The 57,671-nt window shown below is 57.4% G+C and carries 48 protein-coding genes (1 of these 48 running past the window's edge); 16 read left to right on the top strand and 32 right to left on the bottom strand.

Features of this window, described 5'->3' with window-relative positions; genetic code table 11:
* The 8 genes from LOH53_RS14770 to LOH53_RS14735 all read right to left on the bottom strand — a co-directional run.
* A protein-coding gene (locus LOH53_RS14770; protein WP_230068518.1) for a thiolase family protein crosses the window boundary here: on the bottom strand, positions 1 to 908 show its 5' portion. Its footprint begins 259 nt before the window's first position; 908 of the gene's 1,167 nt are visible here — the first part of the coding sequence; its start codon is at positions 906 to 908; its stop codon lies beyond the left edge, outside the window.
* A complete protein-coding gene (locus LOH53_RS14765; RefSeq protein WP_230068517.1) occupies positions 880 to 2,334 on the bottom strand; it encodes a class I adenylate-forming enzyme family protein in 1,455 nt (484 codons plus the stop codon). The genes LOH53_RS14770 and LOH53_RS14765 overlap by 29 nt, the downstream gene beginning before the upstream one ends.
* Before the next feature lie 113 nt (positions 2,335 to 2,447).
* On the bottom strand, positions 2,448 to 2,792 hold the full coding sequence (locus LOH53_RS14760; RefSeq protein ID WP_230068516.1) for a metal-sulfur cluster assembly factor: 345 nt from the start codon (positions 2,790 to 2,792) through the stop codon (positions 2,448 to 2,450).
* A gap of 38 nt (positions 2,793 to 2,830) precedes the next feature.
* Positions 2,831 to 3,598, bottom strand: coding sequence for a Fe-S cluster assembly ATPase SufC (gene sufC, locus LOH53_RS14755; protein ID WP_230068515.1), 768 nt, complete (start codon positions 3,596 to 3,598; stop codon positions 2,831 to 2,833).
* Between the two features lie 49 nt (positions 3,599 to 3,647).
* The gene (locus LOH53_RS14750) at positions 3,648 to 4,004 is read right to left on the bottom strand and encodes a non-heme iron oxygenase ferredoxin subunit (protein WP_230068514.1); all 357 of its coding nucleotides are present in this window, start codon (positions 4,002 to 4,004) and stop codon (positions 3,648 to 3,650) included.
* Positions 4,004 to 5,317 (bottom strand): Fe-S cluster assembly protein SufD, encoded by a 1,314-nt coding sequence (sufD, locus tag LOH53_RS14745; RefSeq protein WP_230068513.1) that lies wholly within the window; start codon positions 5,315 to 5,317, stop codon positions 4,004 to 4,006. The genes LOH53_RS14750 and sufD overlap by 1 nt, the downstream gene beginning before the upstream one ends.
* A complete protein-coding gene (gene sufB / locus LOH53_RS14740) occupies positions 5,318 to 6,793 on the bottom strand; it encodes a Fe-S cluster assembly protein SufB (protein WP_230068512.1) in 1,476 nt (491 codons plus the stop codon).
* Positions 6,793 to 7,551 carry a helix-turn-helix transcriptional regulator gene (locus LOH53_RS14735; RefSeq protein ID WP_230068511.1) on the bottom strand — a complete coding sequence of 253 codons (759 nt, stop codon included), beginning with the start codon at positions 7,549 to 7,551 and terminating at the stop codon, positions 6,793 to 6,795. Before LOH53_RS14735 ends, sufB begins: the two co-directional genes overlap by 1 nt.
* Before the next feature lie 223 nt (positions 7,552 to 7,774).
* On the opposite strand from LOH53_RS14735, the gene LOH53_RS14730 reads away from it, so the two are divergent.
* From LOH53_RS14730 to LOH53_RS14720, 3 genes are read left to right on the top strand one after another with little or no spacing between them, the layout of a single operon-like run.
* Positions 7,775 to 8,761 carry an ABC transporter ATP-binding protein gene (locus LOH53_RS14730; protein ID WP_230068510.1) on the top strand — a complete coding sequence of 329 codons (987 nt, stop codon included), beginning with the start codon at positions 7,775 to 7,777 and terminating at the stop codon, positions 8,759 to 8,761.
* Positions 8,758 to 9,528, top strand: a complete 771-nt coding sequence (locus LOH53_RS14725; protein WP_230068509.1) for an ABC transporter permease — start codon at positions 8,758 to 8,760, stop codon at positions 9,526 to 9,528. Before LOH53_RS14730 ends, LOH53_RS14725 begins: the two co-directional genes overlap by 4 nt.
* 31 nt (positions 9,529 to 9,559) lie before the next feature.
* Complete coding sequence (locus tag LOH53_RS14720; RefSeq protein ID WP_230068508.1) at positions 9,560 to 10,489, top strand: COX15/CtaA family protein; 930 nt, start codon at positions 9,560 to 9,562, stop codon at positions 10,487 to 10,489.
* 79 nt (positions 10,490 to 10,568) lie between these two features.
* Here LOH53_RS14720 and LOH53_RS14715 read toward each other — a convergent pair whose 3' ends face one another.
* Positions 10,569 to 11,558, bottom strand: coding sequence for a heme o synthase (locus LOH53_RS14715; RefSeq protein ID WP_376991605.1), 990 nt, complete (start codon positions 11,556 to 11,558; stop codon positions 10,569 to 10,571).
* Between the two features lie 380 nt (positions 11,559 to 11,938).
* Here LOH53_RS14715 and tkt point away from each other — a divergent pair, with 380 nt between their 5' ends.
* The 6 genes from tkt to pgl all read left to right on the top strand — a co-directional run bounded on the left by tkt (position 11,939) and on the right by pgl (position 20,226).
* Positions 11,939 to 14,065, top strand: a complete 2,127-nt coding sequence (gene tkt / locus LOH53_RS14710) for a transketolase (protein WP_376991587.1) — start codon at positions 11,939 to 11,941, stop codon at positions 14,063 to 14,065.
* Positions 14,066 to 14,169: 104 nt separating this feature from the next.
* A complete protein-coding gene (gene tal, locus LOH53_RS14705; RefSeq protein WP_230068507.1) occupies positions 14,170 to 15,288 on the top strand; it encodes a transaldolase in 1,119 nt (372 codons plus the stop codon).
* A 2-nt stretch (positions 15,289 to 15,290) separates the two neighbouring features.
* Positions 15,291 to 16,928 carry a glucose-6-phosphate isomerase gene (locus LOH53_RS14700; protein WP_230068506.1) on the top strand — a complete coding sequence of 546 codons (1,638 nt, stop codon included), beginning with the start codon at positions 15,291 to 15,293 and terminating at the stop codon, positions 16,926 to 16,928.
* Between the two features lie 15 nt (positions 16,929 to 16,943).
* Positions 16,944 to 18,488, top strand: coding sequence for a glucose-6-phosphate dehydrogenase (gene zwf / locus LOH53_RS14695; RefSeq protein WP_230068505.1), 1,545 nt, complete (start codon positions 16,944 to 16,946; stop codon positions 18,486 to 18,488).
* Entirely contained in the window at positions 18,485 to 19,426 is a 942-nt protein-coding gene (locus LOH53_RS14690; protein WP_230068504.1) for a glucose-6-phosphate dehydrogenase assembly protein OpcA, read from the top strand. Before zwf ends, LOH53_RS14690 begins: the two co-directional genes overlap by 4 nt.
* Positions 19,423 to 20,226 carry a 6-phosphogluconolactonase gene (gene pgl, locus LOH53_RS14685; RefSeq protein WP_230068503.1) on the top strand — a complete coding sequence of 268 codons (804 nt, stop codon included), beginning with the start codon at positions 19,423 to 19,425 and terminating at the stop codon, positions 20,224 to 20,226. Before LOH53_RS14690 ends, pgl begins: the two co-directional genes overlap by 4 nt.
* A gap of 64 nt (positions 20,227 to 20,290) precedes the next feature.
* Here pgl and secG read toward each other — a convergent pair whose 3' ends face one another.
* From secG to LOH53_RS14615, 14 genes are all read right to left on the bottom strand, one after another.
* The gene (gene secG / locus LOH53_RS14680) at positions 20,291 to 20,539 is read right to left on the bottom strand and encodes a preprotein translocase subunit SecG (protein WP_230068502.1); all 249 of its coding nucleotides are present in this window, start codon (positions 20,537 to 20,539) and stop codon (positions 20,291 to 20,293) included.
* 133 nt (positions 20,540 to 20,672) lie between these two features.
* Positions 20,673 to 21,488: a triose-phosphate isomerase gene (gene tpiA / locus LOH53_RS14675; protein WP_230068501.1), complete on the bottom strand. Its 816-nt coding sequence runs from the start codon at positions 21,486 to 21,488 to the stop codon at positions 20,673 to 20,675.
* 108 nt (positions 21,489 to 21,596) lie between these two features.
* On the bottom strand, positions 21,597 to 22,835 hold the full coding sequence (locus LOH53_RS14670; protein WP_230068500.1) for a phosphoglycerate kinase: 1,239 nt from the start codon (positions 22,833 to 22,835) through the stop codon (positions 21,597 to 21,599).
* Positions 22,836 to 22,843: 8 nt separating this feature from the next.
* Complete coding sequence (gene gap, locus LOH53_RS14665; protein ID WP_230068499.1) at positions 22,844 to 23,851, bottom strand: type I glyceraldehyde-3-phosphate dehydrogenase; 1,008 nt, start codon at positions 23,849 to 23,851, stop codon at positions 22,844 to 22,846.
* A 221-nt stretch (positions 23,852 to 24,072) separates the two neighbouring features.
* Complete coding sequence (locus LOH53_RS14660; protein WP_230068498.1) at positions 24,073 to 24,696, bottom strand: superoxide dismutase; 624 nt, start codon at positions 24,694 to 24,696, stop codon at positions 24,073 to 24,075.
* A gap of 114 nt (positions 24,697 to 24,810) precedes the next feature.
* Complete coding sequence (gene whiA, locus LOH53_RS14655) at positions 24,811 to 25,794, bottom strand: DNA-binding protein WhiA (RefSeq protein ID WP_230068497.1); 984 nt, start codon at positions 25,792 to 25,794, stop codon at positions 24,811 to 24,813.
* Positions 25,795 to 25,810: 16 nt separating this feature from the next.
* A complete protein-coding gene (locus LOH53_RS14650; protein WP_376991582.1) occupies positions 25,811 to 26,824 on the bottom strand; it encodes a gluconeogenesis factor YvcK family protein in 1,014 nt (337 codons plus the stop codon).
* A 2-nt stretch (positions 26,825 to 26,826) separates the two neighbouring features.
* Positions 26,827 to 27,750 (bottom strand): RNase adapter RapZ, encoded by a 924-nt coding sequence (rapZ, locus tag LOH53_RS14645; RefSeq protein WP_230068496.1) that lies wholly within the window; start codon positions 27,748 to 27,750, stop codon positions 26,827 to 26,829.
* Between the two features lie 142 nt (positions 27,751 to 27,892).
* Positions 27,893 to 29,917 (bottom strand): excinuclease ABC subunit UvrC, encoded by a 2,025-nt coding sequence (uvrC, locus tag LOH53_RS14640; RefSeq protein WP_230068495.1) that lies wholly within the window; start codon positions 29,915 to 29,917, stop codon positions 27,893 to 27,895.
* A 74-nt stretch (positions 29,918 to 29,991) separates the two neighbouring features.
* Complete coding sequence (locus LOH53_RS14635; protein ID WP_230068494.1) at positions 29,992 to 30,660, bottom strand: lysophospholipid acyltransferase family protein; 669 nt, start codon at positions 30,658 to 30,660, stop codon at positions 29,992 to 29,994.
* Positions 30,661 to 30,851: 191 nt separating this feature from the next.
* Positions 30,852 to 33,743 carry an excinuclease ABC subunit UvrA gene (uvrA, locus tag LOH53_RS14630; protein ID WP_230068493.1) on the bottom strand — a complete coding sequence of 964 codons (2,892 nt, stop codon included), beginning with the start codon at positions 33,741 to 33,743 and terminating at the stop codon, positions 30,852 to 30,854.
* A gap of 137 nt (positions 33,744 to 33,880) precedes the next feature.
* A complete protein-coding gene (locus LOH53_RS14625; protein WP_230068550.1) occupies positions 33,881 to 34,264 on the bottom strand; it encodes a GntR family transcriptional regulator in 384 nt (127 codons plus the stop codon).
* Between the two features lie 5 nt (positions 34,265 to 34,269).
* On the bottom strand, positions 34,270 to 36,204 hold the full coding sequence (locus LOH53_RS14620; protein ID WP_230068492.1) for an ABC transporter ATP-binding protein: 1,935 nt from the start codon (positions 36,202 to 36,204) through the stop codon (positions 34,270 to 34,272).
* Complete coding sequence (locus tag LOH53_RS14615) at positions 36,201 to 37,943, bottom strand: ABC transporter ATP-binding protein (protein WP_230068491.1); 1,743 nt, start codon at positions 37,941 to 37,943, stop codon at positions 36,201 to 36,203. The genes LOH53_RS14620 and LOH53_RS14615 overlap by 4 nt, the downstream gene beginning before the upstream one ends.
* Positions 37,944 to 38,163: 220 nt before the next feature.
* Between LOH53_RS14615 and LOH53_RS14610 the strand changes: the two genes are divergently transcribed.
* Genes LOH53_RS14610 through LOH53_RS14600 form a run of 3 tightly spaced genes read left to right on the top strand, consistent with a single transcriptional unit; the run spans position 38,164 to position 42,531 of the window.
* Positions 38,164 to 40,701 (top strand): DEAD/DEAH box helicase, encoded by a 2,538-nt coding sequence (locus LOH53_RS14610; RefSeq protein WP_230068490.1) that lies wholly within the window; start codon positions 38,164 to 38,166, stop codon positions 40,699 to 40,701.
* A 34-nt stretch (positions 40,702 to 40,735) separates the two neighbouring features.
* The gene (locus LOH53_RS14605; RefSeq protein ID WP_230068489.1) at positions 40,736 to 41,239 is read left to right on the top strand and encodes a GNAT family N-acetyltransferase; all 504 of its coding nucleotides are present in this window, start codon (positions 40,736 to 40,738) and stop codon (positions 41,237 to 41,239) included.
* The gene (locus LOH53_RS14600; protein ID WP_230068488.1) at positions 41,236 to 42,531 is read left to right on the top strand and encodes an alpha/beta fold hydrolase; all 1,296 of its coding nucleotides are present in this window, start codon (positions 41,236 to 41,238) and stop codon (positions 42,529 to 42,531) included. Before LOH53_RS14605 ends, LOH53_RS14600 begins: the two co-directional genes overlap by 4 nt.
* A 39-nt stretch (positions 42,532 to 42,570) precedes the next feature.
* Here the strand turns inward: LOH53_RS14600 and uvrB are convergent, their stop codons facing one another.
* Positions 42,571 to 44,646: an excinuclease ABC subunit UvrB gene (gene uvrB / locus LOH53_RS14595; RefSeq protein WP_230068487.1), complete on the bottom strand. Its 2,076-nt coding sequence runs from the start codon at positions 44,644 to 44,646 to the stop codon at positions 42,571 to 42,573.
* Between the two features lie 193 nt (positions 44,647 to 44,839).
* On the opposite strand from uvrB, the gene LOH53_RS14590 reads away from it, so the two are divergent.
* Positions 44,840 to 45,262 carry a DUF4190 domain-containing protein gene (locus tag LOH53_RS14590; RefSeq protein ID WP_230068486.1) on the top strand — a complete coding sequence of 141 codons (423 nt, stop codon included), beginning with the start codon at positions 44,840 to 44,842 and terminating at the stop codon, positions 45,260 to 45,262.
* Between the two features lie 70 nt (positions 45,263 to 45,332).
* Here the strand turns inward: LOH53_RS14590 and coaE are convergent, their stop codons facing one another.
* The gene (coaE, locus tag LOH53_RS14585; RefSeq protein ID WP_230068485.1) at positions 45,333 to 46,532 is read right to left on the bottom strand and encodes a dephospho-CoA kinase; all 1,200 of its coding nucleotides are present in this window, start codon (positions 46,530 to 46,532) and stop codon (positions 45,333 to 45,335) included.
* A gap of 22 nt (positions 46,533 to 46,554) precedes the next feature.
* Between coaE and LOH53_RS14580 the strand changes: the two genes are divergently transcribed.
* Positions 46,555 to 47,316 carry an IMPACT family protein gene (locus LOH53_RS14580; RefSeq protein WP_230068484.1) on the top strand — a complete coding sequence of 254 codons (762 nt, stop codon included), beginning with the start codon at positions 46,555 to 46,557 and terminating at the stop codon, positions 47,314 to 47,316.
* On the opposite strand, the gene LOH53_RS14575 is transcribed toward LOH53_RS14580, so the two are convergent.
* Together LOH53_RS14575 and rpsA are read right to left on the bottom strand one after the other, a co-directional pair.
* On the bottom strand, positions 47,313 to 47,678 hold the full coding sequence (locus LOH53_RS14575) for a hypothetical protein (RefSeq protein ID WP_230068483.1): 366 nt from the start codon (positions 47,676 to 47,678) through the stop codon (positions 47,313 to 47,315). The two genes, LOH53_RS14580 and LOH53_RS14575, sit on opposite strands and share 4 nt — an antisense overlap.
* Positions 47,679 to 47,818: 140 nt before the next feature.
* Complete coding sequence (gene rpsA / locus LOH53_RS14570) at positions 47,819 to 49,300, bottom strand: 30S ribosomal protein S1 (RefSeq protein ID WP_230068482.1); 1,482 nt, start codon at positions 49,298 to 49,300, stop codon at positions 47,819 to 47,821.
* Positions 49,301 to 49,540: 240 nt separating this feature from the next.
* On the opposite strand from rpsA, the gene LOH53_RS14565 reads away from it, so the two are divergent.
* Positions 49,541 to 50,296: an ABC transporter permease gene (locus tag LOH53_RS14565; protein ID WP_230068481.1), complete on the top strand. Its 756-nt coding sequence runs from the start codon at positions 49,541 to 49,543 to the stop codon at positions 50,294 to 50,296.
* On the opposite strand, the gene LOH53_RS14560 is transcribed toward LOH53_RS14565, so the two are convergent.
* Together LOH53_RS14560 and polA are read right to left on the bottom strand one after the other, a co-directional pair.
* Positions 50,293 to 51,636, bottom strand: coding sequence for a GNAT family N-acetyltransferase (locus tag LOH53_RS14560; protein ID WP_230068480.1), 1,344 nt, complete (start codon positions 51,634 to 51,636; stop codon positions 50,293 to 50,295). The two genes, LOH53_RS14565 and LOH53_RS14560, sit on opposite strands and share 4 nt — an antisense overlap.
* 47 nt (positions 51,637 to 51,683) lie before the next feature.
* Entirely contained in the window at positions 51,684 to 54,422 is a 2,739-nt protein-coding gene (polA, locus tag LOH53_RS14555; RefSeq protein WP_230068549.1) for a DNA polymerase I, read from the bottom strand.
* Between the two features lie 49 nt (positions 54,423 to 54,471).
* Between polA and LOH53_RS14550 the strand changes: the two genes are divergently transcribed.
* Positions 54,472 to 54,930, top strand: a complete 459-nt coding sequence (locus tag LOH53_RS14550; RefSeq protein WP_230068548.1) for a hotdog fold thioesterase — start codon at positions 54,472 to 54,474, stop codon at positions 54,928 to 54,930.
* Between the two features lie 124 nt (positions 54,931 to 55,054).
* On the opposite strand, the gene LOH53_RS14545 is transcribed toward LOH53_RS14550, so the two are convergent.
* The 3 genes from LOH53_RS14545 to LOH53_RS14535 all read right to left on the bottom strand — a co-directional run.
* Positions 55,055 to 55,378 carry a hypothetical protein gene (locus LOH53_RS14545; RefSeq protein WP_376991574.1) on the bottom strand — a complete coding sequence of 108 codons (324 nt, stop codon included), beginning with the start codon at positions 55,376 to 55,378 and terminating at the stop codon, positions 55,055 to 55,057.
* A complete protein-coding gene (locus LOH53_RS14540) occupies positions 55,375 to 56,751 on the bottom strand; it encodes an inorganic phosphate transporter (RefSeq protein WP_230068479.1) in 1,377 nt (458 codons plus the stop codon). Before LOH53_RS14540 ends, LOH53_RS14545 begins: the two co-directional genes overlap by 4 nt.
* A 696-nt stretch (positions 56,752 to 57,447) precedes the next feature.
* Positions 57,448 to 57,671: hypothetical protein (locus LOH53_RS14535; protein WP_230068478.1), on the bottom strand; the 224-nt coding region annotated here is incomplete at its 5' end.

The following is a 57,671-nucleotide window of genomic DNA, read 5'->3' as shown; positions in this document are numbered from 1 at the left end:
CCTGCGTTCAGCTCGCGGTTGAGCCGGTGTGTCAGGAGCTGTGTTGAGGCACTTGCGCCTACCCCGAGCAGATTCGGGTCGTTGCCCGCTACCGCACTGTCCACAAATACCAATCCGGATAGGCCCCGGGCACGGGCCGACGCTAAGGAAGTCACCACGACGAGCGCTGCCCCATCGCTGTAAGGGCAAGAATTGCCGGCCGTGACAGTTCCGCCTGGAACGAAGACGGACGGAAAACGTGACATGAGTTTTCCGGTCAGGTGTGCCCGTGGTCCGGTATCCGCGGAGATCCCGGCCAGTGGTAGCAATTCCTGCTCAAATCTACCCTGAGCGGCAGCCGCTACGGCCCGGCGATGACTATCTAACGCGTAGGCGTCCTGCGCCTCACGGCTAATCCCGAAATAGCTGGCCACGTTCTCCGCCGCAACCCCCGCATCAGGGTCTCCCGTCGCGAGTGGTGCAAATTGAGCCCGTTCGTAAAAGTCTAGGCTTCCGTCGCTGTTGCGGTAAGCCCTGGTTGGGGCGGTGCTGATGCTCTCAACTCCCCCGGCAAGATAAACGTCCCCAGCCCCGGCGCCAACAAGCCGGCAGGCTAAGACCACTGCCTCGAGTCCCGATCCGCACTGTCTGTCCACACTCATTCCGGGGACACTAACTGGTAAGCCCGCCGTAAGGGCTGCCAGTCGAGCTATGTTTCCGCCTCCTCCTGTGGCATTGCCAAGGATCACGTCAGCCACAGACTCCGACGGAAACGGCATGTCCGCGACAACAGCACGCAGCAAAGGTGCCACCAAATCGTGGGCACGAATGTCCTTATAGACCCCTCCTGCCCTTGCTGTGGGTATTCTTCTAGCGGAAACTACGACGGCTGTGTGTTGTTCATCGAAGCTGTAGGGCACGGCCGTCACCGTCCTCGATCCATGCGGCCAGCAGCGCCCGGCTCAGCTTTCCGGAGTCGGTGTACGGTAGTTCGGTCAGGGCAAAATACAGTGCTGGACGGTGTGTAAAAGGCAACAAAGTAGCCTGGGTTCGGAGCGCCTGCGGTACCTCGCCAGAAGAAAGTACGCTCGCGAACCTGGGGTCATGTGCGTCCAAGCCAACGACCAATTTCTGTCCGCGCCGGTCGTCCTTGGTACCTGTGACGATCACTGAGCCGGACTGTGCGCCTTCTGCTAAGACGGATTCAATCTCCTGTGGGTAGACATTGTTCCCAGCTACCAGCACCATGTCAGACTCCCGGCCGAGCACGTGCAACTGGCCGTGGGCATCGAGAAAACCTTGGTCCCGCACGGTGCACCAGTCGGATTCGCCATTACCTGCTGGTACCCGCGTGAAGGCTAAAGCGTCGTCGCCCCAAGCGTAGGCGTCACATACATAGGGACTACGGACAAAGATCGATCCGGGCTGGCCACAGGGAAGCTGCTCACCGGTGGCATCGAGAATGGCTACCTCCACACCATCAAAAGGAAGGCCGACGCCGGCATCTTCGCTCTCGCTTTGACCTTGGGTTACGCTGTGCACCAATATCTGACCCGGCGGTGCAGGAGCGAGGACGTTGGCGGCCACAAAGCCCAGTTCCGCTGCGCCGTAATATTGCTCAATCCTGGCATTGGGTGCCCACTGACGGGCGGCGGCCAGAGTCTGCGGGGGCAGAGCTGAGCCAGCACACACAATGCTGCGAATCCCTAGCGCCTGGTGCCCAACGCGCCCGGCAGCGTCGGCGAAGAGGCCTAACACAGATGGAACAAGTACTAGTCGCGTGGCCTGATGTTTGTCTATGGCAGTGAGTCCGGCACGGGCAGAGAAATGTTCCAAGCCTATGAACGTCGAACCACTGGCAAGGCACTCCGCCAGAGCGTAAAGATTCATACTGGCCGCGCCGGGGCCTGGCGCCAACGTGACGTCGTCGGGCGAGAGTGAAAAATGCGCCATGCTGGCCAGAAGTGAAGATGCCCATGAAGACCGTGAGCGAACAAATCCTTTGGGCACGCCGCTGGTTCCCGAGGAGAAGCCTAGAAGAAACACGTCAGAGGATGATGGACTCGCCAGAGACTTCCTCGCCCAATCAAGTGCGGCAGCGCGCACGGAATCACGGACACGGCCGGGCCAGTGGGTATCAAGTACGCCTACGATCCCATGGTCCACCAAGCCGGCGCAGAAGGCCTGAGCCAAGTCGGCACCGTTTTCCTCTTCAATAAGGGCAAACCGGGGTCCGCTCGCCCCGCCCATGCCAGCCGCAAGGTCTGCATAACTAAGGCGCTTTTCGCCGACGAAGACCGCGTCGTGGTCGGCGCGCGTATGTGCCCAATGGCGGAGCTGTTCGATGAATGGCATTGCATTCATGCTATGCGACGTCGCACCTCAAAGATGCCCATGCGTTAGCCGATAGCGCAAGAAAGCCGCCGTCGGCCAGGGCAAAAACCCAGGTCGACGGCGGCTACAGGCTCCTAGATGTTAAAGCCGAGCGCACGCATTTGATCGCGCCCGTCATCCGTGATCCGTTCCGGACCCCACGGCGGCATCCAAACCCAGTTGATACGCCACTCATCCACAATGGGGGAAAGTGAGTTCTCCACCTGCTCTTCAATGACGTCTTGCAGCGGGCAAGCTGCCGTGGTCAGAGTCATGTCCAGGAGCAGCGCTCCGTCGTCGCCGTAGCGAAGACCGTACAGCAGACCCAAGTCGACGATGTTAACCCCAAGTTCTGGGTCGATCACGTCCTTGAGAGCTTCCTCAACGTCTTCGAGATCAGTTTGCGTTGCGGGAGCGCTTGTTTCACTGATATCCGTCATGATTCCTACCTTCGCTTTCGAATGAAAGGGGTGAGTGGCTAAGCCGATGCCGGAGCTGCGGCCAAGTAACGGTCGTAGCCTTCATCTTCTAGTCGGTCGGCCAATTCGGAACCGCCCTGCTCAGCAATGTGACCATCGATGAACACATGGACGAAGTCGGGCTTGATGTAGCGCAAAATACGCGTGTAGTGAGTGATCAGCAACGTGCCCAAGCCACCGGCTTCGATGGAACGGTTTACACCCTCGGAAACAACCTTCAGTGCGTCAACGTCGAGGCCCGAATCGGTCTCGTCTAGAATCGCGAACTTCGGTTTGAGCAGTTCAAGCTGAAGAATCTCGTGGCGCTTCTTCTCGCCGCCGGAGAAACCTTCATTGACATTGCGCTCAGCGAATTCAGGCTCGATCCGCAACTGGGCCATGGCAGCCTTGACGTCCTTAGTCCAGGTACGCAGCTTAGGTGCTTCGCCGTCGATCGCTGTCTTGGCTGTACGCAAGAAATTCGTCATGGTGACACCAGGAATTTCAACAGGGTACTGCATGGCCAAGAACAACCCGGCGCGAGCACGCTTATCGACGCTCATAGCCAAAACGTCTTCACCGTCGAGGGTAATAGACCCACCGACTACCAAGTACCGTGGGTGCCCGGCGATCGTGGAAGCTAGCGTGGACTTACCGGAACCGTTGGGGCCCATGATGGCATGGGTCTCACCGGTGTTGATGGTCAGGCTGACGCCCTTGAGGATCGGCTTCGTGCCCTGCTCAGTCTCAATGCTGACGTGCAGGTCCTTGATTTCAAGAGTGGACATACTCTATTTTCTCCTAAGAATTATGGTGTGGCGGGCGAGGCGCGGAAAACTATTCCGCACTGACGCCGTTGAGGATGTGGGTGACATCGACGTAAACATCGCTGCCGTGAACGGATAGTGCGAAGACTGGTACGGGCTCAAATGCTGGAAGCGTCAACGGCGCGCCTGTTTTCAGGTCGAACGAGCTGCCATGTGCCCAACATTCAATGGTGTCCTCCTCCACGTCGCCTTCGCTGAGCGAGATTTCAGCGTGGGAGCAAGTATCGCCGATCGCGTGTAGCACTCCTTCTGAATCACGAACTATCGCGATGGGATAGTCGTCTACCTCAACGAGGACCGCGGACTTAAGTTGTACGTCCTCAGCTTGGCAAACTACGACGCCAGCTGGCGTGGAGGAGTCGGTCATTACACTGTCCCTGCGGCCAGTTCGCGCTCTACAGCGTCACGGAGTCGTTTTTCCAAGGCAGGTACCTTGATGTGTTGGATGACCTCATTGAGGAAGCCACGCACCACTAACCGTCGTGCAACATCTTCAGGAATACCACGAGCCTGCAAGTAGAAAAGCTGCTCGTCGTCGAAACGACCAGTGGCGCTGGCGTGACCGGCACCCTTAATCATGCCGGTCTCGATTTCCAGGTTCGGAACCGAATCGGCTCGAGCGCCCTGAGTCAAGATCAGGTTGCGGTTCATCTCATAGGTGTCGGTGCCTTCTGCCTGCTTGCGGATCAGTACGTCACCGATCCACACGGCGTGGGCGCCGTCGCCCTGCAAGGCACCCTTATAGACCACGCGGGACTTGCAGTTGTTAGTGGCATGATCCACGAACAGACGCTGTTCAAGGTGCTGACCGGCATCGGCGAAGTACAGACCATACATTTCAACTTCAGCACCGGTACCGCTATAACGCGCCGATGGTGTGGTGCGCAGCAGATCCCCACCCAAGTTGATCACCACGTGGTTTACCTTTGCGTCCCGGCCAACCAGAATGTGGTGGGCACTGGCATGGACGGAATCGTCATTCCAGTCTTGGATGCTGACAACCGTCAGGTTGGCACCGTCTTCAACCAGGATCTCGACGTTTTCACTCAAGACAGCGGTGCCGCGATGGTCCAGCACAACCACGCCGGTGGCGAACTTCTTGGCATGGACGACTATGTGCGACGCCGCAGGGCTTACACCCTGGCCTGTGAGAGTCAATGTTGTGACGTTCTCGCTCGTCCCGGCGTATTCAGCCGGCAAAGTGACCACGGTGGCTTCCGCGAAGTGCTCCCATGCGGCAGCCGATACGCGATCTTCTGGGATACCAGCCCTGCCAATGCGGGCGTCACTGCGGCCCACAGTTTCTACTATGACGCCATCTGGGGAGGATACCTCCACCGAAGGAGGCGCACCATTGATCTCCTGACCTTTCACTCCGACTCGGTCCAAGCCACGCAGACGCTTAAGCGGAGTGAATCGCCAGTCCTCTTCGCGACCGGTGATAAGCGGGAAATCGGCCATCTTGTATGAAGTCAGGCGTCCAGCACGTGAGCTGTCCGGAATACCGACGCCACCACCATGGCTATCTCCGTGCGAGTGCGCCTTGGCAGCGCTGCCGCCCAAGGGGCCAGTTTCCGGGTTGATTTCGGAGAGCTGCTCGCCTTCCTCGGTCATACCCTTGATGAATCCCTGGGACCAGACTTTTTCGTCTGCTACTTTTTCTTCTGTGAGCTCGGTCATTTAACCGACGGCCCCTTCCATCTGCAGTTCAATGAGGCGGTTCAGTTCCAGCGCGTATTCCATGGGAAGTTCTTTCGCAATGGGCTCAATGAAGCCACGCACGATCATGGCCATGGCCTCGTCTTCGGGCATCCCACGCGACTGCAGGTAGAACAGTTGTTCTTCGCTGACCTTCGAGACGGTTGCCTCGTGTCCCATAGAGACGTCATCTTCACGAACGTCAACATATGGGTACGTGTCCGAGCGGGAGATGTTGTCAACGAGCAATGCGTCACAACGCACAGTGTTGGCAGAGTGGTTTGCACCCTCACGGATCTGGACGAGTCCACGGTAGGCCGAACGGCCGCCACCCCTGGCCACTGACTTGGAAATAATGGAGGACTGCGTGTTAGGCGCAATGTGGACCATCTTGGATCCAGTGTCCTGATGCTGGCCTTCGCCGGCGAAAGCTACCGAAAGGGTCTCTCCCTTTGCATGCTCGCCAACCAAGTAAACGGCCGGGTACTTCATGGTGACTTTAGAGCCAATGTTGCCGTCGACCCATTCCATGGTGGCGCCCTCGTGAGCAATGGCACGCTTGGTTACCAAGTTGTACACGTTGTTGGACCAGTTCTGAATGGTCGTGTAGCGAACGCGGGCGTTCTTTTTGACAACGATTTCCACGACGGCCGAGTGCAAAGAATCCGTGGTGTAAATCGGGGCCGTGCAGCCCTCGATGTAATGGACATAGCTGCCCTCGTCCGCGATGATGAGCGTGCGCTCGAACTGACCCATGTTCTCGGTGTTGATGCGGAAGTAAGCCTGCAACGGGATTTCCACGTGGACGCCCGGAGGGACGTAGACAAAGGAGCCACCGGACCAGGCTGCCGTGTTCAGGGACGCGAACTTGTTATCGCCCACCGGGATCATGGTGCCGAAGTATTCCTGGAAGAGCTCAGGGTAGTCGCGTAGGCCGGTATCGGTATCTGTGAAGATAACGCCCTGCGCTTCGAGATCCTCTCGGATCTGATGGTAGACGACCTCGGATTCGTACTGGGCTGTGACGCCACCGACGAGGCGGTTGCGCTCAGCCTCGGGGATGCCGATGCGCTCGTAGGTGTTGCGGATGTCCTCGGGCAGGTCTTCCCAAGTTTGGGCCTGCTTCTCCGTGGAGCGCACGAAGTACTTGATGTTATCGAAGTCAATGCCGGAGAGATCTGCTCCCCACGTGGGCATGGGCTTGCGGTCAAAGTATTTCAAGCCCTTCAGTCGCATGTCCAGCATCCATTGCGGCTCGTTTTTCTTAGCGGAGATGTCGCGGACGACCTCTTCGCTGATACCACGACGGGCATTGTCGCTGGCTGCGTTCTTATCCGACCAGCCGAAGGCGTAGTTACCCAGCCCCTCCAGCTCCGGATTTCTCTCGAGAATATCGTGGTTGGTGGAATCTTCCACCACATCATTGGCGCGTACTTCTTGCGCTATCTGATCCGTCATCACGGCCTTTCTTGCTGATGGTTGGAAATATTATTTGACGGTTGCGCAATCCCTGCAGGAACGCTGACGCGTTTGCGGATGACTGCACGGCCCGTTGGCACATGGGTAGTGCACACGTGTCCACCACTGGCCATGGTGGAGAGCCGGCGCACGTCAACGCCGAGAAGACGGGAAAAAACATCCGTCTCCGCGTCGCAGAATTGAGGGAAGGTAGTAGCGAGTTCCTGGATAGGGCAGTGACCCTGGCACAGTTGCTCTGCTGCCATGGGCGTGCCGGAGTTCAGGGAATTTGAGCTAGCGACGAAGCCATCCGCATTCAATGCAGCAGCAAGCGCGAGAGATCGGGCACCGACGTCTTTTCCGGCCGCGTCCACCAAAGGACGGTACTTCGCCTCCATGAGGGCAAACCGGCGTTTGGCGAAGTCCACCACTCCCTGCTCGCCTTTGACGGCCCGGATCTCATCCAGCGCCAAGCGAGCAATCTGAAGGTAGTCATCTCCGATCTCAGACTGACCGCGCTTGGAGACAACGTAGCGACGCGCCGGGCGTCCCGCACCAGACTTTGCGTTGCTGATCAGTTTTACCTCAATGACGCCAAGCCGCGAAAGAGTGTCGAGGTGGCGACGTACGGCAGCGGGAGTAAGCCCTAAGAGCTTGCCCATCTGGGCGGCACTGACCGGGCCATGTTCAAGGACCGCAGTGAGAACGCGATCGCGGGTTCGTTCCTCGGGATCCATCCCGAGCTCGACTTGAGTCATACCTGACACCTCCGCCCTGTTGGCTGCAAAAAATTCTGTTGGCTGCAAAACTGCTGATTCTTAAAGCCTGACACCATCCACCAATAAACAACACTATTATGTCGTAATTGATTCCCGGACGCCAGTAAGGTGAGCCTACCCACGAAGGTTAGCCGTTAACGTGGCCCAACCCCTCTGGCGCTGCCTTGCCCTCACGGGGTACTACGTCGCGTAGAATAGGATCGTGAATCAGTTCCCCTCCCCCGCCCTGGACATCGTTGGGCTCGTTAAGGATGTTGGTCCAATTCCAGCCCTCGAGGGTCGAATGAAACGGATCATTTCAAATATAAGCCTGCAAGCAAACTTTGGTCAGGTAACTGCCCTCCTTGGCGCCAATGGTGCTGGCAAAACCACCACCATCGAATGCGCTCAGGGCTTGCAAAACCGTACGGATGGTTCCATCACCCTCCTGGGTGAGGATCCCCAAAACGCAAGCGCAACCTTGCGGGCCCGTGTGGGTGTCATGCTCCAAGACGGCGGCCTTCCTCCGGCGGCTCGGCCGGTGGCCCTGCTTAGGCACGTAGCATCCTTGTATTCACACCCCCTCTCAGTAGACGCGCTGGTGGATCGGCTGGGTATCGGCGAATTTTCCAATACCACCATTCGGCGGCTCTCCGGGGGACAAAAACAGCGCGTTGCCCTTGCCGCGAGCCTCCTGGGGAACCCAGAGGTGCTGTTTTTGGACGAGCCCAGTGCGGGGTTGGATCCGCAGTCGCGTCTTATGGTTTTTGAACTGATCCGCGAGCTCCGTGACGCCGGCAAGGCGATCGTACTGACAACACACCTCCTTGATGACGCGCAACGACTTGCCGACTACGTCTATATAGTCGACAAAGGCGAGTCAGTGACCCAGGGAACTGTGCCCGAATTGCTCAGCGAATCCACCTCAGCCCAAAGTCATCGTGTCATGACTTTTGAGGCAAAACCCGGCTTGGATACCGCGGCGCTAAGCCGATCTGGAATCACGTGTGAGCAGACTCGGCCCGGAAGTTACCGGATGTCTGGCAGCTTGGAGCCTGCCGATCTGGAGCACTTCGGCCAGTGGTGTGCTGCGCAAGCCGTCATGCCAACATCCGTTCACCTTGCCTCCCAATCCCTAGAAGACGTGTTTCTAGCTATCGCCGGAGCACAGGAACAGTCTGGACTCACTGTCGAAGGGAACAAGCAATGAGCATCTTCTTTTCCGATGCCCCGAGAGCTGCTCCCGCGTCGCTGGGACGACGCGTACTAAGCCAAGGGCGCTATGAAGCCGCCGCCATGCTGAGCAACGGCGAGCAGCTGGTGCTCATGATTGTCATGCCACTTTTGGGTCTGATCGCTCTCGCCGTTACCCCAATTTTGGATGGCATGGGTGATTCCCGCATCAATATTGCAACCCCTGGAATCTTGGCCTTGTCCGCGCTCTCCACGGCGTTTACCGGCCAAGGGATCGCAACCGGGTTCGACCGGCGTTACGGCGTGCTGCGTTTCATGTCCTCCACTCCCCTGGGCAAGGGCGGTCTCATTGCCGGCAAAGTCATCGCCGTCCTGGTGGCGTTGTCCATCCAGGTGCTCATTATTTCCGTCGTCGCCGGCTTCTTGGGCTGGCGCCCCTCTGGGGTTGGAATCGTGTTGGGACTCTTGTTCCTAATACTCGGCGCCGGCACATTCACAGCATTGGGGTTGCTGATTGCCGGGACAGTCCGCCCAGAAGCTACATTGGCCATCACAAACCTCGGCTGGATTCTCTTGGCTGCTCTCGGGGGTATCGTGCTCCCAGCACAGAAGTTCTCCGACACAATGGCGGGGATCGTGGAATGGTTGCCCTCAGGAGCCCTGGGAAATGCAATGCGTGCAGCACTTCTAGAGGGCCGGATTGATATTTTTGCAACAGTCATCCTGTGCGCCTGGGCCGCTGCCGGCACCATGGCGGCAGTCAAATGGTTCAAATGGAACTGAAAGATGTGATGAAGTGAGTCAAAGTAACGCCATGAAGTCTTTCACCGACAAACTACCTACAAGCCTTACACCGGCAATCCGCCGATTGTCCGTGGGACTTCTTATCGGTCAAGGCGTACTCATTGTTTCCGGTGGAGTAGTCCGCCTCACAGGTTCCGGCCTGGGCTGTCCGACTTGGCCCACATGCACAGCCGAGTCGCTCACAAATACCCCTGCCATGGGCATCCACGGCATCATCGAGTTCACGAACCGGACACTAACCTTTGCGCTTGCAGCTGTAGCGTTGGCGCTTCTCGTTATGCTGTGGAACCTGCGCAAAGAACGAAAAGACCTGTTTTGGTTGACTTTCAGCCTGCTGGCAAGCATCCCGGCGCAGGCCGTCATTGGCGGCATCACCGTGCTGACAGGACTAAACCCCTATGTGGTAAGCCTGCACTTCTTGGTCTCCGCGGCCCTGGTTGTATTCTCTATGCTGCTAGTGAACCGCGCGTATGGGCGCACGGGTATGAGCGCTCCAGAGTCGGCAATCAGGCCCCGCGCGACAGTTCGCCAATTGAGCGTCCTCGCCGCCATCTGCACGTACTTGGCAGTCGTGCTTGGCACTCTCGTCACCGGAGCTGGCCCACACTCAGGGGATTCAACGTCTCCTCGGATTGGGCTCAACGGCTATTTGGTCACACGTATCCACGTGCTCCCGGTCTACCTATTGGTCGCCGTCGCTATAGTTCTATTGCTTCTGCTATGGCACCGCGGCAAGGCAGACATCCTCCGCAATGCCGCCATCTTGCTGGTTGTTTCTATCATCTACCAAGGTGTGATTGGTTACTGGCAATATTTCACCGGTGTGCCAGCGCTCTTGGTAGGCCTGCACATGGTCGGCTCCTCGCTCCTGCTAGCCGTAGGCACCAACATCATGGATCTGGCGTTGGCCCGCGGCAAGGATCCGCTCCGGCTCCGCTAGCTGCTAGCTGCTAGCTGCTAGCTGCACGAATAAGAATGGCACCCACCTTCAAAGGTGGGTGCCATTCTTACCCCAGAACTTAGGCGGCTACGCCCATGAGCGCCGAGCCGACAAACGGATCAACAGCCAGGGAAAGAAACACCAACGTCAGGTATGTAATTGAGGCGTGGAAGACCTTCATGGCACTCTTCTTCGTCACGAGGTCCTCCTTCGCTTGGTTGTAGAGTCTGTGGGCTTCTACAAGGAACCAGATACCTGCAGCAATGGTCGTCAGTGTATAGACGGGGCCCGCGCCGCCTAGCGGGACCATTAAAAGTGAACAGGCAACCATCGCCCAGGTGTACAACACCACTTGGACTGCGACCGTTCGGGAGCCGGCAACAGCGCCGAGCATGGGTACGTTGGCGGCGTTATAGTCATCCCCGTAACGCATGGATAGCGGCCAATAATGCGGCGGGGTCCACAAGAATATGATCATGAACAAGATGATGGCTGGCCACTGAACCGTCCCCGTCACGGCCGCCCAGGCAATCAGCACGGGCATGCAACCTGCCGCCCCACCCCAGACGATGTTCTGCGTGGTGCGGCGTTTGAGGATTAGCGAGTACACCACCACATACAAAAAGATTGCCCCCACGCCCAGGATTCCGGTTAGCGGATTGATGCTCCACAAGAGGGCAACAGCTAGGACCGTCAGGATCCAGGAGAAAACGAGTGCTTCACGAGGGGAGATGATGCCCGTCACCAGCGGGCGCTTGGACGTGCGGTTCATCACTTTGTCGATGTCACGATCAATGTAACAGTTGAAAGCACCTGAGGCGCCGGCAGCCAGCGCTCCACCCACCATGGTGGCAACCATGAGCCAAAGACTTGGGACCCCCGCCCTGCCGGAGTAGCCCTTCGCAAAAAACATGGTGGGCAGGGTGGTCACCAGTAGCAATTCCACAACCCTGGGTTTAGTCAGGGCAAGGTAGCCCTTGGCTTTTTCCGAAAAGCTCACATTCACCAAAGGTGCTGGTGCTGGAGTTCCGGCCGTCGGAGCATGTGCTGCACTCACGTGTAATGTCACCATGTTTTCTTAGGTTGCTAAAGTCTGCAGGCTTCCGGCTCATAAAGTACCGAGTGCTCACTACGCGCACGGAAGGCAGGCGGAAACGCTCTAAATATCATAGCTGGCCTGAGCGGAAAACGTGTGAAGAGTCAGATGTCAAGGCTTCGCGCCAACTTCACCGGAAATAGATCATATGTCAGTCCCATCGTTACTTTGTGAATACACCAGAACCCATTGCTTTCGCTCAGAGGAGTACCAGTGGCACTAAGCTGAAGATGGATGAAATTTTTGAATGCGCAGCAGTGCACGCCCTAAGGCCTGGACTCGTTCTTGACCGCGTGCCCGTCCGCTGCGCAGTGGGTGATTAGTGCCTGCGCTTAACGAGAGGGACCAAATAAGTGTCACATCTGCAATCAACACCTTTGACCTGGACTGCCGACGACAAAAGGGCAGTTGATACTGCCCGGGTTTTGGCAGCAGACGCCGTGGAGAAGGTAGGCAACGGTCATCCCGGAACCGCGATGTCCCTGGCCCCCGCTGCTTATCTTTTATTCCAAAAAGTCATGCGGATAGATCCAAGGAACCCGGACTGGATGGGGCGAGATCGTTTCATCCTCTCACCAGGACACACATCACTGACTCTTTACATTGAGCTCTTCCTTTCTGGTTTTGGACTTGAGCTAAAAGACCTCCAAGAGTTACGCACCTGGGGCTCGCTCACTCCCGGACACCCCGAGTACAAACACACCAAGGGTGTGGAAATCACCACCGGCCCCTTGGGCCAGGGTTTGGCTTCAGCAGTTGGTTTCGCATATTCCCAGCGACGTATGCGTGGGATCATGGACCCAGACGCAGCCCCCGGCACCAGCCCCTTTGACCACACTGTTTGGGTCATTGCCTCAGACGGTGATCTTCAAGAAGGTGTTACTAGCGAAGCGTCCTCGCTGGCAGGTCACCAGGAACTGGGCAACATGGTGGTCATCTACGACTCCAACCACATCTCGATTGAAGACGACACCAACATTGCCTTCTCCGAAGATGTCCTGAAGCGCTATGAAGCGTACGGCTGGCACGTGCAGCGTGTCGACTGGACCAAGACGGGCGAATACGTCGAAGACGTATTCGAGTTGAACGCTGCTCTGGAAACCGCGAAGGCAGAGACCACTAAGCCCTCCATCATCTTGCTGCGCACCATCATTGGTTACCCGTCCCCCAAGAAGCAGAACACGGGCGGTATCCACGGTTCAGCGCTCGGCGCCTCTGAGGTTGCTGGCCTGAAGGTGGAACTTGGTTTTGATCCAGAGAAGCACTTTGAGGTTGACCCTGCGGTCCTAGCCCATACCCGCAAACTCTTGGAGCGCGGTACCGCAGCCCATCAGGAATGGGTGGCTGGTTTCGAAGCATGGAAGAGCGCCAACCCGCAGAACGCAGCACTGCTTGAGCGAATTGAGAAGAAGGAATTACCGGCAGGCTGGGAAGAAAATCTGCCAGTCTTTGAGGCGGGCAAGGATGTTTCAACCCGGGCAGCATCAGGGAAAGTGTTGAACTCTATCGGAGCAATCCTGCCGGAGCTTTGGGGCGGCTCGTGTGATCTTGCCGGATCCAATAACACGACGATTGAGGGCTTTGGTTCTTTCATTCCTGCATCTCGGCAAACAGATACCTGGTCTGGCGGCCCCTACGGTCGCGTACTGCACTTTGGTATCCGGGAGCATGCTGCTGCCGCCGTCGTCAATGGCATCCATTTGGGCGGGCCAACTCGGGCATTCTCTGGCACGTTCTTGATCTTCAGCGACTACCAGCGCCCGGCAATCCGGCTCTCGGCACTAATGGGTGTCCGTTCCATCTACGTATGGACCCACGACTCCATTGGTCTAGGTGAAGACGGCCCCACACACCAGCCGGTGGAACAGCTTTCCACACTGCGCGCCATTCCAGGCTTAGACGTGGTCCGCCCCGGCGATCCGAATGAGGTGGCTGTGGCGTGGAAGAAGATCTTAGAAATCAAGGACAACCCGGCGGGTATTGTGCTGACGCGTCAGAATATTCCCACGTACGCCCGCGGCACGGGCGTTGCCACCGCTGGCGAATTTGCTTGCGCATCCGGAGCAGCTCAGGGCGGTTATGTTCTTGCTGAGGCTGTCAGGGGCGGCGCCGTGGTCACGGCCGACGTCATCTTGATTGCAACCGGTTCTGAGGTTCAGTTGGCCGTGGAAGCCCGCGAAGCTTTGGCAGCAGAGGATATCGCTGCCCGCGTGGTCTCAATGCCGTGTGTGGAATGGTTCCATGCACAGTCCGCCGAATACCGTCAGGCAGTGCTTCCCGCAACCGTCAAGGCACGCGTGTCCGTTGAGGCAGGATTGGCCTTGGGTTGGCGCGAGTTTGTGGGCGACGCCGGCCGTTCAGTCTCGCTTGAACACTTCGGAGCGTCCGCTGACTACAAACGCCTGTTTACAGAATTCGGAATCACGACCGAGGCGGTCACAGCAGCAGCCAAGGATTCCCTAGCAGCCGCAAACAGCTAAAACCCCGTATTCACCTACACCCAGGGCGTCGTTGGGCATAGCCAAAAGTTCCCAGCGACGCCCTCCACGTCACCTGCAGATTATTTTTAGGAAGAAGTAGAGACATGACGAACACACCCACAGCACAACTTTCCAGCGCCGGAGTCTCCATCTGGCTGGATGACCTCTCCCGCACTCGCCTAACCACCGGTAGCTTGGCCAAGCTTATTGAAGAGAAGAACGTCGTTGGCGTTACGACAAACCCGAGTATTTTTGAGGCCGCAATTACCAAGAGCGACGCCTACAAGACTGAACTTGCCCACTTTGCCGCACAAGGAATCCGATCTGAGGAAGCCGTCTTTGAAATTACGACGGCGGACGTCGCGGACGGTTGCGACGTATTCGCTTCTGTCGCTGAGTCCACTCACGGGGTAGACGGGCGCGTTTCCATTGAAGTGGATCCGCGCAAGGCGTGGGACACCGAAGGCACCATCGCTGAGGCCAAGCGTCTTTACTCCAAGGTCAATAAGAAGAATGTTTACATCAAAATCCCCGCAACGGTTGAGGGACTTGAAGCCATTACGGCAACCCTCGCCGAAGGAATCAGCGTCAACGTCACATTGATCTTTTCGCTTGACCGCTACCGCGCAGTCGTTAATGCTTTCCTGAGCGGGCTTGAAAAGGCCAAAGCCAACGGCCATGATTTAGCAGATATCCACTCCGTCGCATCGTTCTTCGTTTCCCGCGTCGACACTGAGATCGACAAGCGTCTTGACGCGCTGGGCACAGAGCAGGCAAAGAGCCTCAAGGGTAAAGCTGGGCTGGCCAACGCACGTCTGGCGTACCAGATTTTCCAAGAAGCCTTCTCCTCGGAACGCTGGGAACTATTGGCAGATGCTGGCGCCCTTCCTCAGCGTCCCCTCTGGGCTTCCACCGGCGTGAAAGATCCTGCCTACCCTGACACTCTCTATGTGACGGGTTTGGTGGCTAAGAACGTAGTCAACACCATGCCGGAAAAGACTCTCGACGCCACCTTCGACCATGGCGTAGTCACTGGAGACACCATCACCACCAGTTATGCACAATCCAATGATCTGCTCAATGAACTTGAGAGTCTCGGAATCTCCTACAACGACGTGGTCACCCTTTTGGAGACCGAAGGCCTGAATAAATTTGTGGCCAGTTGGAAAGAGCTCCTGAACCACGTTCAGGATGCCTTGGACGAAGCTGCTAGGGAGGTCTGAACATGACGTCGCTAGCTTTAGCATCCACGGGAGCAGCGCAAGCAGCCGGTGTTGCACATCTAGAAACCATGGTCCAAGACCGTGTGGCTTCACGCATCTTCGCCAAGGACTCCACCTTGTGGGGTGCGGATGCGCAGGATGAATCTGCCATCCGCCTAGGTTGGGTGGAGGCCCCCGAGGTCTCCATCGCACTCATCGCCGAAATTGCTGAGTTGCGTGCTGCTTTTGTTGCCGAAGGTATCAATCACTTTGTCCTCTGCGGTATGGGTGGCTCTTCCTTGGCACCGGAGGTCATCACTGCTACGGCCGGGGTTGAGTTGACAGTTTTGGACAGCACTGAGCCCGGCCAAGTCCGCGCAGCAATCTCGGACCGTCTTGCCACGACCGTCATTGTGGTTTCTTCAAAGTCTGGTTCAACTCTCGAAACAGATTCTCAGCGCCGCATCTTCGAACAGGCTTTCACAGGGGCCGGGATCGATGCCAAGTCCCGGATCGTGATCGTCACCGACCCGGGTTCGCCCCTGGATATCTCCGCGCGTGAAGGTGGGTACCGCAAGGTATTCAACGCCGATCCCAACGTTGGTGGTCGCTACTCCGGCCTCACCGCCTTCGGTTTGGTTCCGTCAGGTTTGGCCGGCGTTGACGTGGCTGCTTTACTCGACTCTGCCGCCGAAGCCGCTGAATTCTTGCGAGAGGACGACCCCGATAACATAGGCCTGCGCCTAGGGGCCGCCTTAGGCGGGACGTCGCCGCTGCGCGATAAGATCGTGATCGTGGACGAAGGCAGCGGGATTCATGGCTTCCCGGACTGGGCGGAACAGCTCATCGCCGAATCAACGGGAAAGTTGGGCAAAGGTGTTCTGCCCGTGGTTGCCGGGCCCGACTCGCCCGAAGTGAGTTCCGGCGCACACGACGTTCTCACAGTTCGGCTGGTGGCTGAGGCTACCGACGTCGAACTTCGAGAGAATGAAATCGCCATCTCCGGAGACCTGGGCGCCCAAATGATGGTGTGGGAATTCGCCACCGCTGTGGCCGGACGCCTGCTGGGGATCAACCCTTTCGACCAGCCGGATGTGGAAGCAGCCAAGAAAGCTGCACGCGGGCTTCTTGACTCCACCCCTGCACCAACCAATGCACTCTTTACCGATGGCGCTATTGAGGTTCGTAGCGCCAGCTTGGATGCGAGCTGGCTTGACGGTGCCACCACCGTTGCACAAGCGATTACTGCACTCGCAGGAACTCTGCCAAGCAACGGTTACCTCAGCGTTCAGGTATACCTGGACCGCCTTGCCAACGCACCGCTGGCAGAGATTCGCGACGAACTGGTCCGTGTCACCGCCCGCCCTGTGACATTTGGCTGGGGACCGCGATTTTTGCATTCGACGGGGCAGTTCCACAAGGGTGGACCTGGAGTCGGAGTGTTCTTGCAAGTTACGGGCACTGCGACGACGGATTTGGCTATTCCCGAGCGTCCGTTTACCTTTGGGGAGCTGATCGCCGCGCAGGCGGCGGGTGATGCACAGGTTCTAGCAGACCATCAACGACCCGTGCTCCGTTTGCACCTTCAGGACATCGATGCTGGAGTTGAACAACTAAAGATCGTGGTCGCGGCGCTTGCCGGTAACCACACTGACGCATAAGGCCGAAACCTCTCCATGGCGAAGAACGACGCAACACATCATGCAAACCCCCTCCGGGATAGCCGGGACCGCCGACTATCCCGGGTGGCGGGGCCATCGTCGCTGGTGCTCTTTGGAGTAACAGGAGACCTCTCCCGCAAGAAGCTCATGCCTGCCGTCTACGACCTGGCAAATCGTGGTCTCCTCCCGCCGAGCTTCGCGTTGGTGGGCTTTGCGAGGCGATCCTGGGCTGACGAGGATTTTGCGGCAGAAGTCAAGGAGTCCGTCCAAGCACATTGCCGGACCCCCTTTGATGAAACCGTCTGGAAGCAATTGAGCCAGGGCATCCGTTTTGTGCAGGGTGAATTCGACGACGACGACGCTTTCGAGCGACTCAAAACCACCCTCGCCGAACTCGACGAACAACGCGGAACACAGGGCAACCATGCCTTCTACCTCTCGATACCACCCAAGGCTTTCGAATTGGTGTGCCGGCAACTTTCCGACCACGACTTAGCTCAAAGCGATGGTGAGAACTGGCGACGGGTTGTCATTGAAAAGCCCTTCGGCCACAACCTGGCCTCTGCACGTGCCCTAAACGGCATCGTGGAATCCGTTTTCCCTCCCGACTCTGTGTTTCGCATTGACCACTACTTGGGCAAAGAAACCGTCCAGAATATTCTGGCCCTGCGCTTTGCCAACCAATTCTTCGAGCCACTGTGGAATGCCAACTACGTTGATCATGTCCAGATCACCATGGCCGAAGACATCGGCACCGGGGGTCGTGCCGGATACTACGACGGCGTAGGTGCCGCCCGTGACGTCATTCAAAACCATCTGCTCCAACTGCTCGCCTTGACGGCCATGGAGGAGCCCATTTCCTTCAATGCCGAGGACCTTCGCGCCGAAAAAGAGAAAGTACTCGCAGCGGTGAAGCTCCCGAAGGACCTGTCCACGCATTCAGCACGGGGACAATTTGCTGGTGGCTGGCAGGGTGGGGAAAAAGTCAAGGGATACCTCCAAGAAGACGGCATCCCGGCCGAGTCAATAACGGAAACTTTTGCCGCCATACGGCTAGACATCAACACCCGCCGCTGGTCAGGGGTGCCGTTCTATTTGCGCACCGGCAAACGTTTGGGCCGCCGTGTTACCGAAATCGCAGTAGTTTTCAAGCGCGCCCCCAACCTGCTCTTCACGGAGCACAGTGACGACGACTTCGGCCAAAATGCCGTGGTCATCCGCGTCCAGCCTGACGAAGGCGTGACGATCCGATTCGGTTCCAAAGTTCCCGGAACCCAAATGGAAGTCCGCGACGTCACCATGGACTTCGGCTACGGACATGCTTTCACGGAGTCCAGTCCTGAGGCCTACGAGCGCCTGATCCTGGACGTGCTGTTGGGAGAGCCTCCCCTGTTTCCGCGCCATCAGGAAGTTGAATTGTCGTGGAAGATCCTTGACCCGTTCGAGGAGTTCTGGGCAAGTGAAGGCCTTGCGCCTGAAAGCTATGAACCAGGAAGCTGGGGCCCCGCCTCCGCCGATGAACTCTTGAAACGTGATGGAAGGACGTGGCGCCGGCCATGATCGTAGAACTGCCAGATACAACCACCTCAAAGATCACCAAGCGGATTGTCAAGATGCGCGAACAAGGCGGTGTGGTCACCTTGGGACGCGTCCTCACACTGGTGGTCATCACCCGCATGGGCCAGGAAGAGGAAGCTATTGCGGCCGCTAACCTAGCTAGTCGCGAACACCCCTGCCGAATCATTGTCTTGGCTAGCGGATCTCCGCAAGAACCTACCCGGCTCGACGGCGAGATTCGTGTGGGCGGTGACGCGGGTGCGTCAGAGGTGATTGTCCTGCGTGGGCACGGTGAGCTTGCCTCTGAGAGTGAATCATTAGTCTCCGCGCTGCTCTTGCCTGATGCACCGATCGTGGCGTGGTGGCCGGGAGAATCTCCGGAATCGGCTAGTAAGAGTCCGATCGGACGGATTGCGCACAGGCGCATCACCGACTCCGCTAACCAATCAGATCCACGCGAAGCGCTACGGCACATCGGGGCCAGCTATGCCGCTGGTGACACAGACTTAGCCTGGACTCGACTCACGAATTGGCGAATCCAGCTCGCTGCCGTACTGGACCAGCTTGATACAGGCGGCCCGGTGACCGGCCTTCAGGTTGAGGGTGCATCAGACTCCCCTAGCACCCTCTTGCTGGCGTCCTGGCTGCATGGAGCACTAAAGGTGCCCATCACAGTCAAGGAGGACCCGAAGGGAACTGGCATTCGTCGCGTCGTTATGGAACGCGCCCACGGGAACGTGGAGCTGTTCCGCCCGGGTGCTCTGGAAGCTGTGCTGAACCAGTCCGGCCAACCTTCGCAGAAATTGTCCTTGCCACGGCGAACCCTAGAGGACTGTCTGGCGGAGGAACTAAGGCGGCTGGACCCAGACGATGTTTTCGGTGAGGTCGTCACCTCCGGTATGGACAAACTGCTTGCTGAAGAAAAGGTTGTGAAGGCATGAGCCCCAATGTTCGCATCACCCTCCATCCCTCCTTCGACGTGCTCGCAGCCACCACGGCGGCACGGTTGATAACACGCCTCCTTGATGTCCAGAGTGAACGAGGCGAAGCGACAGTCGTACTCACGGGTGGAAGCGTGGGTATTGCCACGTTGCGTGCCGTCAAGGAGTCCCCGGCGCGACTTGCCGTTGACTGGTCCAAGGTCAACTTTTGGTTCGGCGACGAAAGGTACGTTCCTGCGCAGTCACCGGAGCGAAATGCCGGACAGGCTGCGTCGGCTTTGCTCGACGCCATTGACGTTGATCCTGCCCGAGTTCATTTTATGGCCGCCTCTGATGAAGTCGAAGATGTCCAAGCTGCAGCTGCGGACTACATTTCTCAACTGGCCGTAGCCGCTCTGCATGAGTGGGAGAACGACGACGACTCCACCGAGTCAGCGCCTGCTGTACCCCGTTTTGATGTGCTCTTGCTAGGTCTGGGGCCGGACGCTCACATCGCCTCACTTTTCCCGGAGATGGCAGGCATCCGGTCCCTCGGAGTGCCCGTGGTACCTGTGACGAACTCTCCCAAGCCGCCGGCGTCGCGCGTTTCCCTGACGTTAGAAGCCATCAACACGGCCCAGGAAATCTGGATAGTGGCTGCAGGTGCTGACAAGGCCGCAGCAGTAGGCCTAGGATTGGCTGGCGCCAACCCGGTTCAGGTCCCAGCTTCCGGGGCCAAGGGCATCAATAAGACCATGTGGCTGATCGATCAGGACGCCGCAGCCAAAGTCCCCGAACAGTTGATGCGACGCGAAAGCTAGGGTTAAGCAAAAAGTCCCGTCCAGCAGTTTGAACTGCTGGACGGGACTTTTTTGTGTAAGTTGATCAGGCCGGACCATAGGACATCATGAGTCCCAAGCCAATGATGATCACTCCCCAGACGATGCCAAGGATGACAGTGAAGCGGTTCAAGTTGCGTTCGGCCACACCTGAGGAGCCCAGATTGGAGCTCATTCCGCCACCAAACATGTCCGACAATCCACCGCCACGACCTTTGTGAAGCAAAATCAACAAGGTCAACAACAAGCTCGTGATGCCCAGCAGGATCTGCAGGGCAATGTGTAATGCTTCCACTAGGGGCCTTTCAGCGTGGTCCAACAATCATTTTAGAAAAAACCGTCTCAACAGAGTTGAAGTCCGCAAGCTAGTCTATCCGAGCAAACTTGTACAAAGCCAATAAACACCCGTGTCAATCAGGCGAACTTTACTACTTGGTGAGGAGGTGGCTTTCAAATCGGGCAATGTTGGCGAACTCACCCGCATCAAGGCTCGCACCTCCAACAAGCACACCGTCAACGTCGCGCTCAGACATAATAGACGCCACGTTGTTGGCTTTGACGGAGCCACCATACAGCAGGCGGGTCTTGGCAGCGGTTGCGGCATCGAAAATTTCCGCCAGATCAGCACGGATGGCGGTGCACATTTCTTGGGCGTCGGCAGGGCCAGCGACTTCGCCGGTGCCAATAGCCCAAATGGGTTCGTAGGCAATTACGAGCGAGCCAGCTTGCTCTGCGCTGAGTCCAGCTACACCGGCACGGACCTGCGCGAGCGTGTGCTGCACATGAGTTTTTGCCTGGCGAATCTCCAAGACTTCACCGACACAAAGCACTGGCGTTAGCTCGTGCCCGAATGCAGCCTTGACTTTGGCATTGAGAAGTTCATCACCCTCACCATGTATTTGACGGCGTTCGCTGTGACCGACCAGAACAAAACTGCAACCGAGTTTTTTCAAGAAGGCACCGGAAATATCTCCGGTATAGGCGCCCGAGTCTTTTTCAGAGAGGTCCTGAGCCCCATAGACCAGTTTAAGCTTGTCTCCCTGGACTAGGGTCTGCACCCCGCGCAGATCTGTAAACGGTGGGAAGACGGCCACTTCAACGCGGCTGAAATCGTGCCGTGCATCGGAGAGCGTCCACGCCAACTTCTGCAACAGGGTGATGCCCTGGACATGGTCCATATTCATCTTCCAATTACCGGCGATCAGGGGTGTACGGTCAAATTTCCCGTTGGTCGAAGTCGTCATCGCTCTCTCGTTCCTTGGCATAGCTTGAAAAATATACTTCAGTAAAAAATTGACCCGCAGCGGGTTGGGGTTTGGTGGCGGGATCGCTCCCGCCACCAAACATAGCTACTAGCGCTCCAGTGCACTCAGCCCTGGAAGGACCTTGCCTTCAAGGAATTCCAAGCTAGCCCCACCACCAGTGGAGATGTGCCCGAAGTCAGAATCCGCAAATCCGAGGGTTCGGACAGCCGCGGCCGAGTCGCCACCGCCTACAACGGTGAAACCACCATCGGCACTGTTCGATGCCAATGCCTTGGCTACTGCTCGCGTACCTTCCGCAAACGCAGCGAACTCAAAAACACCCATGGGCCCATTCCAGAAAACAGTCTTAGCGCCTGCGATCGCCTGGGCAAACACAGCTCCGGACTCCGGCCCAATGTCCAACCCCAAGCCATTTGCTCCGAACGAGGAAGACTCGATGGCGTTGGCCGGCACAACTTCATGATCGGCGTCGGCGCCAAATTTAGAGGCCACGACGACGTCACTTGGAAGCACAAAGGTGGTACCTGCATCAGCTGCTCGGGACAAATAGTCCGAAACGACCGGGATCTGATCAACTTCCAGCAGTGACGAGCCGACTTTGTAGCCCTGAGCTGCCAGAAAAGTGAACAGCATCCCACCACCGACCATAATGGTGTCGGCTTTCCCCAGAAGGTTTTCAATAACGGCGAGCTTGTCGGAAACCTTAGAACCACCAAGAACCACTACATAGGGACGTGCTACGTCAGCTGTCAGCTTGCGCAGAACCGAAAGTTCTGTGCGTACCAGATCCCCTTGGTAGGACGGCAGGAGCTTAGCTATGTCAAAAACACTGGCGTGTTTGCGGTGGACTGCGCCGAAGGCATCATCTACATAGGCCCCGTGGTCACCAGTTAGAGCGGCGAGCTCGCCAGCAAACGATTGCCGTTCATTATCGTCCTTGGAGGTTTCCCTCGCATCAAAACGGACGTTCTCCAAGACCAGTACCGAGCCCTCGGCCAGTGCGGCCGAGGCGGCCACAGCGGCAGGACCTGTCGTGTCACCGGCCAGAGTCGCCTTCAGTTCCGGAGCCAGCTCGGCAAGTCGTGCCACAGCAGGCGCCAGAGAATACTTAGCATCAGGGGTACCTTTGGGTCGGCCTAGGTGGGCGCAAATGAGAACCTTGGCCCCGGCGTCGGCCAGTGCCTTGATCACAGGCAGGGAGGCCCTGATGCGGCCATCATCAGTGACTACAGAGCCGTCAAGCGGCACGTTCAAATCACAACGGATTAGAACGTGCCGCCCGCGGACACCTTCATCGATGAGTTCGTTGAGGGTGTGAAGTGTCATTCGGTTCCTTAGAGCTTAGAGGCTACGAGTTCGGTCAGGTCGACCAGGCGGTTGGAATAGCCCCACTCGTTGTCATACCAGGAAACAACCTTGACCTGATTGCCGATGACTTTCGTCAGGCCCGAGTCAAAGATTGACGACGCCGGGTCCCCGACGATGTCCGAAGAGACGATGGGGTCCTCGGTGTAAGTGAGGTAGCCAGCCAGTTTCCCTTCCGCCGCTGCCGCCTTATATGCAGCGTTGACTTCCGCGACAGTGACTTCACGGCTAAGCGTGGCAGTCAAATCCGTGGCGGAGCCGGTTGGAACAGGCACGCGGATGGCAAAGCCGTCCAGTTTTCCCTTGAGCTCGGGCAAAACCAAGCCGATGGCCTTGGCAGCACCAGTGGACGTCGGGATCATGTTGATCGCTGCAGCTCGGGCACGGCGAAGGTCTCGGTGCGGGCCATCCTGCAGGTTCTGATCAGCAGTGTAAGCGTGGATGGTGGTCATCAGGCCACGCTCCAAGCCGAAGTTGTCGTTGAGAACTTTGGCCAGCGGGCCTAGGCAGTTGGTGGTACAGGAGGCATTAGAGATGATGTGGTGTGTTGCAGGATCGTAGAGCTCATCATTGACTCCGAGCACAATGGTAATGTCCTCGTCGGAGGCGGGAGCGGAGATCAGCACCTTCTTAGCTCCTGCATCGATGTGCTTTTGGGCGTCCGATGCCTTGGTGAAGAAGCCCGTGGATTCAATGACGATGTCAACAGCCAACTCGCCCCAGGGGAGATTTGCAGGGTCACGTTCTGCCAATACGGTGATGGTTTTTCCATCGACGACCAGGTGGCCGTCGACAACCTCAACGGAAACGCCAAGGCGTCCATTGACGGAGTCATACTTGAGCAGGTGCGCTAGGGCCTCGGGGCTGGTGAGGTCGTTGACGGCAACGATCTCAAGGTCAGCGTCTTGTGCCAACGCTGCGCGGAAGTAGTTGCGTCCGATCCGGCCAAATCCATTGATGCCAATACGAGTAGTCACTGATTCTCTCTCCTTGGTGCCGGTAACCGGCACCCATTGTCAGATTGAATGAAAATTATTCAACCGGTGGTTCCCGCACGACGTTGGGCAGAGATTGTTCTTGGCGCGCGTTGCGATGCAGACGCCGTGATCCATATTACGTTCCAAGGGGCCCGCCCCGCCAGTCAGGCGGGGCGGGCGTCCACATATTGGTCACAAATTGGCCGGTTTTAGCCTGTCCGTTAGGGCAGGATCAGTCCGGTGGCATTCTTACGTGCTGCCTCAAAACGCTTGGCAACGTCAGCCCAGTTCACAATGTTCCAGAAAGCCTTAACGTAGTCAGCCTTTACGTTGACGTAGTCGAGGTAGAAAGCGTGCTCCCACATATCCAACATCAGCAACGGCGTGGTAGCTACAGGGACGTTCCCCTGCTGATCAAAGAGTTGCTCGATGAGGATATTTCCGCCGAGGCCCTCGTAGGAGAGCAATGCCCACCCTGAACCCTGGATGCCCATGGCTGCCGCGGTGAAGTGGGCGCGGAAGGCGTCGAAGGAACCAAAGGAATCATCAATGGCTGCGGCTAGCTCGCCCTCAGGCTTGTCGCCACCCTCCGGAGAGAGATTGTTCCAAAAAATGGAGTGGTTGGTGTGTCCACCCAGATTGAAGGCGAGATCTTTGGAGTACTTAGCCACATTGGCGAAGTTGTTGCTGGAGCGTGCTTCGGCGAGGTTTTCCAGCGCGGTATTGGCGCCAGCCACGTATGCCGCATGGTGCTTGCTGTGATGCAGCTCCATGATTCGGGCGGAAATGTTGGGCTCCAGTGCAGCGTAGTCATAGCTGAGTTCTGGAAGTGTGTACTTGGTCACGGTTCCTCCGTAGCGATTCTTCTGGTGGGTTTATGTATGGGATTGCTCCCACAGACAAACTGCATAACCAACGTGGTGGTCGGTTATATTTCTACTCTTTCATATTAGGCACATTTATGATTCCAACATCTCAAACGTGACACTGGACTCGGTGCCGGCAATGCCCAAGTCGATGGCTTTTTTATCTGCCATCGCTAGCAAGCGACGGATCCGCCCTGCGATTGCGTCCTTCGTCAACGGCGGGTCGGCTAGCCGACCCAGTTCATCCAGGCTTGCCTGCTTGTGGGCAACCCGGAGCTCGCCGGCATACTTGAGGTGCTCGGGAACATCTTCACCGAGAATTTCCAAGGCACGGTCTACGCGGGCACCGGCAGCTACTGCTGCTTGGGCCGAACGACGTAAGTTGGCGTCATCAAAATTTGCTAGCCGGTTGGCCGTGGCACGTACTTCCTTGCGCATGCGACGTTCTTCCCACACCAACAGGGTTTCATGGGCACCCATCCGCACCAAAAGTTCAGCAATCGTGTCGCCGTCGCGGATCACAACACGATCAATCCCACGGACTTCTCGAGCCTTAGCGGCAATATCAATCCTGCGTGCGGCTCCGACCAAGGCCAGTGCCGCCTCTGGCCCAGGACAGGTGACTTCCAAGGCCGAGGACCGGCCAGGTTCCGTCAGGGAGCCGTGAGCTAGGAATGCGCCCCGCCAGACGGCTTCCGCGTCGGCAGCAGAGCCGTTGACCACTACTGAAGGCAGGCCCCGGACTGGGCGGCCTCGCCCGTCCAACAGGCCTGTTTGGCGAGCCAAAGCCTCCCCGTCGCGCACTACGCGTACGATGTACCGATTGCCTCGGCGAAGCCCGCCCCCACCAGAGACGACGACAATCTCGCTCTGATGACCGTAGATTTCTGAAATGGCAATGCGAAGCCGCCTGGCTGTCGCTGCTGAATCCACTTCTGCTTCAATCACGATGCGCCCGGAGATAATGTGCAGTCCCCCAGCGAACCGCAGCAGCGCTGATACTTCCGCCTTACGTACCGAGGACTTTCTGATGTCCAACCGGGACAGTTCCTCTTTGACAGCCGCTGTCAGCGCCATAGTGTGATTCCCACTTTCAAATGCTCGTTTCCCCGAATATGTCCCGATACGCTGCGGCAAGCCGGAGCGGGTCGTGAATGGGCGTCCCCCCCGGGGTTCCTACCTTACAGAACGCTACCTCTGCGCCGATCATCGCGGCAGCCTCCGTGAACTTATTAACGTCGCCAATCGACGATGGATCCGCTAACACCACGTCCACTCCGAACTCGGGCGCATACCTAGAAATAACGTGCAGGTGGTCCGCAGCGTCCATTCCCTCGGCCTCTTGATCGTCCACATCCAGGTTCATGGTCAGTAACCGTTTTGCCTTGGTGGTACACAGTGCTGTTCGCAATTGTGGCAGGAGCAAATGAGGGAGCACCGAGGTGTACCAGGAACCTGGGCCTAGAACCACCCAGTCTGCGGCGTGGATGGCGGCCACTGACTCCGCACAGGCAGGTGCATCAACTGGTAGCAGGCGCACATGTTCTAGTTCCCCGGCCTTAGCCAGCCTGGCCTGTCCTGTGATCACGCGTCCCTGCGGATGTAGGGCGTCTACGGATGCTTTTAGCCGGCCCTCAATGGTCAGGGGGACACTCGCCATCGGCAAGACCTCGCCCCGCGCGCCCAGAAGTGCACCCGCCCAGCGCAAACCTGCAACGGTATCCCCCAGCAATTCCCATAGAGTGACAATCAACAAATTGCCAAGAGCATGGTTGTCCAGAGAACCCGTGACGCCCTCCTTTGAGGCGAAGCGATGCTGCATGACATCGCGCCATGTGCGTCCCCAGTCAGTGTCGTCACATAACGCGGACAGTGCCATACGAAGGTCGCCAGGCGGAAGAACTCCTAATTCCTCACGCAATCTTCCGGAGGATCCGCCGTCATCAGCAACGGTTACCACCGCCGTAATGTTGCTCGTCAACAGCCGCAATGCCGACAACGACGCAGAGAGCCCGTGTCCACCGCCAAGCGCTGTAACGCGTATGCCAGTCTCTAAGCCAGGTAGCCGTCCGCCGGCCGGAATGATGGGCAGTATGCCCGTGTACACGCCTACTCCCGGCCTAGATCGCGGTGACGGATACTGGTCGTCACTCGGGGAAGCTGGCCTAAGCGTTTCGCAAGCTCAATGGCAACGGCCACCGAACGATGCTTCCCGCCGGTACAGCCCACCGCAATCGTGGCATAGTGTTTGTTTTCGCGACGGTATCCGGCCAGTACGGGCTCCAAGGCATGGACGTAACGGTCCACGAATTCTGCTGCCCCATTGTCGTTAAGAACAAATTCACTGACCGCTGCGTCCTGTCCCGTCAGGGGGCGCAGGGCCGGAATCCAGTGTGGGTTGGGAATAAAGCGGACGTCCGCCACGTAGTTCGCATCCACCGGGAGTCCATACTTGAAGCCAAAACTCATGACCGTCAAGCTGAGCACTACTGGTCCGGTTTCGGAGAATAATTCCGTCACCGCAGAAGCAAGTTCGTGTACGTTCAGCCCTGACGTGTCCAACACCATCTCTGCCTGAGACTTCATCTCAGCTAAGAGAACACGCTCCGCAGCGATGCCGTCAAGGATCCGGCCGTCCTTTTGCAATGGGTGAGGACGGCGCCCTTGTTCGAAACGGCGGACAAGGGTTTCATCGCTTGCATCCAGAAATAACACCCTGTAGCTAACTCCGGCCGCGGAGAGCGCATTGAGAGATTCGCGGATGTCGGCAAAGAGCGCTTTACCTCGAACATCAACCACGACGGCCAGCTTGGGAAGAGCCGCGGGCATGCGCGACACCAGCTCCGCTAATGTTCCTAGCATCTGAGGTGGAAGATTCTCAATGACATACCAGCCATGGTCCTCAAGCGCGTTGGCTGCCGTGCTCCGGCCAGCGCCGGACATACCAGTTACCACCAAAAGCTCGGCTTCCACCGGCTTGATCGGCGTCATGCCACTGTCGTCAACCTGGGGCGAGTGTGGATGCTCCGTCATTGCTTGTCCTCGTGTCGTGGTGCGTCTCGTAGAGTGTGAGTTCGTGGTGTGGTGCAGTTTGGGGTGGTGCGGTCATGCCAAAAATTTGGGGCTCCGAGACTATCCGTCACGGGACCACCGGTTGTCGTCGATCACTAGAAGCTTAGTCAAGGATCTCCCCAGTTGCCATGTTGACGGATGGGGTTGCGCGTACTGCCTGCTCAGCGCTGACGGTCTCGTGGATCGCCTGTGCCAGCACTGGCCCTATGCCCTTAGCTAGTGCCAGTTCTTCCACCGTTGCACCACGCACCTTTTTCAGGGACCCAAAGTGGGACAGTAAAGCTTTTTGTTTGGCTGAGCCCATACCCGGCACGGAGTCCAAGACGGAAGCCGTCATCGCTTTGCCGCGTTTGGCCCGATGGAAGGTGATCGCGAAACGGTGGGCTTCATCGCGGATGCGCTGTAGCAAGTACAGTCCTTCGGATGATCTGGGCAGAATAACTGGGAAGTCACTCTCGGGTACCCACACCTCCTCCAGCCGCTTTGCCAATCCGATCACAGCCACATCGGTGATCCCCAGTTCGGATAGCGCTCTCTGGGCCGCATTGACCTGTGGGACGCCACCGTCGACCACCACCAGATTGGGAGGGTAGGCGAACTTAGATTTGGGCACCTCCGCGGGTAGCTCCTGCCCAGATACACCAAGGCCCGGCACATCAATGTTTGGGATCGTTACTTGGGCTCGGGGAACTTCTCCACTGCTCGTTGCCAGCGCCGATCTGGCTGCTTTTTCGGCCAAATAGTTGCGGAAACGGCGTGTGATCACATCATGCATGGAGGCGGTGTCGTCAATTGCGGCCTCACCGGTGATGGAAAACTTTCGGTACTCACTCTTTTTCGCCAGCCCGTCCTCAACGACCACCATGGAAGCGACCACGTTGGTACCCTGCACATGAGAGATGTCGTAGCACTCGATCCGTAGCAGCGGCATCGGCAAATCCAATGCTTCCTGTAGCTCTTGCAAAGCCAAAGAACGGCTCGTGAGATCTCCAGCCCGGCGGGACTTGTGCAAAATCATGGATTGACGAGCATTTTGGGCGACAGTTCCCATGAGCGCCGCCTTCTCCCCCCGCTGAGGAACAGAAATGCTCACTTTGCCTCCGCGAATCTCACCAAGCCAGGTCGACAACTCGCCATGATTGGCTGGTAGCTGGGGTACCAGGATTCGGCGAGGAATGACATCGGACTGTTCGCCCTGACCGCCATACACCTGCTGCATGAGGTGCTCCCAGAGATCCGCCTCAGTGGCGTCCTCCACCTTTTCCACCACCCAGCCCCGCTGTCCACGGATGCGTCCGCCGCGGACATGAAATACCTGAACAGCCGCCTCAAGTTCGTCTTGTTCCACAGCGAAGATGTCTGCGTTGGTGTCTTCCGCTAGGACCACTGCGTTGCGTTCGAACACTTTGCGCAGTGCGATGATGTCATCTCGTAGCCGGGCGGCCTGCTCGTACTCGAGCTCCGAGACGGCCGAGGCCATCTCCTTTTCCAGCTTGGCAATGAACCGTTTGCCTTCCCCGCCCATAAAGTCACAAAAATCTTGCGCTAGGGCTTTGTGATCCTCAACGCTGATGCGGCCCACGCAGGGAGCAGCGCATTTGTCGATATAGCCAAGCAGACAAGGGCGTCCGCTACGCTCGGCTCGTCGCAGTACTCCGGTGCTGCAACTACGGACGGGGAAGACGCGCAGCAAAGTATCCATGGTTTCCCGGATGGCACCTGCCGTATAAGGACCAAAATATTTGGTGTCTTTGCGGCGTTCCCCACGCATGACTTGGACTCTAGGAAGCTTCTCCCCCATGGACACGGCCAGGTACGGATAGGTTTTATCGTCTCTAAACGCAAGGTTGTACCGTGGTGCGAATTCTTTAATCCACGTATATTCGAGCTGCAACGCCTCAAGTTCACTGCCGACCGTGGTCCATTGGACGCTGGCGGCGTGGTGGACCATGGCATGTGTTTTAGGGAGCAACGTTGCCGGATTAGCAAAGTAGCTGTTGAGCCGGGAACGCAGGTTCTTTGCTTTGCCCACGTAGATGATGCGGCCATGTTCGTCACGGAACCTGTACACACCGGGGTCGGTAGGAATTTCGCCGGGTCGGGGCCGGTAACTTGCTGGATCTGCCACATCTCTATTCTGTCACCGTGGGTAGTGCCGCGGCGAACTGCCGGCCCACAAAATGGCACTAGTGCTTGCCTGCACTATTCCAGGCTTGGGCTTTGGTTGTACTTTGTGCTGCGTTCTTGTCCACTCAATTTTGCGATTGCATCCATGATGGTGTCGGTCACGGCTCTGCGGGCGGGCAATGAGTGGTCTGGACCGGTTTTTTCAAAATGTAGAGGCGCACCAAATTTTAGCGTGAAAGGAGCAGGCTTTATGGCGTTCCGCCCGGCTGGCTGGAGTTTTTCGGTGCCAATGATGCCCACTGGAACCACGGGAGCACCGGTCGTCAGAGCGAGCCATCCCACACCTGTCCGACCCCGGTACAAAATACCGTCCCGGGACCTAGTACCTTCCGGATAGATTCCAATGCTGTCGCCCCGAGAGAGAATCTCAACGAGCGTTTTAAGTGCCTTGACACTGGCTGCTTGCTCCCCACGCTCTACTGGGATGGAGTGCACAGCTTCAAAGAATGACTTCATCAGTTGACCCTTGATGCCCTTGCCCGTGAAATATTCTGCCTTGGCAAAGAAGGAAACGGGCCGTGGTGTCAATGCTTGGACTATTACCGAGTCTAAGAAGGAGAGATGGTTGGCAGCAACGATCACTGGCCCTTCCAGAGGCACGTTCTCCAGCCCCAGGACGCGCGGTCTGCAAAGACCGCGGATGGCACCTTTCGTCACGACGCGTGTCAAGTCATACAGTGCCATGAACGGCCTTTCGCTTAAACTCCACAGCGGCTTTAGCACCATGCATGATCAACGATGCCCCCACCAAGCTTGAGAAGCACGGCAGAGGAAAATCTTCGCGGCAAACAACCGAAACGGCAGTAGTCACGTCAATAGCTTCGCACGAACCACATTCGAAGGGCATCATTCATTCCGTGAAGGGAATACTTGTGCTATTGAGCCTTGAGCACTTCTGCCAGGAAGGAAGCCGTGTAGCTTTCAGTGCTCTTAGCGACCTTTTCGGGCGTCCCCGTGGCGATGATGCGTCCACCACCCACTCCACCATCGGGGCCCATATCTACTATCCAGTCGGCACTTTTAATGACGTCGAGATTGTGTTCGATCACAATGACGGTATTGCCTTTTTCAACCAGCCCTTGAAGCACGAGTAACAGCTTGCGAATGTCCTCGAAGTGCAGCCCGGTGGTGGGCTCATCCAAGACGTAGACGCTGCGCCCGTTGGAACGTTTTTGTAGTTCAGCGGCTAACTTGACACGCTGCGCTTCGCCCCCAGAAAGTGTGGTCGAGGCCTGCCCCAACCTGACGTAGCCGAGCCCCACATCCACCAGGGTCCGCAGGTGCCTGGCAATCGGCGTGAAGGCGGCAAAGAACTCGGCACCTTCCTCAATGGGCATATTCAGAACATCCGCAATCGACTTGCCCTTGTAGTGCACCTCCAGGGTTTCGCGATTGTAGCGAGCACCGTGACATACCTCGCACGGGACGTAGACATCCGGGAGGAAATTCATTTCGATCTTCAGTGTTCCGTCACCCGTGCACGCTTCGCAACGTCCACCCTTGACGTTGAAGGAAAAACGTCCAGGCTGGTAGCCGCGAACCTTGGATTCATTGGTTTCGGCAAAGAGTTTTCGGATGTTATCAAAGACGCCCGTGTATGTAGCAGGGTTGGAACGCGGTGTCCGCCCGATCGGGCTTTGGTCCACATGGACGACTTTATCCAGGTGCTCCAAACCGTCAACACGCAGATGCCGTCCGGCGACCTGTTTGGCACCATTGAGCTTGTTGGCAAGCACCTTGTAGAGGATTTCGTTGACCAAAGTGGACTTACCTGAACCGCTAACCCCGGTCACTGCGGTCAGTAGGCCAAGCGGGAAGGCTGCATCGATGGTGCACAGGTTGTTCTCCTTGGCCCCAATAACCTTCAGTTCGCGCTTCTTGTCATACTTGCGGCGTTTGGCAGGTATGGCGATGGACTTCCGTCCGGAAAGATAGTCGCCAGTCAGAGAGTTGGTATTTTCCAGCAGTCCAGCCAGGGATCCTGAGTGCACTACCTGGCCGCCGTGTTCGCCAGCGCCCGGGCCTATGTCAACGATCCAGTCGGCTTCAGAGATCGTGTCTTCGTCGTGCTCAACCACGATCAAGGTGTTGCCAAGATCCCGCAAACGAGTGAGGGTTTCGATCAACCTACGGTTGTCTCGCTGGTGCAGACCAATGGACGGCTCGTCGAGCACATACAGCACTCCGACCAGCCCTGATCCAATCTGAGTCGCAAGACGGATGCGTTGCGCCTCTCCGCCCGAGAGAGTGGCCGAGGCCCGTTCCAAGCTCAGGTACTCCAACCCGACATCGAGCAGGAATTTCAGGCGCGCCTGAATCTCCTTGAGTACTTGGCTGGCAATCTGCGCTTCGCGGCCCGTCAGCACCAGATTTGAGAGGAACCCAAAACAGTCCCGCATTGAAAGGGCACAAACTTCAGCGATTGACTTGCCATTGATGAGCACCGACAACGACGCCGGGTTCAGTCGTGCGCCGCCGCAGGACGGGCATGGAATTTGGCGCATGTACTCGGCGTAGCGGTCCCGCGCAGAATCGGATTCGGTTTCCGTATGTTTACGCTGAATGTACTGCACAGCACCTTCAAAGCCCGTACTGTACTTGCGTTCGCGACCAAATCGGTTCTTGTACTGCACAACTACTTTGTGGTCCTTGCCGTACAGAATAGCCGTCCGGGATGCGGTGTCTAACTTATTCCAGGGCACCTCCATATTGAAACCAAGTTCCCCGGCTAGTCCTTCGAGCAGGCGGTTCCAATATTCCGTGGTGGCTACACCCAAGGACCAAGGTGCGATCGCACCTTGGCGCAGGGAAAGAAAAGGATTCGGAACAACGAGTTCCTCATCGACTTCAAGCTTGGTGCCTATGCCGCTACATGCCGCACAAGCGCCAAAAGGATTGTTGAAGGAGAAGGAGCGCGGTTCAATTTCATCGATGGCCAACGGGTGCTCATTAGGACAGGCGAGATTCTCCGAAAACTGGCGTAGACGTCCGGGATCGTCCTCCGCGAGATCGACCAGTTCTACGACGACCCGACCCTCAGCCAAGCCCAGGGCTGTCTCCACGGAGTCCGTGAGACGCTGCTGAATTCCGCTTTTCACCACAAGTCGATCCACGACCACTTCAATGGTGTGCTTGTATGCCTTTTTCAGTTTTGGCGGATCTGAGAGCTGCACTTGCTCCCCATCCACTTTGGCGCGTGAGTAACCCTTCGCCGTGAGTTCCCGGAACAAATCCACAAACTCACCTTTACGGGCACGTACCACCGGGGCCAAGACTTGAAAACGGGTGCCGTCTTCCATCTCCAGAAGCTGATCTACGATCTGCTGCGGGGACTGCTTTGCAATCGGCTCACCACAGACAGGGCAATGCGGAGTACCAACCCGTGCCCACAAAAGTCTCATGTAGTCATAGATCTCGGTGATGGTACCCACCGTTGATCTTGGGTTTTTCGAGGTCGACTTCTGGTCAATCGACACGGCCGGGGAGAGGCCCTCGATGAAGTCAACGTCGGGCTTATCCACCTGACCCAAGAACTGACGCGCGTAGGCTGAGAGAGACTCAACGTAACGGCGCTGACCTTCGGCAAAGATCGTGTCAAACGCTAGTGAGGACTTCCCGGAACCTGACAAGCCGGTGAAGACAATCATGGCATCACGGGGCAGGTCGAGATCAACGTTGCGAAGATTGTTCTCACGCGCTCCCTTGACCACTAACCGGGAAAGATCCGGGCGCTTTACGGCCGGCTGCAAATTATCAGACTGGGGCATTGTTTCCTTTGAATTGCCGCCTAAACAACAGACGTAGTACTGCACCAACGCTCATTAGTATACTCGAAAGTTCATTCGAATAGACGTGTGTATGAGCAAGAGAGTCCGGGCGTTCACACGAACGCATTGCGATGTTTTTACGCGTCCATCCCGCGTTCAAGAGCAGCAGACGCCAAGGCTATGGCTTTACGTGTCGGCATCCCGACTTCCCGCACGACGGCGGCAAAAACGTCCGCCGCCGCTGCGACCTTCTCCGCGATCACATCCCCGCCTGAGGTGATGAGCGTCCCGCTGCGCCCGGCTGTGGCAACAATCCCTGCCTGTTCCAACTCCCGGTAGGCTCTAGCCACCGTATTCACGGCTATTCCCAGATTCGTTGCGAGGGACCGAACAGAGGGCAACTTGGTGCCAGCAGCCAACGCCCCTGAGGCCGCAAGGTCAAGAATCCGCAGGCGCACTTGATCAAAGGGCGGGACCGACGATTCTGGGTCCAGCGTCCATTTTCGCTCAATCGTCTCCATGGCGTTCACGCCAGTTCTACTTCTTCCACAAGTGGATCGCCAAATTGACTCATGTACAGATCGTAGTAGAAATTCTTGTGTTCTAGGAGTTGTTCATGAGTTCCCTGTTCCACAATTTCTCCATCACGCATGACGAGAATCAGATCGGCGTCCCTAATGGTGGAGAGTCGATGAGCTATCACAAAACTTGTGCGATCCCGTCGGAGCCGATTCATGGCCTGGCGGATCATTACCTCTGTGCGGGTATCCACGGAACTCGTCGCCTCATCCAAGATCAGGATCCCGGGATTCGCGATCCACGCTCTGGCGATGGTCATCAGCTGACGCTGCCCTTGGCTGAGCCCGCCACCGTCGTCGGTCAAGACGGTGTCGTAGCCATCCGGCAGGGACCTCACAAAGTGATCAACATGCGTGGCTTGCGCCGCACTCAGAATCTCCTCCTCGGTGGCACCGAGTTTTCCGTACGCCAAGTTTTCTCGGATCGTTCCACCAAAGAGCCAGGCATCTTGGAGAACCATCCCGAACTGACTGCGAAGATCATCCCGGGTGAGTTTCGCGGTGTCTACCCCATCAATCGTGATAGTGCCGGAATCTATCTCGTAGAACCGCATCAGGAGGTTGACAAGCGTAGTCTTACCGGCGCCGGTCGGACCTACGATCGCCACAGTTTCTCCGGGCTCCGCCACCAAGGATAGGTCTTTGATCAGGTGTTCTCCTTGTGTGTATCCAAAGTTCACGTGATCAAACACAACGCGGCCAACGACCCTCTCCAAAGTTTCCGCTGGGTGGTGATCCGGACTCTGTTCCGGTGCATCAAGTAGATCGAAAACCCGCTCCGCGGAAGCGACCCCGGATTGGAGAAGATTGATCATACTTCCAATTTGCGCCATCGGCTGGCTGAACTGGCGAGAGTACTGAATGAACGCCTGAACCGAACCGATCGTGAGGATGCCAGATGCCACCTGAATACCGCCCAGGACGGCAACCACAACGTAGTTGAGGTTGGAGACAAAATTCATGCTCGGCATGATAATCCCGGAGATGAACTGTGCCTTCGCGCTGGACTCGTAGAGTTCGTCGTTGGAGACTTTGAACTTTTCGATGGCAGCGTCCTGCTGTCCGAAGGCTTTGACGACCTCGTGACCGGTGAACATTTCTTCCACATGACCGTTGAGATCACCAGTGGACTTCCACTGCATCATGAACTGCACCCGTGAGCGTTTAGCGATCACCACCGTCAGTGCGGCGATGATGGGAACCGTCAGCAAGGAAATGCCCGCTAGTAGTGGTGAAATTGAGAACATCATGCCAAGGACGCCCACCACGGTGAGCACAGCGATCAGCAACTGGGTCAGTGTTTGGTTAAGCGTCTGGGAGAAATTGTCGATGTCGTTGGTGACGCGTGAGAGCACATCTCCACGAGACTCTTGCTGGAAATGCGACATGGGGAGCCGGTCAAGCTTGTTTTCAATGTCCCTACGCAGCCTGTACATGGCCCGCTGGACAATACCTGTCGTAATGAATCCTTGAGACCAGTTGAAGAAGAACGCCACAATGTAAAGACCTAAAACGATCATCAGCACAATGCCGAGGGCGCCAAGGTCCAGGCCTACACCGGGGACTACATTCATACCGTTGAGCATGTCGGCGATCTGGCCCTGACCAGCCGCACGCAGGCCCACCACAGCCGCCTCTTTGCTAGTCCCAGCCGGGAATTCCTTGGCCAACATCTGCCCCACCACACCATTGAAGATGATGTCGGTTGCCTGTCCCAAGATTTTTGGTGCTACGACCGAAAGCCCTACGGAGATCGCAGCCAGAAAAACCACCCAGGCGATCCGTAGCTTGTCCGGGGCCATGAGCCGAAGAATTCGTTTAAGACTGGGCCCGAACGCCATCGCTTTTTGCGGCGGGCCTCCCCCGCCCCTCATCATGCTCATACCGATTGCTCCTGATCTTCGTCAGTCATTTGAGAGGTCACAATTTCTTGGTAAGTGGGGCATGAACGCATCAATTCATCGTGAGTGCCCTGTCCCACGAGCTTGCCCTCATCCAACACCAGGATGTTTTCCGCGTGTCTGATAGTACCTACCCGTTGGGCGACCACTAACACAGCAGCATTCGTGGTCACTGGCTTCAACGCGGCCCGCAATTTCGCATCAGTGGCATAGTCAAGGGCTGAAAAGCTGTCGTCAAAGAGATAAAGAGAAGGTTTTCCTATGACGGCGCGCGCAATACAAAGGCGCTGACGCTGTCCCCCGGAAACATTGGAACCACCCTGTTCGATGGGAGCGTCCAAGCCCTCTGGCATCTCACGGACGAAGTCAGCAGCCTGTGCCACTTCCAGCGCTGCCCAAACTTCTTCGTCACTGGCCCCAGTTTTGCCCATTCGAACGTTGCTGGCCACAGTCCCCGAAAACAGATAGGCCTTTTGCGGCACCAGACCGATGGATTTGCGCAGGGATTCCAGCGTCACCTCTGTGATGTTGTGGCCACCTAGTTCGATGTGGCCTACGGTGGCGTCCAAGAGCCGGGGTATGAGATTTATCAGTGTGGACTTGCCGCTACCCGTGGAACCGATCACCGCCGTCGTCGTTCCTGGTGCCGCATCAAAACTCACGCCGGCAAGTACAGGATCCTGCGCACCCGGATACTTGAACGACGCATCCCGTACCGACAGATGCCCGTCAAAGTGTTCCACGTGCACGGAATCAACGGTGTCAGCAACAGAGGGCACCAGATCCAAGACTTCCTGGATTCGCTCAGCGCTAACGGCGGCTCGAGGAATCATCATAAACATGAACATGGCCATCATGACGGACATGAGAATGAGCATGATGTAACTCAGGAACGCTGTCAGGGCACCAATCTGCATGCTCCCGGAGTCGATCCGCTGCCCACCAAACCACAGCACGCCCACACTGGTGACATTGACGACGAAGAAGATGGTCGGGAACATCAAGGCCAGCAAACGCCCTGCTCGCAGCTGTGAGGCGGTCAGGGCCCCGTTGGCAGTATCGAAGCGCTGCGCCTCATAGTCACGGCGCACGAAAGCGCGGATGACACTGATACCGGTGATCTGCTCTCGGAGCACACCATTGATGTCATCGAGCTGGTGCTGGACTTTGCGGAACGTGGGAACCAGTACCCGCACGATCAGCGCAATGGCGATGATGAGCACCGGCAGGATCACCAGAAGCAGCCCCGACAGCGGAACATCTTGTTTCATAGCCAAAATGATTCCACCGATGCTCATGATGGGGGCCGTCACCATCAGAGTAAAAGACATCAGCGTCAGCATTTGAACTTGCTGGACGTCATTGGTGGTCCGGGTAATCAGGGAGGGAGCACCAATGGTTCCCACTTCCTGGGCGGAGAATGTCTCCACTTGGTTGAACAGGTCCCTGCGAATTTGCCGCCCCACACCCATGGCCAGCCGTGCACTCAAGAACGTTGCGGCGATAGCAGCGACCACCTGGCCAGCCGTTATGACGAGCATCCACATGCCGAGACTGTAAATAGTCCCGATATCTCCCTTGACTACACCATCATCGATAATGTCCGCGTTAAGGGTTGGCAAATACAAGGACGCTAAAGTGGAAAGGAATTGCAAAACCACGATGGCTATTAACGGCGCTTTATGCGGCGCCAGATTTCGCGCTATCAACCGATACAGCACGGATTCTCCTTGCGATTGGGTACCCGCGGGCACTAGTTGCTTCAGCTAACAAACTACTCCAGTACTAGGGGTACTGTCAGCGCAGTTTTTCTGTGGGCATATTCTGTGAGCTCATTTTGCGGGTGGACTGCCGCTGTCCCATTCTGCCGGATCCCAGGTGGACGGCTGTATAACCCTGGCGTTATCTTGTCACAGCGGACGCCCCTAGACTGGAGGAACAATGAATCTTTTTGAACAACTCTCCGGCCTTGACCCACAGACCTCCAGCGACGATGACGTTTTGGAAGCATTTTTGGAGTGGACCATGGACCGTGGGTTGGAGTTGTACCCTGCCCAGGAAGATGCCACCATCGAGTTGGTCAGCGGCAACAACGTGATCCTGTCCACGCCCACGGGATCCGGTAAATCGATGGTTGCGATCGCCGCACATTTCAACGCCATGGCTCGGGGTGCATCCAGTTACTACACGGCACCGATCAAGGCGCTTGTGTCCGAGAAGTTCTTTGCTCTCTGCGAGATCTTTGGCGCCGAGAACGTTGGCATGATCACCGGGGACTCCTCCGTAAACCAAGACGCACCGATTATTTGCTGCACGGCGGAGATACTGGCAAACATTGCTTTGCGTGAAGGCGAAAATGCCGATGTAGGCGTCATCATCATGGACGAGTTTCACTATTATTCGGACCCGCAACGTGGCTGGGCCTGGCAGGTTCCACTCATGGAGCTGCCGCAATCGCAGTTCTTGCTCATGAGTGCCACGTTGGGTGATGTCAGCCGTTTCGAAAAGGAACTGACGCAGCTGACAAACCGGGTTACCACCACCGTGTCATCCGCCGTGCGGCCCATCCCCTTGCATTACTACTACGTCACGACTGGTGTGCATGAATCCTTGGAGGAACTGCTCGCCACCAAGCAGGTCCCCGTTTATGTCGTGCATTTCAGCCAGGCCGAAGCCATTGACCGGGCACAGAATCTGATGAGTATCAACGTCTGTACCCGCGAAGAGAAGGACAAGATCGGCGAGCTCATTGCCGGGTTCCGTTTCTCAGCAGGTTTTGGCAAGACTCTCAACCGCCTGGTGCGTCACGGTATAGGCGTCCACCATGCTGGAATGCTGCCTAAGTACCGCCGGCTTGTTGAGCAGTTGGCCCAGGCCGGACTGATGAAGGTCATCTGCGGGACTGACACCTTGGGGGTGGGCATCAATGTCCCGATTCGTACTGTTCTGCTGACAGCACTGAGTAAGTACGACGGCGTGCGCACCCGCGTGTTGCAGGTACGCGAGTTCCAGCAGATCGCCGGGCGGGCCGGCCGCGCCGGTTATGACACGGCAGGTACGGTCATTGTGCAGGCACCTGAGCATGTCATTGAGAACACTAAAGCTATGGCTAAAGCGATGGCTAAGTTTGGTGACGATGCAAAAAAGCTGCGCCAAGTAGTCAAGAAAAAGCCCCAGCAGGGCTTTGTCAGCTGGGGTGAACCCACTTTTATCCGGCTTTCCGAGTCGGTCCCCGAACCGCTGACATCCAGCTTTGTGCTCACTCACGCCATGCTGCTGAACCTGCTCGAACGCCCCGGGGATCCGTTCCAAGCTGCCCGCAAGCTCTTGAGTGAGAACCATGAATCGCCGTCGGCCCAACGCACGTTGTTCCGTAAAGCGTTGGGTATTTACCGCGAATTGCTTGGTGCAGGCATTGTGGAACGAATCCCGGCGGACGAATTGGAGTCAGACGGACGCACCGTTCGTCTGACAACTCATTTGCAAATGAACTTTGCCTTGAACCAGCCATTGTCTCCGTTCGCGTTAGCAGCTTTGGACCTTCTGGATTCCGAGTCCCCCAGCTATGCACTGGACGTCATTTCCGTCATAGAATCCACGTTGGAGAAACCACGTCAGATTCTCAGCGCCCAGCTCAGGCACTCTAGGACTGAAAAAATCACGGCGATGAAGGCCGAGGGCATCGAATACGACGAACGTATGGCCATCTTGGACGAGGTCACGTACCCGATGCCGCTAGCTGAGCTGCTGTTTGGCGCTTTCGATGTATATCGCAAGGGTGCACCATGGGTCGGAGATTTTGAGCTAAGCCCTAAGTCGATCATTCGAGATCTGTATGAGCGCGCCATGAACTTCGGCGAATACGTCCAGTATTACTCGCTGGCCCGGTCCGAAGGAATCGTTCTGCGTTACCTCACGGACGCTTACAAAGCTTTGCGACAAACAGTCCCCCAAGACGCACTCCGGGAAGATCTCCAAGACATCATCTCTTGGTTGGGTGAACTCGTCCGGCAAGTTGACTCCAGCCTCCTGGATGAGTGGGAGAAGATGACTAGCGGCGATGTCGAAGAACTGGCTACAGAACAGGCCGGTCCTCCCACTCCCCCACGCTTGAGCGATAACTACCGTGCGTTCCGGGTCATGGTACGCAATGAAATGTTCCGCCGAGTGGAGCTAGCCGCCCATGACGACTTTGCAGCGTTGGGTGAGCTCGACGGCGATCACGGTTGGAACGCTGACCGTTGGGCTGACGCGCTGGACGAGTACTGGGACGAACACGAATTCATCGAGTCGGGCCCAGCAGCACGCGGACCGGCATTGCTGGAGATCACTGAGAGCGCAGAAACGTGGAAAGTACGCCAAACGTTGGCTGATCCAGAGGGGAACCACGACTGGTCAATCACGGCTACCGTTGACCTTGAGGCTTCCAATGAGGCTGGCGCCGCCGTCGTACAAATACTGGATTTCGCGCGTATGTAGACGCGGACAGTGGTGCACCAGATATGCTCGAAGCATGAATTTGATCCGCACCGCTGTGCCCTCTGACGTTCCCGCGATCCTGGCCATGATCCATGATCTCGCCGTTTATGAAAAAGAACCAGATGCCGTTAAGAACACGGTGGAGATGCTCCACGAGAACCTGTTTGGCGAGAATCCCGGCATCTATGCTCACGTGGTTGATAACCCTACCGCCGGAGAGCCCATCATCGGTTTCGCCCTGTGGTTCTTGAACTATTCCACGTGGGAGGGCACCATGGGCATCTACCTCGAGGATCTTTATGTACGTCCGCAGGTCCGTGGCGGTGGTTACGGAAAGGCGCTGCTGCGCGCCCTGGCGCAGATAGCCGTTGAACGTGGCTACGCCCGCGTTGAATGGAGCGTATTGGACTGGAACGAACCATCAATCAACTTTTATAAGTCCATCGGGGCCGCGCCCATGGACGGCTGGCACGTCTTCCGTCTTGACGGAGCGGGGCTGGGCAGCTTCGGGGCAACTTCCGTGGGTGTCAACGCATGAGCGCAAAATACACTGTCCGTGGCGTAGCCATGCGCGACCACCGTTTCACTGTACCGCTGAACCACGCGGAGCCCAGCGGAGCTACAATCGAGGTCTTTGCGCGGGAACTCTTTGATCCCGCCTTAGAGAAGGAGCAGCTACCCTGGCTGTTGTTCCTCCAAGGTGGTCCGGGCGGGCGCGGCAACCGGCCCCTGGGTCTCAATGGCTGGCTGGCGGAGGCTTGTAAGAGCTTTCGCGTCCTCATGCTTGACCAACGCGGGACGGGTCTTTCCACTCCTGCCAACCGGCAAACACTGCCGCTCATCGGAGATCCGCGCGCCCAAGCTGATTACCTTTCCCATTTCCGCGCCACGGACATTGTGGCCGATGCCGAGCTCATCAGGAATGAGCTTGGCTCTGCACCTTGGACCATCTTCGGCCAGAGTTATGGCGGATTCTGCGCCTTGACCTATCTTTCCTTTGCTCCAGAGGGTCTGAAAGAGGCGCTCATCACGGGTGGTCTGGGACCCCTTAGCGGACCGCCAGAACAAGTCTATGAAGCTACCTTCGCCAGGCTTCTGGACCGGAACGCCGAGTACTTTGCGCGCTATCCCCAAGACAGGGCCGTTTTCACCAAAATCATCTCTCACGTCGTAGCCGTTCCAGAGTTTCTGCCCTCGGGTGAACGCCTCACCCCCGAACGCGTGCAGATGCTGGGAAACTACCTTGGTGGGAACACCCGGATCGACGCGTTGCACTTCCTCTTTGAGGATGCGTTTGTTCCCACGCCCGACGGCGATCGCCTCTCTGATGGCTTCCTCGCCCAGGTCTGGGCTCAGGTCACCCGGGGCGCGAATCCACTCTATGCACTCATGCACGAGTCCATCTACGTTCAGGGTAAGGCGAGTAACTGGGCCGCGGCTCGAGTCTTGGCCAAGCACCCCCAGTTTCACCCCGATGCTAATGAACCCCTGCTAACGGGCGAAGCCGTGTACCCGTGGTACTTCGAGCAGGATCCAGCGCTGGTACCGCTGGCAGAGGTAGCGCAGTTACTGGCTACCCGTACGGAGGGTTGGGGAAATCTGTACGATTTGTCTGCGCTGAGCCGCAATACGGTTCCGGTGGCCGCAGCCGTGTACTCGGAAGACATCTTTGTCGACAGGGACATCGCCGTCGCGACAGCTGCCGCTGTCAAGGGCCTACATGTGTGGGAAAGTGCCGACTTCCACCATGACGGGATCGCCGACGACGGGGAGGGCATCTTTGCCCGCCTGCTGGAGTTGGTCCGCTCACCCAACGCTCGGTTACTTTAGGGGCACTTCCACCCAACGCTCGGTTACTTTAGGGTCCTCCTACGCGTGTCCAGCCTCACGCATTTGCCGTAGCTCTTTCTTCAGATCTCCCACTTCGTCGCGGAGCCTGGCCGCTAATTCAAAATGCAGCTCGGCGGCAGCCCCATGCATCTGCGCAGTGAGCTCCTCGATCAGCCCTACCAAATCTGCTGCTGGCCGGGAAGCAAGTCCGCCCACCCGAATCGCCGACTTCTTCTTCTCCGACTTCGTCCGGGCTTCTTGGAGCAACGCCGCAGTGTCAGCGTCTTCACGGGCCAGCTGATCAGTGATGTCAGCGATCTTTTTACGCAATGGCTGAGGATCCAAGCCGCGTTCAGTGTTGTAGGCAACTTGGATAGCGCGTCGTCGGTTTGTTTCGTCGATGGCGAACTGCATGGAGTCTGTAATTCTGTCCGCATACATATGTACTTCGCCGGAGACGTTACGTGCTGCACGACCAATCGTCTGGATCAAGGACGTCGCTGAACGCAAGAAGCCTTCCTTGTCTGCATCGAGAATACTCACCAGCGAAACCTCGGGAAGGTCTAGACCCTCCCTCAAAAGGTTGATACCCACCAGGACGTCAAAGACACCCATACGCAGTTCTCGCAGCAGTTCCACTCGACGCAGAGTATCTACGTCCGAGTGCAGGTACTGGACCTTGATCCCGTTGCCAAGCAAGTAGTCTGTAAGGTCCTCAGCCATCCGCTTAGTCAGGGTGGTCACCAGCACTCGTTCATTCTTGGCAGTCCTGGTGCGAATCTCTGAAAGAAGATCATTGATTTGATCTTTGGAGGGCTTTACGATGATGGCCGGGTCCACCAAACCTGTGGGCCTGATGATCTGCTGAACAGTGCCATCAGCCTTGCCCAACTCATATTTTCCGGGGGTCGCGGACATGTAGACGGTTTGTCCTACCCGTTCGAGGAACTCATCCCACTTCAATGGCCGGTTATCCATGGCCGACGGCAGACGGAAACCATGATCAACCAGAGTCCGTTTACGAGACATATCGCCTTCGTACATGGCCCCGATCTGCGGAACGGTGACGTGCGATTCGTCGATGACCAGCAGAAAGTCATCGGGGAAGTAGTCCAGCAAGCAGTGCGGGGCAGTACCGGGTCCACGGCCGTCAATGTGCCGGGAATAGTTTTCTATTCCGTTGCAGAACCCCATCTGCTCCATCATTTCAAGATCATAGGTGGTGCGCATTCGCAGCCGTTGGGCCTCCAGCAACTTGTTCTGGCTTTCCAGCTCCTTGGTGCGCGCAGCCAACTCGTCCTCAATCTGCTTCGTGGCACGGGCCATTCGGTCCGGCCCTGCTACATAGTGAGACGCGGGGAACACATACATTTCCGTTTCTTCCCGAATGACCTGTCCGGTCAGTGGGTGCAGGGTGTAAATGTTTTCAATTTCGTCGCCGAAGAATTCAATGCGCAGGGCCTGTTCCTCGTACATAGGAATAATTTCCACGGTGTCCCCGCGCACGCGAAAAGTCCCCCGGTGAAAGTCAATGTCATTGCGCGCATATTGCATGGAAACGAACTTGCGCAGCAAGTCATCCCGGTTCATCGTGGCGCCACGAGTCAGTGTCACCATGCCTGCCACGTACTCTTCCGGCGTTCCTAAACCATAGATGCAGGAAACCGTGGCCACCACAATAACGTCGCGTCGTGTCAAGAGGGCATTAGTGGCGGAGTGCCGCAGCCGTTCCACTTCTTCATTGACGGAGGAGTCTTTTTCGATAAACGTATCCGACTGCGGTACGTACGCTTCCGGCTGGTAGTAGTCATAATAGGAAACAAAGTATTCAACGGCGTTGTTCGGCAACAACTCCCGAAATTCATTGGCTAGCTGCGCTGCAAGGGTCTTGTTTTGCACCATAACCAAAGTGGGTCGCTGAACCTGTTCGATCAGCCAGGCAGCCGTAGCGGACTTACCTGTTCCGGTCGCCCCCAAGAGCACGACATCCTTTTCTCCGTTGTTGATGCGCTCGGTCAGTTCCTTGATGGCCGCAGGCTGATCTCCTGCTGGCTGAAAGTCACTAATGACCTCAAAAGGGGCAACAACACGATGTATTTCTTGGGCAAGGCTCATACGGATAACGCTACCCCCCCTCAGGACGGCAGCACACAGTGCCATGCAGTGGACCAAGCATATTCCGTGAAATGAAACGCGGCCAAGGAACGTGTGTCCAGGATGGGTAGAACTTCCCATCGGATTTCCCCACGCAGTCTGCACTCCCGTGCAAGGATGGATTGCATCATCACATGCAACTCTGGAGGAAAACATGACATCAAGCGGTACCGAGAACCCCTATGGGCAAAAAGATCCAGCGGCGGCCCCTGCGCCTTACGCGCAGCAGGGCGCGCCTTACGCGCAGCAGCCTGCCCCCTACGGCGCCCCTAACGTAGACCCCGGCAAGACGATGGCGATCATCGCCATCATCCTACCGTTCGTCGGATTAGGCCTCGTGGGCTTGATCCTGGGCATTGTAGCCAAAGTGAAGTCCAAGAAGGCAGGATTCAATAACAAGCTCGCTTTCTGGGCAATCATTATCAGCATCCTGGCCATAGTGGTCACAATCGTTCTCATCATCGTAGGCATTATGCTCGGTGTAGAGGCAGCGCAACAGTTAGTGGACGCGTGCAGCAATGGCGATCCCACTGTTGTAATCAACGGACAGCTGATCTCCTGCGCAGGAATTAAGTAACTGGTTCCAAACAGGAAACGGCCCGCCTTCCGCGGGCCGCTTCCTGTTTAACCTCGTGTTTTTACGACACTCACGCCTGTCCGGTTTGGCGTAGCCATTCCAACAACTTCGGCACGGCCGTTGCGAAGTAGCCTTCTTTGGCCTGTGCATAACCCGCGGTGTCAGCGTCGGCGCAATGCTCTGTAGCCACACGACGCTTAAGACTCTCGTAGTCTTTACGCGCTATTGAATCCGCTCGGAGCCAGTTTCTAAACTCGAGCGCCAGAACCGCTCCCGGAGATCCAGCCACGCGGACGTGAAGGTTTACAGGGCGCCCCGGATCTGCTGCGTTGTGAAAGCGCTTTTCCCATCTCTGCGCTACCGAACCGCCAGCAAAGTCATGCCCGTTATCCCACCATTGCCCGCTCCGGTGTGGAAAGCCGGCTTGGGCCAACGCGCTCGTAACTGCGTCGGCATCTGATAGATCACGGACCAACAGTTGCAGATCAATGACATCCTTTGCGCTAAGCCCAGCAATAGAGGTGGAGCCAATGTGCTCCACTGCCACAGCGTTCTGCCCCGCCGCGAGCATAATCCGGGCACACAGCCGCGCCCCCTGCTCCGCCCAAGCTGGATTTGGCGCCACAATCACAGCGGGACCTTGGCTTACGGCACATCTATTCGCGGCCAGATTCGCGGCAAACGGAGCTAGCCGACTGTTCCACAGCTCGTCCAGTGCTACCAACGCGGACTCGGGAGTGCCGCTGTTATCAATGATGACATCGGCACCGGCCTTTCGCTCTATATCAGTGGCTTGGGCGTCCATCCGCGCCACTGCTTCCACCGGGGACATCCCTCTGTTCGCCACCATCCGTGCCATCCGTTGTTCGACCGGAGCATCTACCACCACCACTAGGTGAAAGTGTGCTCCCTGCCCGGTTTCAATCAGCAGAGGGATATCCTGGACCACAATGGCGTCGGCTTCCGCTGCGCTCTTGAGGACCGCCGCGGCGGCACGGACTAGTGGGTGCACGATTGCGTTTAGGGCTGCCAACTTCCTCTGATCGGCAAAGACCAAGGCGCCCAGCACAGGACGATCCAGTGATCCGTCCTCTTGCAATACTCCCGGACCGAATTCCTTAGCGACAGAAGCTAGGCCGGCAGTTCCGGGAGCCACCACGTCACGGGCAAGCTGATCCGCGTCGATCACCACAGCCCCTAACTCACGGAACCGCTGGGACATCAAAGACTTGCCGGACGCTATGCCGCCCGTGAGACCAATCGAAAGCATGCCTCCACACTAGACTGAAAGTGTGAGCCAGGCACCGCACTCCCCCGCTACCGCTGCCTCTGGTGCGTCCCGTGCCGCCAGTATCTATACCACACTGGCCGCGGGCCGTGACTACCGCAGTGAACTATCCATCAAACGTTCTCGCTTCATCACAGTGCTCCGGCGCGTCGACGATGAAGCCGGCGCCCGAGTCCTAGAGACTGAACTGCGGCACGAGTTTTACGGCGCCCGTCATCATTGCTCCGCGTTGGTCCTTGGCGCGCAGCGAGAGATCATACGTTCCCATGACGATGGCGAACCCGCAGGGACCGCCGGAGTACCCATGCTCGGGAGTCTGCTCAAATATGAGGCACCGGCCCGAGAAGAAAATGGGGCAGCCCCCAATACCCACCTACCGACGGCGAAGCTCAGCGACGTTTGCGCCGTCGTCGTACGGTATTTTGGTGGGACGCTTCTGGGAGCCGGTGGGTTAGTAAGGGCCTATTCCGATTCTGTCAGCGGGGCGCTGGCGTCGGCTTCTTTGGTACGCAGGGAACGGCTGCAACGATTCACTGTGGCTCTTGCGCATGGCGATGCCGGACGAATCGAGAACGAACTGCGCAGTGCCGGCTACTCGATGACCGGCAATAGTTATGGGGCGCAGGAGACGAAGATAGGGTTTGCTGTGGCGGACCAGGCTGCTGTAATAGATGCAGTTGCAGACAGATTGGCTTCCCTAACGGGTGGACACGCTAACTTGGTGCCTGCTGGCTCTAGCTGGGTGGACAGCCCACCGCTGGGCTAGGCGTCCCGGCTCAATTCCCCTGTCAAGTCCGGCCACGGAACCGTGACACGCTGGCCAAAGACCATCGCCTTCATTAGGTCCGCATGCGCCACCACGATGCCATCAGGGGAAACCTCAAGGATGACAACACCGTTACGCAGATCCGGCTGCGCATCCTTGAGCTGCCAACGTTCCGCCAGCTCGGATATGCCCCGCTCCAGAAGCCTCTGCTCTGCCTCGAGGAACTCTGCTGGCGGCCCCACATCGTGACCAAGCAGGCTGCGCGGTTGGACAAGGGACCAGTCCTTGGCGAGGGCTTGGAGGTAGCCGACCGTTTCGCCGTCGACCGGCCGGGTCACCTTCATCCATGATGCAGCAGACATGATCTGTGGATTCCTCCTTGATGGCTGGGACTGCAGCGGCATACATAAATGGTCAGTGGTGCGCTTGATAAAAAGAGCGGGCCCCCCACCTTCTGGTGGGGGACCCGCTCTCATTCACACTCGTGCGAAAGTGACCGAAATTAGTTTCCGGTGAGCTTCTCGCGCAGTGCCGCAAGTGCCTCATCGGATGCCAAGGTACCGGCTCCGGCTTCGGCGACTACAGGCTCAGAGGAGTAGCTGGCCGCTGCCGACTCGCCACCCTCAGCTGCGCCGTCAGCTGCTGCATCTTCTGCAGCGTGCTGTGCTACCTGCTTTTTGTGGGACTCCCAACGTGCCTGGGCGTCAGCGTACTGCTGCTCCCAAACGGCGCGCTGAGCTTCGTAGCCTTCAAGCCACTCGTTGGACTCGGAATCGAAGCCCTCCGGGTACTTGTAGTTGCCCTCTTCGTCGTACTCAGCAACCATTCCGTACAGTGCCGGATCGAACTCGGTGGAGTCGACGTCGACACCCTCGTTAGCCTGCTTGAGGGAGAGCGAGATGCGGCGGCGTTCCAGATCGATGTCGATGACCTTGACGAACAGCTCATCCCCTACGGAGACAACCTGCTCGGCCAGCTCTACGTGGCGGACAGCCAACTCGGAGATGTGAACGAGGCCTTCGATGCCGTCTTCGACGCGAACGAAAGCACCGAAGGGGACCAACTTGGTGACCTTACCCGGAACAACCTGCCCGAGGGCGTGGGTGCGGGCGAAGGTCTGCCACGGATCTTCCTGCGTAGCCTTGAGCGAGAGCGATACACGCTCGCGGTCCAGATCCACTTCCAGAACCTCGACGGTGACTTCCTGGCCAACTTCGACAACCTCGGAGGGGTGGTCGATGTGCTTCCAGGACAGCTCGGAAACGTGAACGAGTCCGTCTACGCCGCCAAGGTCCACGAATGCACCGAAGTTGACGATCGAGGACACGACGCCGGGACGAACCTGACCCTTTTCCAGCTTGTTGAGGAACGTGGAACGAACCTCGGACTGGGTCTGCTCGAGCCAGGCACGGCGGGACAGGACCACGTTGTTGCGGTTCTTGTCGAGCTCGATGATCTTGGCTTCGATCTGCTGGCCAATGTACGGAGCCAGGTCGCGCACACGGCGCATCTCGACCAGCGATGCCGGCAAGAAGCCGCGCAGGCCGATGTCGAGGATAAGACCACCCTTGACCACCTCGATGACGGTACCGGTAACGACACCGTCTTCTTCCTTGACCTTCTCGATGTCGCCCCAGGCGCGCTCGTACTGTGCGCGCTTCTTGGAGAGAATCAGGCGGCCTTCTTTATCTTCCTTCGTGAGGACCAAAGCTTCGACCTGATCGCCAACGGAGACTACGTCTCCGGGATCAACGTCATGCTTGATAGAGAGTTCACGGGAGGGGATGACACCTTCGGTCTTGTAACCGATGTCGAGCAGAACTTCGTCGCGGTCAACCTTGACAACTACACCTTCAACGAGGTCGCCGTCGTTGAAGTACTTGATGGTTGCGTCTACTGCGGCGAGGAATTCTTCAGCAGTACCAATGTCGTTGATCGCAACAACTGGAGTGGTACTAGTCTTCTCGGGGGTCGTGATGGTCATGTAGTAGGGGCTCCGATGTGGATAGTTGGTTTCGCCGGACACAAGCAGCTCGCGAAAAATCGCTTCCTGCCGGACTGCGCCCGGAATTATTATGTTTGCAGGGGTTCCTGCCGATGATGAACACGTAAATCCGAGAATCGAGCGGCTCGAGCCACTGTTTTCGCCCATTACATGCCCGTTTAGTCTAGTTGTTCGTGCCTAAGAGCGCAAAAGCTGTGAACGACGGCGATAATTGCGTTTGTGGATAACTCAACCTTGTTACGTCTTGGCCCCAACGCATGGATTTTGCTGGTTGTTTTTCTTGTTCTAGCGGCCGTTGTTTGGCGTTCAGCTTTGCAGCGCCCACCACTACAAATGCTGTTCGCGGGGGTCCGCGCGCTTATCCAATTGGCTGCCGTGGCTCTGGTCATAGGCTGGTTGTCGGGGCGAGGGGCTTTGGCCTTTGCTTTCGTTGCTCTTATGTTCGCCGTGGGCGTGTGGACTTCCGGACACCGCGTAGCCCCCGGCGGCCGCTGGTGGATGGCGGCGTTTCCGATGGCTGCTGGCGTGGTGCCGGTTGCAGTTCTCATGTTTGCCTTTGGCGTTCTGCCGTTTAGCGCTCTGGCCATCATCGCTGTCTTGGGGCAACAGATAGGTGGTTCCATGTCTACGCTCACGCTGAGCGGTAGGCGAATCCGGGACGAGCTGGGGCTGCGCCGGGGTGAAGTCGAGGCAGCCGTGGCACTGGGTTTCGTGTGGCCGCAAGCACGACTAATGGTGGCCCGCCCGATCGCAGGTGAGGCGGTGCTTCCGTCTATCGATCAGACTCGTACCGCCGGACTCGTGACGCTTCCAGGGGCGTTTGTCGGCATGATTCTAGGTGGCGCATCGCCTTTGGATGCCGGACTCATCCAGTTATTGGTACTGATATCGCTCTTGTTAGTCAACGCTGTCACGGCGTCACTGGCGCTGTGGCTGTGGGCCCACAACTTGTGGCTACCGCGGACAGCCCACTAGAAGTCAGCCATACTGTGGGCGACGAGCGACGAGGAGAAGAGTGCGTCAAACGTGACGATCGATCCTTGACGCACCTCGCGAAGGCGTCCCGCAGCCTCTAAAGTCCGGGCACTCACGGCACCAAGGTACAGGCTTGAGAGTTCGCTGACTCCCATGGCCAGATCCGCTTCTACCGAACCATCTTCTGGACACCGAGTAACAGTTGCAGTGCCCTCAACCACTTCGATGCGGAAAATTCCAGATGCATGCCCCAAAGGATCACCTACGTGGACGGTCACTGTTCCGTCCACCGTGTAGGCCTTAGCTGCCAGCGCTGCGGGCACGTCTAAAATACGTAGCCATAGGTGGTCTTCCATCCCTTTGCGCTGGTAGCGGCGTTTGCCAGCTATAGCCCATTCCAGCGGGTCCTGGACCGGAGCGCTGTCCCAGCTGACACGCTCAATCAGATCCAGGGACCCTAGGAACTTCCACAGCGCCAGATATGCCTCACCCGTCACGGCTAACAGATCTTTCACAATGGCTGTGGCAGGTGTGAGGCTTTCGTCGACTGTGTAGGTGACGTAGCCGTCGACACTTCCATCTTGGCCATAGTGGAGGGCAGCCCTGACGTTACGGACGGGCTCAGTGTGCTCGTAACCGCCCTGCCCCGATATCAGCAGTCGATACATATCCTGTCTACCGATGGAACCGAACGTGGTGGCGTGGACGCGGGTAAAAATCTCATTGTGCAGGTCCCGCACCACAGCTGCGTCTGCAACCTCCACAGTTCCGTGATCGGCGGACATCGGAACGATGAACTCCAAACCACCATTGGTGGCGACCTCAATCTTGCATTTGTGAGTAGCTACGCCAAAGCCGAAGCGTCCATAAATCGTGGCCTCGGACGCTGTCAACGCTGCCATCGGAATGCCGGCGGCCTTCACTTGGGCTAGATCCGAGCTCATCATGGCTCGCAAAATACCGCGACGTCGGTGGCTGGGTCGCACAGTGACGGCTGTGATCTGGTGAACGGGCAGAAGCGTCCCGCCACCAACATTGACGTCCTTGCGGTGATACGCGTACGTGGCGACCGGATACTCCGGACCCCAAGCTCCTGCCGGGGAACCAGCATCGGTGAGGTACGCCCCAGTTACCATCCGCCCATCCACCTGCTCGGAGAGGACGAACTTCTTAATATCGGCATCTGTTGGTGCCGGTCCATAGAACCCCAGGGCGACGGCGTGAGTCCAGTTGAGCACTTCGTCAGGGACTTCACCGTCCACTAATCGGGTCGGGAAAGTACGCAGCGTGTAGGGGAAGGACCTCGGGTTACGGTGCGTGGCAGGGCGTTCAGTGATCACGGACTCTCCTCAAACAATATGCGCGGTACGGGACTGGAAAGACTTACTTAGTGTCCGGCGTCGTTCCAACTGGCGCCAACACCAACCTGAACTTCAAGAGGAACCTTGAGCTCGGCAGCGGCACCCATCTGCTCAACCACCATTTTCTCCACGCTTTCGCGTTCTCCAGGCCAAATTTCCAGAACAAGTTCGTCATGTACCTGCAAGAGCAGTCGTGACTTCAGGCCTTGCGCCTCCAGACCGGTGGCAACGCCGAGCATGGCGTGCTTGATGATGTCAGCTGCGGATCCCTGAATGGGTGAATTTAGTGCCACACGCTCGGCAAGGTCCCGCAATTGGCGGTCTGTACTGGTCAAATCAGGCAGGTAGCGGCGACGGCCCTCAATGGTGGACGTGTAGCCGTCAATGCGTGCCTGCTCGACCACGCCCCGCAAATAGTCACGTACCCCACCAAAACGGTCAAAATAGTCCTTGACAAGGGTACGGGCTTCGTCAACTGAGATCTCCAACTGCTTAGATAGCCCAAAACTCGTCAACCCGTAGGCCAGACCGTAGGACATCGCCTTGACCTTGGAACGCATAGCGGAGGTGACCTCCTGCGGCGGGACACCAAAAACGTGGGAACCCACATAGCGGTGCAGATCCTCCCCCTCCGCATAGGCCTTGATTAGCCCAGCATCACCGGAAAGGTGGGCCATGATGCGCATTTCGATCTGGGAGTAGTCAGCGGCCAGCAGGCACTCGTAGCCTTCGCTGACAACGAACATGTCCCGGACGCGGCGCCCTTCCTCGCTACGGATGGGGATGTTTTGCAGATTTGGATTGTTGGAGGAAAGCCTGCCCGTTGCAGCCACGTTCTGAGCGTATGTGGTGTGGATTCGGCCATCGGTGTCAATCGACTTCTTCAGAGTCTCCACCATTTGCTTGAGCTTGGACGCTTCGCGGTGGGCCATGAGCTGGGCTAAGAACTCGTGCCCCGTCTTCTCCAGCAAAGTTTTCAGCGACGCAGCATCAGTCGTATAGCCGGTTTTGATCTTCTTCGTTTTGGGCAGCGCCAATTCCTCAAAAAGCACTTCTTGCAGCTGTTTAGGCGAGCCAAGGTTCACCTCGTGGCCGATCGCAGCAAAAGCGGCTTCTTGCGCCGCATTCATGGCCTTCGTGAAGTCTGCCATGAGGGTGTCCAGTCTCTCCCGGGAGACGTCGATCCCGGTCAATTCCATTTGCGCCAGGACCACTGCGACGGGCAGTTCCAGTTCTGTCAGTAGGTTTGCAGCACCCCGCTCGGCTAGCATCGGTGCAAAGTGTTCGCTGAGCAACAGTGCCACGTAGCCTCGTTGGACCGCCACGGCAAACTTAGTGTCCTCTTCCAATCCCAAATCCAGTTGCCCGGCACTTTCCTGCCCAGCCGGTGCGAAGGTTACCTTGAGATGAACCTGGCTTAGATCGGCCAAGTCATAGCTGCGGCGGTCGGGTTGGATGAGGTACCCGGAAAGCGACGTGTCGTCTATGACACCTTCGAGTCTGAGGCCGCAAGGAGCCAGTGCTTTGAGTGCTTCCTTGTATTCGTGGACCACTTTGGGAGCGTCTCCGCCGAGCCAGGCGGTCAGGGCCGTATCCAGCTCTTCATCCGCAGTTCCGAGCTCGACGACGACAGCCGAGTCCGTGCGGACCAGCGCGATAGCTGTGGCCTCTCGCAAAAGGCCCAACGGCTCACTGAGCACCTCAACAGCGGTCAGCGACTGCTCTCCCCCTGTGGCGCCGCCGGGCTGCGCACTCTTCCCGTCGAGCCATACCGTCAACGCGGCTGCGTCAGTGACCAGCTGGTGGGCAGGAACCTCGTGGCCGACGCCGTCGTCCACTTCTTCTTCCTCGGCGAACAGATCGTAGAGGCGCTTGCGTAAGGTATTGAACTGCAAAGCGTCAAAGAGTTCTTCGACGGCGTCACGGTTGGGCGCTTGCAGCACCATATCGTCGAGGGCGACCGGCAGCTCCATATCCCGCAAGAGATGGTTCAGGCGGCGGTTGCGCTTCACGTCGTCCACATGGGCGCGGAGGGACTCCCCAACTTTGCCGCCAATGGAGTCCACGTTTTCTAAAATTCCTTCGAGGCCGCCATAGAGATTTATCCACTTCGCTGCCGTCTTAGGCCCAACACCTGGGACTCCCGGCAGGTTATCCGCGCTCTCACCCACCAGCGCAGCCAGATCAGAATAGCGATTTGGCGGGACAAGGTATTTGGCCTCTACTGCTGCAGCATCCATCGGCGGGATATCTGAAATACCCTTCTTTGGGTAAAGCACCAGCACTTTCTCGGTGATGAGCTGGAACGCATCGCGGTCTCCAGAGACGACGAGAACATCCCAGCCAGCCTTCTCGCCCTGAACAGAAAGAGTGGCGATAATGTCGTCAGCTTCAAATCCGTCGACAGAGATCGTGGGGATATTCATGGTAGCCATGACCTTGATGATCAGGTCGATTTGCCCGTAGAACTCTTCCGGGGTCTTATTGCGTCCCCCCTTGTACTCCGCGTACTCCAGTGAGCGGAACGTGGGTGTATCCAAATCGAAAGCTACCACCACGTGCGTGGGTTTCTGCTGGCGGATCATGGTCAGCAGCATGGAGGTGAATCCGTGGACGGCGTTGGTGTGCTGGCCCGTATCCGTGGCGAAGTTCTCTGGCGGCAGGGCATAAAAGGCGCGGAATGCCATGGAGTGTCCGTCAAGCACTAATAGGCGCGGCGTTCCAGCATTGATGGACGCATCAGTATTGGCAGCGGTTTTGGGCATTTTGGTGGCCGTCTTGGCAGATTCACTCACAGGTGTCAGCCTAGTCATCATGGAGAATAATTTCACGCCGCATGGATACACGGAAGAACTCAACGCTGCGGGGGTGCCATTGTCGATGCATGAATGGCTCTCTGAGATGGGAGTTGGCGGGCTTGTGAAGAAGATGGGAATCGTATTTGGCGAGATGACGCCGCAGTTTATGACTGCCACCATGCCGGTGGAAGGTAATACACAAGTGGCTGGCCTTTTGCACGGCGGCGCACATTTGGTCATGGCTGAAACCCTTGGCTCGTTTGCTGCGGCAATGCATGCCGGGCCAGAGCGCCACGTGGTGGGGATCGAAATTGGCGCCACACATCACCGCGGAATCAAGTCAGGCTTGGTGACGGGAACTGCTACGGCTATTCATCTGGGCCGCACGCTGGCCACCCACGAAGTCGTCATGACGGATTCGCAGGGACGCAAGCTCTCCACAGCACGAATCACCAACTTGATCTTGGACAACTGAGTCCGCCAAAGCACGGCCCAGCTTTGCGCTAAACGACGACGCCGGGCACTCACTTTTCGCAGCTTGCGGTGGGTGAGTGCCCGGCGTCGTTCTTAAACTTCGGCATAATTCTGCTCAGAACGGTTTAGACGGCGACACCGAACAAGTGCATGGCCCATTTGTAAAAGGGCGGAACGATCAGAACGACGCCGATGACGACTGCCAGAATGCTGAACGCGAAACACACGTACGATCCTGTTTTAGCTAGGCGGGGTGAGCTGGCGTCAACATCGTCGCTGACCGCTCCAAGCCGGACGCCCAACGAATACATGACCACCACGAAGCCGGCTCCGACCATGGTCACGACGGCGACAACGACGAAGCCCATCCAATCAATCACGGGCGCATCCGGCGCCTGTGCAGCCAGGCTGTGAGCTGCAAGGTTGAAGGCCACAGACATTTGCATCACTTGTCTTTCTTGATGGACTGCTTTTTAGCGTTCTTGGGAAATTCAGCTGCGTGGGCGGCCTTGGTCATGGCTTTCAGCACCGCGGTATCTGCTTGGTCCAGTGCAGCTTGTGCCTTGGCTCTCACCGTTGCCGTCTCGGCAGCGCGCTTGGCTGCCTTCTCGGCAACCTTCTCCGCAGCGCGGACCTGTGCGGCCAGCCGCTCACGTTCTTTCTTACTGGGGATGTGAAGCGCCTCACCCACTGCATCAACATCGCTGATGGCATTACTGTGATCAACGGTTTGACGCTGAGAGAGGTAGAACATATAAGTAATTGCACTGAGGCCCAGAATGCCGACAATTACCAGGCCCACGGTTCCTACCCGAATGAGCAAGGCGGCGAGCCCACCCACAACAGCCGCGGCAGGGAGCGTGAATAACCAGCCGAGGCTGATCTTCCCGATAGCTCCCCAGCGCACCGTTGACCCTTTCCTGCCAAGCCCAGAACCAATGACGGAGCCGGAGGCAACGTGCGTGGTCGAGAGTGCGAAGCCGAGGTGGCTGGACGCCAGAATTGCTGCAGCTGTGCTGGTTTCAGCGGCGAAGCCCTGAGCAGGTTTGACGTCGGTGAGGCCAGACCCCAGTGTCCGAATGATGCGCCAACCGCCAGCATACGTTCCACCGGCAATGGCAAGGGCGCAAGCTGTGATGACCCAGATATGCGGCCCGGTCCCCGACTCTTGCAAATTGGAGGCAATGAGAACCAGGGTGATGACACCCATGGTTTTCTGGGCGTCATTGGTGCCGTGTGCCAGTGCCACAAGCGAGGAGCTGAAAATCTGACCACGACGGAAGCCACCACGTTTCTGGGTGAGCTTATCCCCTGAATCCGGGTCTGAGCGGCGGGTGATGCCGTACGCCAATTTGGTGCAGGCATAAGCCACCAGCCCCGCAACGGCGGGCGCCAGCAACGCTGGAAAAATTACCTTTGACAAGACCACTAGAAAATTAACGGCCCCAAAGTTCCAGGTACCCACAATTGCAGCACCGATCAAACCACCAAACAAAGCATGGGAAGAACTAGACGGCAGGCCCAAGAGCCACGTGAACAAGTTCCAAAGCACTGCCCCCATCAAACCAGCGAAAATAATCGCCGGAGTGATAGCGAACTCCTTCTCGTTGATGATGCCACCAGAGATGGTCTTTGCCACTTCCGTCGAGAGGAATGCTCCTACAAGGTTCAAGATCGCAGCAAGTGTCACCGCGGTTTTGGGCTTAATGGCCCCGGTTGCGATGGGCGTCGCCATGGCATTGGCGGTGTCGTGAAAACCATTGGTGAAATCGAAGAAAAGGGCCAATGCTATGACAAGCACGACCATGAAGGTGAGATCCACCCGAGATCCATTTCTTTTGGGGACAAAACCGAAACTGCGAAAAGTCTAGTCGGACACAGGCCGTGAACAGCATTGCGGGTACTTCAGCACCCCAGGCTTCATTGGGCCCAGCCTTTATGATCCTACGATGATTTGTGCTGGTCCAGTTATACGGGTCTTTGTCTACAGTAGGTGCCGAGCCGTATTCGCGCATGTGATGAAGCGCCTGGACGAATATGCGATAGGCCGTCCCGAATGGAGCTTAAGTGTTCAGCCCACGGCTCATTGCACAGCTGCGTGAATACCGTGCGCGCCAAGTTCGGTCCTTAAACGCTACGAAGAATCCAGACATTCAGGCCTGTTGGCGGGACGAATACGGTTGGTGCCAAATGGCGACTCATCGCTCCGGCCGACGCTCCTGTTCCCTTGGGGGGACGCTCACTCACGCAATCTGGCAGAGAGCCGACTCACCGCAGCCTCATGCCTAGTAGCAGATGGGGAACCGCCTTCTGGCCGTTCAGGAACAGCACGTTAGCAGTGCCGAAAATCACGTTCCGGACCACGTCAAATGGTCCACAATATTACCTCCACGTGAGGAATCACTCAGTGTGAAGATGGCGCTGCAGTAACTGTCGATAGTGAGTCCGTCCGTAGCGTGGAGTCCGGACCCACAATCACTAACCAAAACCCCCATTACTTATCTGCAGGAAGTCACCGTCAATATTCGGGCCTACGAGCCCTTCCGCTTCCCTTTGGCCTCCCGCCATTGATCCCGCCGGGCTCAACGAGCTCCTGTAAGCGATCGTGGATCCGGAAATCCGAATGGTGGGAACGATTCGGCCCGGTATTTTGGGCCGGGGATGCGTCTTCGGCCTGGGTCAGCAGCGTAATGAGGTGTGGGGTGTGCCTGGTAGGGGTGGGGGTGTTGTTGTGTAGTGGTG

It is taken from the genome of Arthrobacter cryoconiti, assembly GCF_020905375.1.
GTDB classification, from domain to species: domain Bacteria; phylum Actinomycetota; class Actinomycetes; order Actinomycetales; family Micrococcaceae; genus Specibacter; species Specibacter cryoconiti.
Note: the sequence above shows the minus strand (reverse complement) of the source record. Positions and strands in the feature narration are given on the sequence as shown.

Excerpts from the sequence above, each read along its gene's own strand:
- LOH53_RS14765 (WP_230068517.1), bottom strand. The coding sequence starts at position 2,334 with ATGCCATTCATCGAACAGCTCCGCCATTGGGCACATACGCGCGCCGAC.
- LOH53_RS14760 (WP_230068516.1), bottom strand. The coding sequence starts at position 2,792 with ATGACGGATATCAGTGAAACAAGCGCTCCCGCAACGCAAACTGATCTC.
- sufC (WP_230068515.1), bottom strand. The coding sequence starts at position 3,598 with ATGTCCACTCTTGAAATCAAGGACCTGCACGTCAGCATTGAGACTGAG.
- LOH53_RS14750 (WP_230068514.1), bottom strand. The coding sequence starts at position 4,004 with ATGACCGACTCCTCCACGCCAGCTGGCGTCGTAGTTTGCCAAGCTGAG.
- sufD (WP_230068513.1), bottom strand. The coding sequence starts at position 5,317 with ATGACCGAGCTCACAGAAGAAAAAGTAGCAGACGAAAAAGTCTGGTCC.
- sufB (WP_230068512.1), bottom strand. The coding sequence starts at position 6,793 with ATGACGGATCAGATAGCGCAAGAAGTACGCGCCAATGATGTGGTGGAA.
- LOH53_RS14735 (WP_230068511.1), bottom strand. The coding sequence starts at position 7,551 with ATGACTCAAGTCGAGCTCGGGATGGATCCCGAGGAACGAACCCGCGAT.
- LOH53_RS14725 (WP_230068509.1), top strand. The coding sequence starts at position 8,758 with ATGAGCATCTTCTTTTCCGATGCCCCGAGAGCTGCTCCCGCGTCGCTG.
- LOH53_RS14720 (WP_230068508.1), top strand. The coding sequence starts at position 9,560 with ATGAAGTCTTTCACCGACAAACTACCTACAAGCCTTACACCGGCAATC.
- tal (WP_230068507.1), top strand. The coding sequence starts at position 14,170 with ATGACGAACACACCCACAGCACAACTTTCCAGCGCCGGAGTCTCCATC.
- LOH53_RS14700 (WP_230068506.1), top strand. The coding sequence starts at position 15,291 with ATGACGTCGCTAGCTTTAGCATCCACGGGAGCAGCGCAAGCAGCCGGT.
- zwf (WP_230068505.1), top strand. The coding sequence starts at position 16,944 with ATGGCGAAGAACGACGCAACACATCATGCAAACCCCCTCCGGGATAGC.
- LOH53_RS14690 (WP_230068504.1), top strand. The coding sequence starts at position 18,485 with ATGATCGTAGAACTGCCAGATACAACCACCTCAAAGATCACCAAGCGG.
- pgl (WP_230068503.1), top strand. The coding sequence starts at position 19,423 with ATGAGCCCCAATGTTCGCATCACCCTCCATCCCTCCTTCGACGTGCTC.
- tpiA (WP_230068501.1), bottom strand. The coding sequence starts at position 21,488 with ATGACGACTTCGACCAACGGGAAATTTGACCGTACACCCCTGATCGCC.
- LOH53_RS14670 (WP_230068500.1), bottom strand. The coding sequence starts at position 22,835 with ATGACACTTCACACCCTCAACGAACTCATCGATGAAGGTGTCCGCGGG.
- whiA (WP_230068497.1), bottom strand. The coding sequence starts at position 25,794 with ATGGCGCTGACAGCGGCTGTCAAAGAGGAACTGTCCCGGTTGGACATC.
- rapZ (WP_230068496.1), bottom strand. The coding sequence starts at position 27,750 with ATGACGGAGCATCCACACTCGCCCCAGGTTGACGACAGTGGCATGACG.
- LOH53_RS14635 (WP_230068494.1), bottom strand. The coding sequence starts at position 30,660 with ATGGCACTGTATGACTTGACACGCGTCGTGACGAAAGGTGCCATCCGC.
- uvrA (WP_230068493.1), bottom strand. The coding sequence starts at position 33,743 with ATGCCCCAGTCTGATAATTTGCAGCCGGCCGTAAAGCGCCCGGATCTT.
- LOH53_RS14625 (WP_230068550.1), bottom strand. The coding sequence starts at position 34,264 with ATGGAGACGATTGAGCGAAAATGGACGCTGGACCCAGAATCGTCGGTC.
- LOH53_RS14620 (WP_230068492.1), bottom strand. The coding sequence starts at position 36,204 with ATGAGCATGATGAGGGGCGGGGGAGGCCCGCCGCAAAAAGCGATGGCG.
- LOH53_RS14610 (WP_230068490.1), top strand. The coding sequence starts at position 38,164 with ATGAATCTTTTTGAACAACTCTCCGGCCTTGACCCACAGACCTCCAGC.
- LOH53_RS14605 (WP_230068489.1), top strand. The coding sequence starts at position 40,736 with ATGAATTTGATCCGCACCGCTGTGCCCTCTGACGTTCCCGCGATCCTG.
- LOH53_RS14600 (WP_230068488.1), top strand. The coding sequence starts at position 41,236 with ATGAGCGCAAAATACACTGTCCGTGGCGTAGCCATGCGCGACCACCGT.
- uvrB (WP_230068487.1), bottom strand. The coding sequence starts at position 44,646 with ATGAGCCTTGCCCAAGAAATACATCGTGTTGTTGCCCCTTTTGAGGTC.
- LOH53_RS14590 (WP_230068486.1), top strand. The coding sequence starts at position 44,840 with ATGACATCAAGCGGTACCGAGAACCCCTATGGGCAAAAAGATCCAGCG.
- coaE (WP_230068485.1), bottom strand. The coding sequence starts at position 46,532 with ATGCTTTCGATTGGTCTCACGGGCGGCATAGCGTCCGGCAAGTCTTTG.
- LOH53_RS14575 (WP_230068483.1), bottom strand. The coding sequence starts at position 47,678 with ATGTCTGCTGCATCATGGATGAAGGTGACCCGGCCGGTCGACGGCGAA.
- rpsA (WP_230068482.1), bottom strand. The coding sequence starts at position 49,300 with ATGACCATCACGACCCCCGAGAAGACTAGTACCACTCCAGTTGTTGCG.
- polA (WP_230068549.1), bottom strand. The coding sequence starts at position 54,422 with ATGCCCAAAACCGCTGCCAATACTGATGCGTCCATCAATGCTGGAACG.
- LOH53_RS14550 (WP_230068548.1), top strand. The coding sequence starts at position 54,472 with ATGGAGAATAATTTCACGCCGCATGGATACACGGAAGAACTCAACGCT.